A 57,671-nucleotide genomic window follows, 5' to 3' on the forward strand; every position below is an offset into this window, starting at 1 on the left:
TTCCTAGGCTTGGAAAGGAAATACGTTGTCATCGGAGATACCGAATACAAGAGTCCCAATATCACTGGACAATGGTGGAATATCAGCGCCTAACGCATACCTGTGGACTGGGAGAATTATGAGGGGATCCGCCAGCGCCCCGCTAGACTTGAGAAAAGCTGTTTAGGCGCAATAAAGTAACCAAGGTTCTCAACACACTCTACACGAAGGTCATTGATTAGCTCTTTATCATCAGCAGCACCAACGCCAACAGTAAGAAAGGTAATGCCATCTTCGGCAAGCAGCTCATCACAGTAACGGTTTAGCTTATCTGAGAGATACTTGTAAAAGATCAGCCCCAGAATGTAGTCACGAAAGTCGTCTGCCGACATATTGCCACGCAGCGTGTTGGCGATGTTCCAGAGCTGTTTTTGAAGTTCTTGTTGGTGTTGTTGAACCATGGTTTACCTGTTGATGTACGTTCAATCAATAATTACGCCGAATTGTACCAGAAACCAAAGCGTTGCGATTGTTTTATGTCACGACCAAGATTGAAATGTCACCCCACCTACTCCACCAATACAGTAAAGGTATGGGGACGACTATTTATAAAGGAAACAGGTATTTATTGACGCCACCAGAGAACTTTCGATCTGTGTTTCCTTCTTCCGTCAACATCAACAATGCCTTTCCTACAACATTAGATTTGCTAGCGTGGATGTCGAGCGCATGTACAAAAAAGCACTAACAAGGATGCTGAGTATAACAAGTGTACTTCCTGCAATTTCCATAGCTTCCAAATGAATTGTTCCTTATCTTTTGAGCATATAACATCCTTAATAACAGGCAGTCTCGTTTTTCTGTCTGACTTGCCATTAACCTATTATAAGTAACTGAAAATCAATATAAATGCGTCAAGATATACATCGCATCAATATATAAAAGCGAGCGTGGGGGGTATATTAGCAAGAATAGAAAAAATTCTATTACTAACAATAATTTAGAGCGAGTAACCTACTCCAAAACCTCAGTAATGCCACACCTGCTCGTTGATGGCTAATCAACGCGAGGTGAGAGTTTGCTCTGCCTTAAGCGTTTTAACGATGCCATCTCGCTGACTATCGCTCAATGGAAACCAGCGGTTCTTCTGGATCTGCGGTTCAGACAGTACCTCAAGCAGTGCATCTGGGCTCAGTTTCGCCTTTCCGTAAGCCACCAGTTCAATCGGCTGCGCGCACAAAGACTGCAAATGACAAATACATTGGTCAACATCTTGGGTAAAACACAAGTTATAGGCATTTTGGTTTTGCAGCTTGATTAAACAAAGATCGGGAGTATCGCGAGATGGGGAGCAGTGCTCGGTGAAGCGATTGAGTTGCGCTTGTCTGATAAAGGCTTCGAGCCAGCTATATTGGGATGTTTGTTTGGGGTCGGGCCCGTTGAGCAGCGTCGATAAATCACGCATATGGGAGCGCATCAATTCAGGCTCGGTGTGAATACGATAGCAAATAGAATTGAGGGTCTTTAGGACATGACTATCATTAGGTTTCGGCATGACAACCTCCAGCAAGATGAAATCTTCATCACCACACAGAGACCCCATAACAACGGGTGGTGAACTGAACAAGGTTGAACCTACCGCTCACTAGTAAACGGCCAGCCGAAGCTGCCTCGCCCAGCTCACCGTAATACCAACCGGATTGTTCAAACAAAAACCAATCCGTTTTCTACAGGTGCGCCAAGGCAGCACATAGGGAGCAGCGTTTTGCTGACGCTCTATGCGACTAGTGAATTAAGGCAGGGGTTCAATCCTGGCACTGGATTTTGCCAGTGCTTTTGCAGGATATCGCTGGGGTTCTGAAGAGTCAACGGTTTCAGCGCGCAGGCCGATTAAGTGGTCAAAAATCAGTACCTTGTAAAGAGGTGTGTTAACAATGTGTCGAGTAAAGGATGAGGTTTAGACAAGGCCGTCACAGAGAACGGCTGCTATTGTTTAAGGCTGAGAAGAAAAGTGATTTAGGGACAGGCACCATAATCTATTTTCGCTTGGTTTATTAAATGCGCTTAGTACCATTAATTTGCAGTTATATTGGCTTGATTTGAGGCCAGGGAAATCACGCAAAACGAAGTGACCTTAGCTTCTCTTCTTCTGCTCTCTGGCTGAGCTCTTTTTGCTTCTGCTCTTCGATGTACTGATCAAATTCAGCACCTTGCACTAAGCCTTGCATGCTCTTAGCGTGGGTAAGACATTGCTTTGGTGAAATTTAGATAGCAAAACGCCGCTAATAAAAGCGGCGTTTTTAATGGGTGGAAGCCCCAGCCACATCCCGGCACACAAGTCACTCGCTGCGGCTGCTTCCTTCCGGACCTGACCGAGTTCACGAGCTATTGTTGCGGGAGGACCAGGGCCTCCATAGATTCTGTTTCCTTAGCATGGCTAAGGAGTGAGGGGATTATCAGCCATCACCGCAGGTAATTCAAGGGAAATTCCTAATATTTCCTTCGATTTAGTGCCAAGTGATTAGTCGTTAACCACCCTGACTTAAATGGACAACATTTTGCTCATGAGACTGACTACTTCGCATACCTTGATGACTTTCTCGTTTATGATCGTACATGGCTTGGTCAGCTTGATTAAGGACTTCTTGCAGGGGCATCAGCCCTTCTCTCGGAAAAGACACGCCTATCGCCACGGAGAGTTCCAAAGACACCTGATGCGCTTCAGACACAAAATGTATAGTGGAAAGCTTCTCCAAAAGTGAGTTTAAGGATTGCGAATCTGGCTGACCAATAAGAATAAACTCATCGCCGCCAATTCTATATCGGTACCCTTTCCAGAAACGTTCGATTTGTTCTGCCACCGCGCGCAGAACCTGGTCACCGATTTCATGACCGTAGGTGTCATTGATGAACTTAAAGCGATTCACATCTAGATAGAGCAAGGTGTAATGAGCACTTATACCCGAGCGGAAACGCCTGTGCATTGAACGTCGATTCTTGAGTCGGGTCAGATTGTCTGTGGTTGACTGGTTGTGAAGATACATAGCGACAATCGCTAGGAAGGCTAACACCAGCATAAACAACGCCCTGATATGACGCGAAAAGCGCTGTTCCGCCTGAAGGGTGGCTTTCCAGTCTGGCCGATAGTCATAGCGTTGGACAATTCGCTCGGTATCTATCATTTTCAGCGCCCGACTGAATAGAGGAGCTAGCGATGCCCCTATCTGATTTTTAGCAAAACCAATCGCGATATCTGAAGTGTAATACCCCCCTATCAACGGATCTTCCTTCAAAGGAAGGAGATCTTTTGACTCTCGCAAAAGCGAATTGAAGTTGGCTCGGCTTATCGCAATGTAGTCGACTTCATGATTCATTAACGCCTTCAGTTGCGACTCACTGCTGTCGTAGGTGAGTAATGTTTTCTTGGGCAGTAATCCTCTGAGTAGCTCCTCATAAAAGTCATCTTTTACCACACCGACACGCTCAGCAATCAGCTCTGATACATTGCTATATACATTATCTTTGTAACCTTCGCGCTTAACCAATATCGCTTCGGGCTGATAATACGGTTCACTGTAGTAAACAAGATCTTTGCGAACTTCAGAGATAGCAATCGGAGAAAGCACATCTATTCGCTTGGCGAGCAAATCACCATACATACTTTCCCAAGATTCATCCGCTGTGCTTTCAATCTGACAATTCAACATCAGAATATCGCAAGCTTGAACAACAATATCCGCGGTAATACCGGCGATAGAACCATCCTTGCGGTAAGTGGCGTATTGACCGATATTTTCTATTTTAACTCTGAGTGGGCGATTAAAGTTGATACCACTACTGAGTACCGCTTGTCGTAGTGCCTGCTGACGGATCTCAAACTGATATTGATTGATAGATTCGCGCAAAAGTTTCTGCACTTCAGCACTGTGTACATAGTGCTCAATCCTTTTTAACAAAGCCGGATGGGCACCTTTACGTGCGACGATGGAGACAGGTTTAACTGAAAGCTGATTGTTAAGTAGCTGAGCGTCATAACCCGCAATCAACATAGGCTTGAGCTGATTGATAGCATCAACCACACCACCCACACTCCCTTGCTTGAGTAATGTTAACGCTTCCGACTGACCAGAGTACTCTACCAAGGTTATCGAGGGAAATGCGTTGCGTATTAGCTCACCATAGATGGTACCTTTTGGCACACCGACAGTGCGAATCCCGTCCAATGTAGCATTCGTAGCACTAAATACGTACGTATATTCAATATTGGTTGGACTAGAGAAATCGAAATTTAACGCTCTCTCTGGTGTAAAAGTCACGTTCGCCGCGAAGTCACTCTCTCCAGCTCTCACTGAGTCAAGGATTGCGCCAAAGCTGGGATAATAGACGTATTCAATATTAAGAGAAAACTTAGACGCAACGGCATCGAACAGGACGCGCGTCACCACGTCGTCTGCTTCCATGGCAACTTTGTAATTGGGAGTCTGGGCTTTGACGGGCGGAAACCAGATAGTAAAAAACATGACAGCTATCCAGCCGAAGCGTCGTTTTATTAGCATAGAGAAGGTTCAAAAAGGCAGTGTGACGAGTAGGTGGTTACGTGCAACCACACAATAAGTGATGTTTAAAATATGCGCAATTCTGGCATAGATAGTGAAATTGTCCAAGCGCATATTTTAAAATCAATTTATTATTTTTGATTACAAATCGGCTTCCTCTTCTGAGCTACGCAGAATATAGTCTGTCATCCACGCGGTACCCAGTAGGCAAATCCACACAACAAACACTGGGTTTGGCACCTCAACCGTTGGCGTAACGACCAATGCAGCAAATCCGACCGTAGGGAGTGTCCAACACAACAGTTTTCCCCAATGAAAGCTTTCTAATTTAGCCAAGCTCTCCATAGACGCGAATATGCCCGTGACACAGAGTGCAACCAATGCCGCGTAGGATAAGTCAGCCATCCACAGAGGTAAAATAAGCCCCAACGCCCACCAACTATGTTGGTTATTGGGTTGCCAATAACGTACAGCCCACCATGTCACTATCACCGCCAACGTCTGCACCACGGTGACTACTGGTTCTCCACCGAGTTTGCCCGCCGACTGAGTCGTCATAATGCCCACCTGCAAGGTCACCACAATCAGTGCCGCGGTCAATACGACACCTAAAGTGCTTCGTCTGGAAAACACCACCATCATTAGTGGAAATAGGATCCACTGGCTCATCGACAGTGCAATCGGCTGATACGGCAACGTCAAACCATAGGTTGTGAGTGCCGCCATCAAAATAAGTCCGGCACTGCCCTTGTTCGGAATGATCCATAACGCAGGAATGATCAACGCCAAAATTGGAATGTCGCCGTCACTCAGACTGATAGCCCGAGCACAAACCACGGCCAACAAGGTTGTCACTATGAACTGAAATGTAGAAAATACCATGCCCTCTCCTCATCCCTTCCATGGAAAAATCGAACTAGGACAACATCATTATGGACCAGTTTTTAGTGCAAATCTTTGCGGTGATTCACCAAATTCCATGTGGAAAAGTCACGACTTACGGCGATATTGCCAAGCTTGCCGGTTATCCAGGCTATGCGCGCCATGTTGGAAAAGCCTTGGGGAACCTGCCAAAAGATTCCAAACTTCCTTGGTTTAGGGTCATTAATAGCCAAGGAAGGATTTCGCTAAAAGGGCAGCATTTAGTTAGACAAAGGGAGTTGCTGATAGCAGAAGATATTGAAGTCACCAACGATGGAAAGGTGAGCTTGAGAAAGTTTCGCTGGCAGCCCTAGGCTGCCATTTTACAGCCCAGATTATTGACTGACGTTCACTAAAACTAAGTCAAGTTGGCTGGTCTGTTGACGATCGGTGATAACCGGATATACGGTATCACTGATGAAACGCAATTGGCCTTCCACCTCGATTCGAGCACTGACGCTATAAGTGTGATGGGGCTTTATTTTTCTGGGATCAAACGCTAAATCAAATTTAAAAGGAACCTGAGTACCTCCCGTTTCAAATCGGTGTTTTGCTATCACTGTCGCGGGCGCATCAGCGAGTGAGATATCTTGTAGAGTCACTGTCACCAGCGCGTTTGCGGGTAACGCAATACGTTCTCGGTATGTAATCGTACCTGTAATGGCATCTATTTTATCGTCTTTAGTCGGTTTTGCTGGGGACTGGCAACCCAACAATGTCAGCCCAAGTAAAGCGACCACTAGTAGAGTTAATCCTTTCTTCATAACCCCTCACTAACTCATTAAAATTCCAACTATTATAGATTTCACTCTCTGGTTTGTCATGATGTGAACCAGCAGAATTCTCCACCCTGAGTCTAAAGATATTTTTATAACTTAATGTTCAAGTATCTGTTTAACTGATCAATTTGTGCTTAGAATAAGGCTATATTGATGAAATTGTTAAAGGTGTGAGAATGAGTAAGCCTCTCGACGAACTTCTAGAACTATTACAACTGGAAAAGCTAGAAGAAGGGCTTTTCAGAGGCCAAAGTGAGAACCTTGGCTTGCCTCAGGTATACGGTGGTCAAGTGATTGGCCAAGCACTCTCTGCCGCTCGATACACAGTGGCTGATGATCGAACTGTTCATTCATTTCATAGCTATTTTCTCTACCCTGGGGATCCGGAAAAGCCGATTGTGTATGACGTAGAAAACTTGCGGGATGGAAGAAGTTTTAGTACTCGCCGTGTCAAAGCCATCCAAAATGGTCGACCGATTTTTTATCTCACCGCTTCTTACCATGGTGAGGCCCCAGGTTTTGAGCATCAAAACGCCATGCCAGACATTCCAGGCCCTGAGAATTACGCTTCTGAATCAGAGCTTGCTGAACAAATAGCAGACTTTTTGCCAGAGAAAATCAAAGTGGCCTTTTGTGGTGAGAAACCGATTGAAACTCGCCCTGTAACAGTGGTAAACCCACTAAAACCCCACAAAGAAGAAGCAAAGCAATATCTGTGGATTAAGGCCAACGGAGCCATGCCGGACAACCAACTCATTCATCAATATCTTCTCGGCTACGCTTCAGACTGGGGCTTTCTGGTCACCGCATTGCATCCACATGGCGTATCACTGATGACGCCTAATTTCCAAGTCGCCACCATCGACCATTCAATATGGTTCCATCGACCTTTTAAGATGGATGAGTGGTTGCTCTACGTGATTGAAAGCCCGACGGCCAGTAACACGCGTGGCTTAGTACGTGGTGAGATCTATAACCGTCAAGGTCATCTGGTGGCTTCTGCCGTTCAGGAAGGTGTGATGCGGTTTACCAAATAGCCTTTCCCAAACAAGAGACCGAATGTCAGAATTATGTATACTCTAAACCCATCGGGTTTACTCAGGACATGACCTCAGATTAGGATGCAAAGCCACGTATAATATTTGGCTTATCTTAATGAAAAATATACTTATAACTCTGACCTGTCTCTTTTTGTCGTCACACACGGTTGCAGACACACTCACACAACAAGTCGCTCAGTTAGAGACTCAATCTGGTGGTCGTCTCGGTGTCGCCGTTTTGGATACCCAAAATAATCATCAGTGGCAATATCGTGGCGATGAGCGCTTCCCTATGATGAGTACCTTTAAAGCACTGATGTGTGCCAGCGCACTCGACCTTGCCGACCAAAACAAGCTTAGCTTAAACGACACGACCACGATTAAAGAAAGCGATCTGGTGACTTGGTCTCCGGTCACTGAAAAATTGATTGGTCAAGACATGACAATTCAACAAGCTTGCGAAGCGACGATGCTGATGAGCGATAACACGGCGGCCAATATCGTATTGCATCAAATTGGCGGCCCGCAGCAAGTGACACAATTTGTCCGCACTCTCGATGATAAAGTCACCCGCCTTGACCGCTTTGAACCGGAACTGAATCAAGCCACTCCAGGTGATAAACGCGATACCACCTCTCCTCATGCGATGGTCACGTCTCTCAACACCATTTTGCTTCAAGACGGGTTGAGCGAAAAAAACCAACAGACTCTGCTGACTTGGATGAAAAACAATAAAATCTCAGATTCTCTGATCCGCTCTATTTTACCCCAAGGTTGGTCCATTGCTGATCGCACCGGCGCTGGTGAGCAAGGTTCAAGAGCGATCAACGCACTGGTATGGAACGAGCAGCATAAACCGATCATTATCAGTCTTTATTTGACCCACACAGAGCTTGATATCGCGCAGCGCAATCAAACGCTCAACCAAGTAGCAAAACTGGTACTTGAACATTTTTCAGTGGAGTAGAAACGACAAAGAAGCCATCGCTGGCTTCTTTGCGTCTCCGATGCATGCTCAATGTGAATGCCCATGTGAACGCTCGGCACTGTAGCCGCTGAAACTCGAATCTACGGTGCCTTTAAAACAGTTGAGAACCCAAGGAAAAGAGTCAGTGATATAGTAAGCATACTGGCCATTCACTGTCATACCATTGCATTCATCGAGATCCCCTAAACCAACTGTGTATTCCCAATCCCCACGGAACTGTCCATCGTAGTTGCTACTGACGACATTACCTCCCACAACGGGAGCGGTATAGCTGCCTTCGTCGACACGGGCACCTGATTTCAACTGATAGCTAGCCACCGCCTTTCTCACTTGACCTGTTGACGTGTCCGTGAAGCAACTGCCATACACTGGGAAGCCATCAGCTGCAAAGCCAATGACCGGAGAAGCCTGTCCACCAGCACAATCCTGAATGAACATGGCGACCGGATTGCCATGATAGTGATACGCCCCTGTCGGCTGAACGTGAGCATTATGGATATCCGTACCGAAGCCATTCAAGGAAGACATAGGGTCGTAACGCCAAGGATTATTGATCTGGTCTTGCCCGCACCCTGTTTTTTCATCGCCGACGCCGTAGCAAGCCGCCGCGAGCAAGTCCACTTTGACGCCGTTGAGCAAGATCGCCTCAGAGGTTCCCAAGCTAAGCGCTGTGGCACTGGACGCAACACTCGGAGAAGCAGTGAACTCATAACGGATGCTCTGCTCTGTCACATTCGTCGCAAATGAAGCCGTCGCATCATTAAAATCATGATTCGGAATCGCATTCGACGCCACAATACACTTTGAACCACTAGAGGAAATATCAACTTGCCCGGTGAACAATAGCGACCGCTGAATATCACTGACTGAGGAAAAGAAAGTTCCTAAATATTGCTGACAGTCACCAGAAAGATTAGTGAAAAAGGTATTGGTGATATCAGATCGCGACGTGGAAGTTGTGGTCGAGCTTTCCTCTTCACCACTATTGCACCCAAACAGCAACAACGTCAGTACACCCGTCGCGGAATATGAGACTAAATTTGAGACTGGCATTTCATTCACCCAACTAATCATTGTTTTTAGTGAGATTAGCCAGCTCTGCAAATTTATAAATCTGATTTACCAGACTTTACGTGTCTATACACTTCTTTACGTTTCTCCAATCGGTAGCGCTGTCGTGTATTTCAGCGGCTCCATGGCAAAGGTTGACGTGACATTGGAGATGCCAGCGATGGAGTTAACTAATTTTTTATAGAAGTTATCAAAGCATTGCATATCTTTGACCTGAACTTTCATCATGTAGTCGTACTCACCAGCCATTCGATAAAATTCCATCACTTCAGGAAAGTCTGCAGCGGTAGAAACAAATTGACTGTACCACTCATGGGAATGGTCGCAGGTTTTCACCAAAACAAAAGCGGTGAAAGATAAGTCGAGCTTTTCCGGGTTAAGCAAAGCCACCCTTTTTTCAATGACACCTGATTCTTCAAGCTTTTTCAGCCGCTTCCAGCACGGTGTAGTCGTTAAATTCACCGCCTCTGCCAAGTCATTTAAGGACAAGGTTCCATCTTGTTGTAACAACGCTAAAATTTTTCGGTCTACCTTATCCAACTCCACACCCATAAAGAACTCCTATAGAAAAATTTTCTACAAATAAAGCAAATTAAAGGCAATTAGGCAAAGCATTTCTCCTAATATATAGATAGATTATTAGCATAACGATGCTAAGGAGGTACTCATGTGTACAGACCACAACTGGATTAATAACGCGATTCGAAAAATTGAGGCTGATTTCCAACGTTCCGCGGATACGCACTTGATCAAATTGGATTTGCCCAGTGTGGCAGGGATCGATATTTATCTCAAAGATGAAAGTACACATCCGACAGGATCTTTAAAGCATCGTCTGGCACGCTCACTGTTTCTTTACGCAATCTGTAATGGATGGGTCGGCCCAGAAACCCCAATTATTGAATCATCATCTGGCAGTACTGCTGTATCAGAAGCCTATTTTGCTCGGCTACTTGGTTTGCCATTTATTGCCGTTATGCCTAAATGCACAGCGAAGAAGAAAATTGAGCAGATTGAGTTTTATGGTGGTCAAGCACATTTGGTTGATCGCTCAGATCAAATCTACGCAGAATCACATCGATTAGCGAAAGAACTCAATGGCCATTACATGGACCAGTTCACCTATGCCGAGCGTGCGACAGACTGGCGTGGTAACAACAATATCGCCAATTCTATTTTCAGCCAGATGAAGCTTGAAGATAACCCTATTCCTAAATGGGTAGTCATGAGCCCAGGCACGGGCGGGACTTCCGCTACTATTGGCCGTTTTATTCGCTATCAACAACACTCGACTAAACTTTGCGTCGTTGACCCTGAAAATTCTGTCTTCCACGAATTCTTCAAAACAGGGAACCCTGAACTCAAGGGCAACTGCGGAAGTAAAATCGAAGGCATCGGTCGACCTCGCGTAGAGCCAAGTTTCATTCCAGGCGTGATTGATGAGATGCGCACCATTCCAGATGCCGCTTCTGTTGCAACGGCACATTGGCTTGAAAAGATCCTTGGCCGTAAAGTAGGTGCGTCAACGGGAACTAACCTATACGGTGTACTGCAGATAGCAAGTGAAATGAAAGCACGCGGCGAAACAGGCTCTATCGTGACACTTTTGTGTGATAGTGGTGAACGTTATCTAGACACCTACTACAATAGTGAGTGGGTCAAACAAAACATCGGCGACTTGCAACCTTATCTCGCAAAATTAGAAGCGTTTAAAGCAACGGGCCAAATCTAAATAACAATAACAACATCAGTTGGAAACTCAAACGCCACTCATCTGAGTGGCGTGTTTCATATCAGGGGAGAGCGTTAACGCTTTTTCTGACGTGCTTCGAAAGCCGCGAGTTGTTCAGGTGTCGCTTTCGGCTGGTGGTTCTGTTTCCACTCATCGTAAGTCATACCATAAACACGCTCACGTGCATCATCGATATCCAGCTCTAAACCCTGAGTTTCCGCTTCAGCTTTATACCATTTACTGAAACAGTTACGGCAGAACCCCGCAAGGATCATTAGATCGATGTTCTGTACGTCTTTATTCTCATCAAGATGAGAAAGTAGGCGGCGAAATACCGCTGCATCCAATTTATCCTGCTCTTCCTGAGAAAGGTTTTTATACTTAAATTCAGCCACTTTACTTGCCTATTGTTGTTCTGTATCGAATTATCTTATCAAGTCTTTGTCCAATACAAAAACGCCCAAGCACTTGGCTCGGGCGTTTATTATCAGGTTGTGCGGTTAACCTTGAATACCGACAATCAACCATGGAGCATTAGGTACCGTTAGGTCACGCTCAAGGTGCCAGATGTCTTCAATGTTTTCTTCAACATTCTCTACTGTATCACGGTAGCGACCGCTAAACTGTAAGCTAAGCTGTGCTTTGCTTGCATCGTAGTCGGCACGAACGATTTCTGCGTCAACGTACATCACATCTGTATGCTGCTCACCTTCCAGTTTCGCACGCTCTGATTTTAAATCTTCAAACAGACTTGGAGAAACATATTCCTCAATCGTTTCAAGCTGGTTGTGGTTCCATGCACCTTGAAGCGTTCTGTAATGCTCACGAGAGCCATTCACAAAAGCCACTTTGTCAAAACCCGGTGGATAGTTGTGCGGAATATCGGACTGAGCACCAAAACCAAAACCGCCTTGGCTGCCAGACTGAGGCTGCTGTTCGAAATTATGAACATTAGGCTGCTCAAATTTAGCTGCAGAGCCGCCGAAAGCAGGCTGCTGTTTATGCTGATTCATACTGCCTTGCTTCGACCCAAGCAGACCTCGCATCAATTTGAAGATGACAAACGCCACCAAACCCATGATAAGGATATCCATGAACTGGATTCCTTCAAACGCGCCACCGAAGAATGCCGCTAACAAACCGCCCGCTAACAGACCGCCAAGCAATCCGCCCATCAGGCCTTTTTTAGTCGACCCTTGCGTTTTTGCGCCTTGGTCTTTACCAATCGTGTTTGTGTTTTGCTGTTGTTGCTTTGGTGCAGGAGCTGTTTTAAAGCTCTTACCAAATGACTTGCCGCCACCGAACTTCTTCGCTTCAGCGATAGGAGTAATAGCAACAGAGACCATTAGTAACGCAACGAGGGAAAAAAGTCGTTTCATATTTTTCCTTAGGGTTTCCTGTATAAGGTAAGAATTATACTTATGGGGCAATAGTAGCCTTTGTCTCTAGAGAATGAAATATGCCAAAGTCGAATACATGTATCAAAGTATTGCAAATTCGAAGATAGTCAGTTGCGCTTCACACACAGCCTCATTAGAATATTGAACGTTGTTCATTTTTGAAATTTTGTCATGGCCCGTAGAAACGATCATACACGCGATGAGCTTATCGCTCTCACGTTAGACACAGTAAAAGAATTCTTGAGCGAAAACTCCTATCACGAGTTAAGTTTGCGCAAGGTTGCGAATATGATCGGCTATGTGCCAAGCACACTGGTCAACGTGTTTGGTAATTACAATCTACTGCTGCTTCATGCTGTCGCTCAGACTCTAGATGAGCTAGCAAGTGAAGCAAAAGTGGTTGTTGAACAGAGTCAGGCGCCAAAAACGGCCTTGTACGAGCTCGCTTACTGTTATCACGACTTTGCCCAGCGCCACCCTTACCGTTGGCAGTTAATTTTCGAACACAATATGCATGGTGAGACGCTACCCGAATGGCAAGCTGAACGTATTGATAGCATGACGGGCATGCTTGAACAGCTACTCCAAGTTATCGCTCCTCACCGTTCAGAAAAGGAAGTGTTACAAGCCAGTCGAGTACTTTGGTCTGGTGTCCATGGTATTACCTTGTTGAGTGTTGATGATAAGTTCTTCGCAGCAGAACCTATCGACGGCAAAGAACTGATAAATAACCTACTCTCTAACTACATCGCGAACTGGTAATCGCATCCTAAAGGAACAAGGATCACCATGCCAAACAGCCAAACTTCTCTTTTAGGACAGAGACGATTTCTGCCCTATTTCGTGACCCAATTTTTTGGTGCTTTTAACGATAATATTTTTAAAAACGTCTTACTGCTTTTCGTCGCTTTCGCTGGTGCTGGTGCCTTACCTATCTCCAGCAATTTATTCATCAACCTTGCGGCTGGCTTGTTTATTTTGCCTTTCTTCCTTTTTTCTGCCTCTGCTGGCGTATTGGCCGATAAGTATGAGAAGTCTTGGTTCATTCGCAAGGTCAAACTGGCTGAAATTGGCATTATGACTCTGGGGGCAATTGGCTTTATCACCGAAAGCTACGTCATCCTGTTAATTCTACTGTTCTTGATGGGGACGCAATCGGCATTTTTCGGTCCGGTAAAATACGCACTATTACCACAGCAGCTTAAACCGCAAGAGCTGGTGCCGGGTAATGCTTTGGTAGAAACAGGCACGTTTCTCGCCATTCTTCTCGGCACGCTAGGTGCAGGCATTATTGCTTCAGCGGAAAGCGCCAAATACGTGGCAGCAGGATGCGTCGTATTGTTTGCCGTGTTTGGGTACCTCGCCAGTCGTTCAATTCCTGAAGCCCCCGCAAGCGCACCAGACATAAAATTCCGCTGGCAGCCGATCAAACAAACCCGTAATACCATCGCCATCGCTAAATCTGACAAAACGATTTTCCAAGCCTTGATGGCGATCAGCTGGTTCTGGTTCTTGGGGGCTGCCTACCTGACTCAGTTCCCTAATTTCACGAAACTTTATCTCAATGGCAGTGAAAGTGCTGTTTCGTTCCTACTGGCACTTTTTTCTGTCGGTATTGCCATTGGATCGCTGGCTTGTGATAAATTATCCAACCACAGAATTGAAGTCGGTATCGTGCCACTGGGTAGTTTAGGGATTTCAATATTTGGTTTCTTAATGGCAACCTCTGTCCCAGCCAGTCTGCCGGAGTTTGAAAGCTTTACAGATTTTGTGTCTTATCAGCCATTATGGCCGGTGTTCATCTCGCTGTTGATGCTGGGTGCATCTGGTGGGGTGTTTATTGTGCCACTCTATGCATTGATGCAGCAGCGTGCCAAAGTCACAGAGCGCGCTCAGGTGATTGCAGCACTCAACATCTATAACTCACTGTTTATGGTTGGCAGTGCTGTACTCGGTATCGTCTGCCTAGCGGTGATAGAAATGAGTATTCCGCAGCTGTTCTTGTTACTCGCATTCATGAACCTAGTGGTTGCCATGTCCTTGTTCTTGCGTGTACCTGTTTTTGCCGTACGATTCATCGTCTGGATACTGACGCATACCATGTATCGCGTGAACCATAAAAACTTACACCACCTGCCTGAAAAAGGGGGGGCACTCATTGTCTGTAACCACGTCAGTTATATGGACGCCTTGTTGTTGAGTGCGGTTTGCCCAAGGCTGATTCGCTTTGTAATGGAAGAAGATTACGCCAACCTTCCACCTTTGCGTCGTTTTCTTAAGCGCGCGGGAGTAATCCCTATCTCAGCTTCCAACCGACGCTCCATTCGCAATGCGTTTGGTGAGATAGAACAAGCGTTAGAAGAAGGTCATTTGGTATGTATTTTTCCTGAAGGGCGCCTCACTAGCGATGGTGAAATGAATGACTTTATGCGTGGTATGGACATCATTCTAAAACGGAGTCCTGTCCCAGTTATCCCTATTGCGATTAAAGGTTTATGGGGTAGCTTCTTCAGTCGATATAAAGGTAAGGCTTGTAGCGGGCTGCCTAGCAGATTCAGGTCCAAGTTAGAGATAGAAGCAGGTCAGCCTGTCGACTCATCAGCGGCAACCACTAAGTTAATGCAGCATAAGGTCTCTCAGCTCAGAGGTGACTGGAAATAACTTTACGAACATACGTTCATTAAATGTGAACGTATGTTCAATTCATTCAAATCTACTTATCGGCTGGATTTGGTTACACTCACCAGCTGTTTTGATTGCTACTTTCTGTAATGACGACGATTAAAAAGCAACTGCCATTTTGGTTGGCAATGATCATCTGCCTAACACCATGGGTGACTTCACCAACCGCATTGGTGATTGGTTTCTTACTGGCTTCATTGGGCATGGTGCCACAAGATTTTAATCTGGCAAAAGTGACCAAAAAACTATTGGCTTATTCAATAGTCGGCTTGGGCTTTGGCATTCAATTCAAAAATGCCCTTGCGGTTACTTCAGATGGCATTGGTCTTATCATTACTACCATTATCGGCACCTTATTTATAGGCTGGTGGGTGGCAAAAGCCATTGGCCTCAATAAAGAAACGGGCTATCTGATTTCTTCTGGAACCGCCATCTGTGGTGGCAGTGCGATCGCCGCGGTTTCTCCTGCTATCAAAGCAAACGATGAGCAAATCGGCCTTTCTTTAGCCACCGTATTTGTCCTAAATTCTATAGCTCTGTTTGTCTTCCCTGTGATTGGCCATGCGCTGAATCTCGATCAACATACTTTCGGCACTTGGGCAGCGATTGCCATACATGATACTTCATCCGTCGTTGGTGCTGCCTCCGCCTACGGTGAGGAAGCACTCACCACCGCGACAACCTTAAAACTGGCAAGGGCTCTTTGGATTATTCCGGTTGCGTTGTTTAGCGCCTTTTTATTCCGTAGCGATTCGAAGAAAATCACTATCCCCTACTTCATCTTGTTTTATTGCGTCGCGATTGCAGTCAGCGATCTGTTGCCACAGTTTGAGGTGATTTATCAGGGAATCTTCGATATTGCTAAACGGGCTTTAGTGGTGTGTTTGTTTTTGATTGGCTGCGGAATTTCGGTGGAAAAGCTCAAATCGGCAGGACCTAAACCCCTGCTGTTTGGTGTTACGCTGTGGATTGCTATATCGACCAGCTCATTAGCATGGTTGACACTTAGCTAAAGCTCCTCCGGCTCAATTTTAAGCTTTTTGCGCTTTTGTCGTTGGTATATTAAGACCAAAGCGGCGATAAATAGAAACGCAGATAACTCAGCCAGTGATCGCACCAAGCCTTCACTTTGCACTGCAACCACAATCTGAATCAATATTGCCAACACAATGACGGCTTTCATGATCGCCTCTTATATCCATATACTCATATTTCAGGCAGTATTATGAGATAGAGTTATAAGTTTGATAAATTCAGATTTGGACTATGAAAGATCAATTTCAACTAAGTTGACTTTCACATTGGCCGATTGAGTAACGAACAGGCCATTGCTTGCTGAGTGCGCTGGGCATGAGAGCTCAGCCAAAGAAAAAGCGTTCGCCAGTTAATTAGAGAGAAATGTGGTGATTTCACGACTAGTCACCGATTCTGTGCTGCACATTATTTATCGAGTTGAGTCAAAAGCCAATCTTTGACTGCTTTTCGCGACACTTTGATCCCCGACTGGCAAAGACACTCTGGCAACTCGTAGTAGGCGATCGGCCATTTAAATCGAGTTAAAAACTCACCGAGATGCTGCTCGATACAGTTTATATCTAACCCTTGATGACTTTGAATAACGGCGATCGGCCGATGCCCAAACTCTTGGTCTTCAATTGGCACTATAATGGATTGAATCACATCTGGGAGCTGGTTGAGTACGGCTTCTATCTCTTCACAATGAATGTTTTCGCCACCTGAGATGAACAGATTGTCTACTCTGCCGATAATTTGCAGCTCATCGTTTTTCCATTCACCGAGATCTTTGCTATCGAACCACGTGTCGTGCACCATAGGTTCAAGCGTACCCTGCTGGTAATAACCAGAGGCTAGCGTTTCTCCCCCGATGTAAATCCTCTGCCCTTCAAGTTTCACCCTGCGCTTGGGCAATACCTTGCCTGCCGTAGTGTCACTATCTACCCGCTTCGCCGTCACGGTAGAAGCCGCTTCCGTCATGCCATAACCTAGCCAAGTTTCAATCCCCTGTTGCTCCGCTTTGAGGCTCAGAGAAACGGCGATGTGACTGCCCCCGAGTAAGACATGGGTCAGTTCAAGTGGCATATTACTGTCCAATAACCGCTGAAGTTGCGTTGCCACCAGCGACGCATGCGTCACGTGACGAATATCTTCTTGAAACAGTCCGGCCCCCACTTTTAACATCGCACCTGCATGCAACCAGCGATAGATAATCGCCAATCCCGAAACATGGTACATAGGTAAGCTTAACAACCAGCTATCGCCCTGCTTAAAAGTGAATTTTTCCAGCAATCCTGATGCAGAAGCTATATGTTGGGCAGAGGTGTGCGCCACCGCTTTCGGTGTTCCTGTTGAACCTGACGTAAATACAATCGACGCTAAATTATCGGCTTGATAACCCGCGGGATAGTCCGCCAAATCTGCACGCTCTACCGTCATCGTCGACAAGGAAGAAAGCATCAAGTTAGGTGGTGCCACCCAAACTTTTCGCTCTGTTTCCGGCAAGTAGAGTGATGCCAACTTGGTATCCAGCTCTACTTGAGTCTGTGGCATCGTCAAAGCACAAATTGCACCAATCTCCATGCACGCAAGATAGGCTAACAATAGATCCAAGCTGTTTTTACCAACACACGTCAACACCTCGCCGCGCGCTAGCCCCTGTGCAGATAAGCTCGCCGCAACTTCATCCACCATTTGTACTAGCTCAGCCCAGGTGTATTGCCTCTCTTGATGATGCAGGGCTAACAAAGATGGGCTCAACTGAGCCCATCGTTTCAAAGGAGAGAGTTGGTTTTGCATTAAGATTGCCAGATGAGTGACTGGCCTGACAGAGCAGTCACCGGAAGATCACAGCCAGGCCAAGTCACTTCTAGTTGCTGGGCAAACAAACCTATGGTGTCTAAGCCCGGAATCTCTTCAGGTAGCTGCCATTGGGCAAATCGAGCCAATTGCGTCAGGCCCACACTGGATTCAATACTTGAACTGACCACAGGCTTTATACCTAACGCTTTAGCGCGGTCGATCAGCTCTATACAACGCTCCACAGAACCAATTAACGTTGGCTTTATAATAATGGCTTTGGCTCCATTATAGTCTTCCAGTTTAAAGTCATCTTTACGGATAGCATGTTGAAGAGTTTCGTCCCAAGCAATGGCAATCCCAGTATCGATAGCAAAAGAAAAGCTATCACCTGGAGCCTGGCAGGGTTCTTCGACAAACGCGATCCGTTGACGCAGAGAAGGTGCAATCTTTTTGGCAAATTGCTGCGCTTTTTCTGCGGTCCAAGCTCTATTGGCGTCTAGCCTTAACGTGAGGTCTGGAATAGATTCCAAGAACAGACTGACAAGCAACCCATCACGAACAGGTTCATACAGCCCCACTTTGATTTTCGCCACTTTTTGGCCTGACATGCGATCAAGTTTAGGCAGCAGCTCGTCTGGGTCACCAGAGCACAGCGGCGCGGCTTGGTAACAGCCTGTGTCAGGAAGGCCGTTAGCCAACTCCAGTTGCGCCATGGATAAACCAAAAGCCACCGATGGGTATAAATCTTTGTAGTCGAGGACTTGACCACTTTGCCAAAGAGTAAGTTGTTCGATGAGCTGAGGGTAAACCTCATCCAAACTCTCAATGCTAAACCCCGGTAAAGGCGCAATTTCACCTCGACCTATTTCTCCGTCACTTTCTAGTACAACCACAAAGCCTTCTCGTTCCGTGAGCCTCTGCTCTCTCAGTATCACTCCGCTGTCCATAGGCAGCTCGTAGCGATACAGTTTGGCTGTTCTCATACCAATATCCCTTATCATCGTTGTGTAATCGTTGATATATACTGTTGTTTATTTGATAGCTTTTGATTTAGACGGATAACCAAAGATACTCTGTTAAGCAGCTTTGCTTTCACGTTATAAACCGAACAACACATCAAGGATTACGAGGGAATTTATTAAAGTCTGGTCGACGTTTTTCATTAAACGCATTGCGACCTTCCTGACCTTCTTCTGTCATGTAAAACATCATGGTTGCGTTACCGGCTAATTCTTGGAGACCAGCCTGGCCATCACAATCAGCATTTAGGGCCGCTTTCAAGCAGCGTAATGCCATAGGGCTATGTTGCAGGGTTTCGCGACACCAACGGACGGTCTCCTTTTCCAATTCGTCAAGTGGCACCACCGTATTAACCAGCCCCATATCCAATGCTTCTTTAGCATCATAGAAACGGCATAGGAACCAGATCTCACGAGCTTTCTTTTGACCGACAATTCGAGCCATATATGAGGCACCCCAGCCGCCATCAAACGAACCAACTTTTGGTCCAGTCTGACCAAACTGAGCGTTTTCTGCGGCAATCGTCAAGTCACACATCATATGCAATACGTGACCACCACCTACAGCCCAACCCGCAACAGCCGCGATAACTGGTTTAGGGCAAGTGCGGATCTGGCGCTGGAAATCAAGCACGTTGAGGTGATGAGTACCTGAATCGTCTTGATAGCCGCCGTAATCGCCACGGATCTTTTGATCACCACCCGAGCAGAAAGCCTTTTCGCCAAGTCCTGTCAAAATGATCACACCAACGCCTTCGTCATAGCGAGCATCCGCTAGCGCATTGATCATTTCTTTTACGGTTTGAGGGCGGAATGCATTGCGTACTTGAGGGCGGGCGATGGTAATTTTTGCGATACCATCTTCGGATTTGTGGTACTGAATATCTTCATATTCACCTGTGCAATCGTTCCAGTGTACTGGTGCGTATAGTTCTTGTTCTGAAATACCGACTGTTTTTGCCATGGTGATTCCTGTTTGTTGACGTTGCGCTGTTAGAGAAATGCGCGAATTTGAGATTTAACAATAGCGGTAAACGCTTCAGGCTGTTCGATGTGAACATTATGCCCCGCTTGCTCTACCTGGCTATAAGACAAACCGCTCTGTTCGGCCAAGCGGCTGAACTTACTGTCTTTTTCACCAAAAATGTAATGTACTGGAATGCTCAAGCCTGTGAGTGACTCAAGCAAATAATCTTGTTTTGCTAATGAGGTTGCCATCAACATTTTGCCAACAGATGGCCCTAGGTTAGCACTGCGTTTGTGTATGAGTGTTTGTCTTTGCTCATGGTTTAGTGAACTAAATACCGGCTGCTGATACCAATCGCCTAACACTTGTTCAATTGGCTCATGATGAAATCGCTCAGCCCAGCGAGAGTCATTGTTTAAGCGAGCTGTTTTTTCTGCTCCACTACACAATCCAAAATGTCCACCTTCAGAAATAAGCATTTGGATATTGTGTGCAGAAAAATACTGTTGAGTGAGCCCTACCATCGCAATTCGAGCTCCCATTGAATAACCCACTAACACTATAGGTGGTCGGTGAGGAAATTGAGTAAGTAGGACGTCAGATATTTGATCGCAGCACGTTTTAAAATCGCGACAATGCATCAATTTGCTCATCCCATGACCAGGAAGGTCAATACATAAAGTAGGGTATTCGGGAAGTAATTGCGCACAGCGGTCCCAATCATCACTGCTACCAAATAGACCATGTAGGTAAACAATCAAGGGCGTCGAGCTGTCATTGCTCGTATTGTTATAAAGATGGCTATAAAGCATGAACGCGCTGAGTTATCTCTTTCAGGTGTGAGGAAGCTTGTTCAGGCGGTGTTTGTATCTCTAGAAGAAGTGCTCCTTCACCCTGTTGTAAATGCTGACCAACTAACTCAGTGTATGCGGCAAGAGTGGCTGGTTTTTGGTATCGAATACCAAATTGCATCGCAGCATGTTCGAAGGTATAACCATGAGGCATCTGATATAGGGATTGTTTCTGCGCTTGTGGGACAGGGAGCAAATCAAAGATAGCCCCTCCATTATTATTAATGACCACGATAACAACCGGTGTTTTTTCCTGAGTCAATAGAGACAAAGAGTTAAGGTCGTACAGTGCCGACGTATCACCAATGAACAATACACTGGGCTTACGAGTGGCCCGCACAACACCCGTTAGAGTCGCAATCAAACCATCGATCCCTGATGCACCTCGGTTGCTATAGGTGTCAAGGTTTGGCATCGAACCAAACATATCCACCAGCCGCACAAACAGACTGTTTGCCAAAAAGACCTGAGCTTGCTGAGGTAATACTTTGATAGATTTAGCCAGCGCAACCTCATTCACTGACTGCTGATTTTGCTCATATTGTGAAGATAACATTGCTATACGCTCAGAATAGCGCTCTAACTCAGCCGCCCAACCATAATGGGCACTTTTGTCTTCCGTAAGCTCTTTCATCCAACTCTCAATCCAAATCCCTATTTCCACAACATGGTGAGTTTGTGGCAAGTGGCTTTGGTTGTTGCGCTCGACACACGAAGAAACAAAATGATAACCCGCTTGTCTGGATTCAACTTGCTGAGATATCCACTGAATGAGCCGTTTTGACACAATTCGCGAGCCAAACTGTACAATGACATGAGCCTGATTCATCACTTCTTTCGCAGAAGGGTTCTGCAACCAAAGATCATAGTGTGCGAAAGGCGATGAAATCCCCGATTGAGGATCGCACAAACATGGCCAGCCCAGTTTTTCCGCCAGCCGTTGCGCCTGCTGCGTTTCCTCTAGAGTGACACTGCCAACGACCATCACTCCCGGCTTATCAGATAAATCGGCATAGTGAAGAGAGGGCAATGACTGAGTTCGAGCCTTGCAACTATAAGGCTTGTCAGAGTGAGACCAAGATTTTACTTCATCGAGATACGCCTGAAATATTCCTTTCGATTCAGAGCCATACAAAGGCTCAGGAAACGGGCAATTGATGTGAACAGCTCCACCTTTCTCAGCTTGTTCAAACATGTGTTGGTCAATGGAAGTTAGGAGCCACTTCAGCGATATGGAGTCCGAAGGGCTTGGTAACTCAAGGCTAGAGGTGACATGAGTTGAGAAAATCCCAGATTGATGGATCGCCTGATTGGCCCCACAGTCAATCAATTCTATGGGTCTGTCTGCTGTCAGAACCACCAGCTTTTCACCCGTCAGTTTAGCTTCGGCAATCGAAGGCAGCAGATTTGCTACCGCTGTCCCCGATGTCACAATCAGTGCAACGGGCTTGTGGCTCGCTTTTGCTAGACCAAGTGCGAGAAAACCTAAACCACGTTCATCAAAATGCGTATGAAGATTCAGGTTTGTATTTTCTTGCGCTTCTAGCGTTAATGGCGTTGAGCGTGAACCTGGGGCAATACACACCTCAGTGACACCGAGACGATATAACTCTTCAAGCAAGGTCTGACACCAAATACGATTGATAACGGCTTGGTTTTGATTACCCATTTACGACGCGACTCCCAGTGGAGGAATATCGGCGATCAGTGATAGCAAGGTCGACATTTTCTTATCCAACTCCTGCCACTCATTATCCGCCACAGAACCCGGAACAATACCCGCGCCTGCGAATAATTGCACCTCTTCACCAAGAATAAGAGCACTGCGTATCGCCACACAAAACTCCGCACGCTGATGGCTAATAAACCCCATCGAGCCGGCATACCAGCCACGCGCAAAGGGTTCATTGTTTTGGATAAAGTCCATCGATGCCTTACGTGGTAATCCGGCAACCGCTGCCGTCGGTTGTAATGCCGCCAGCAATTGAACGCCATTAATGCCCGATTTAAGGTGTGCATGGATACTGCGTTTAAGATGCTGAACTTTTCTCAGCCTAACCAAACGGGCTTCTTGCTCAACCTCAACATGCTCCGAGTGAGGCGTTAGTCGATCAATAATGTCATCGACGACATATTGGTTCTCATTCAGGTTTTTGCTGTCTTGTGATAACCAGTTTGCCAACTCCATATCGTGGCTGGCGTTGTCGCCTCGACCTATCGTACCCGCCAAAGCTTCAGTGTAGAGCTCCTGCCCTTGTCTGGCATACAAACGTTCCGGTGTAGAACCTATAAAGCTATGCTTTTTATCCAGAGAGAGCATAAAGTGGAAGCTATGGTGGTTTTGCAGATAACTTGATTTGAGTAGCTGCGCAGCACTCACCGTGCTGTCCATATGGATGGACGTTCGGCGAGCCAGTACCACTTTCTTAAAGTCATTATTTTCAATACCAGTCAGGACTTTCTCAACCAGCTCAGACCATTGCGGTTTCTCCGGTATGTGACTGATGCTTTTGATCTGCGCGGAGACTGGCCGTAAAGCACCAACTTCAATTTTAAGTTTACTGAGTCCGGCTAATGTACGATGTTTATCGGCTGTCAGGTTGACGGCTAATGACCAGCGGTTATCAAAACGAATTAGCTCGATTTGTGGTAGGAAGAAAAAAGAAGACATGCAACGACGATTTTTTTCGGTCTGTCCGTCAAAAGAACGTCCACCCCAGATACGTTGTTCATCTGCCAGAATCGTGTAGGCTGGAGCAGGGTCGACAAAAGTATGTAACTGCCCCAATGCCACCACTTCTTCACGGGTATCGCGAGACTGCCAATAAAACTTTGGAAACAGCGGCTGGGACTCCAGCCAATCTATGAATGCAAAATCTGGTTTTTCCTCAAGAACTTGAACCAGACGGTTTACGCCGTCTTCTGCATCCTTTACGCGTTCGATCAGTTCAGTAACGGCTTGATGAAAATGTGACAAATCAGCCTCGTATGCCTGGGGATTTTTATTCATTTTAGATCGCTACTCTATTAATAGACCTTACCCAGATCAAGGTTGTAGCCCATCTTTTGCATAATCCTGTGATTGCAAACGAACAAAGCGCATACAAAAAAGCGTAATAATTCAGTTTTTTATTCTAACAAAGCCCTTTTTGATGTACTTTAATAAAGAAATACAATCTCTTTTAGGTTTTACACAATGCAAAATATCGGGATGTCATCAAAACTCGATAATGTCTGCTATGACATTAGGGGGCCTGTACTCAAACATGCTAAGCGTATGGAGGAAGAGGGGCATAAAATACTGAAGTTGAATATCGGTAATCCCGCTCCATTTGGATTTGACGCCCCAGATGAAATCTTGGTTGATGTCATCCGTAACCTGCCCACTTCACAAGGTTACTGTGACTCGAAAGGCATCTACTCTGCTCGTAAAGCCGTCGTTCAACACTATCAGCGTAAAGGCATCCGTTCTTTAGATGTCGAAGACGTGTATATCGGTAATGGTGCATCGGAACTTATCGTTATGGCGATGCAGGCTTTGCTCAACAATGGCGACGAGATGCTGGTTCCCGCACCAGATTACCCGCTTTGGACAGCATCTGTAGCCCTATCTGGCGGAAAAGCTGTGCATTATCTTTGTGATGAGCAAGCAGACTGGTATCCAGATCTGGATGATATTCGCAACAAGATAACACCGAATACTCGTGGCATTGTCCTCATCAACCCTAATAACCCAACAGGTGCAGTTTACAGCCGCGACTTTTTATTAGAAGTGATTGAGATTGCACGTCAGCACAAGTTGATCATCTTCGCCGATGAAATCTACGATAAAGTACTCTATGACGGTGCCACACACACCTCTGTTGCGACACTTTCAGATGATGTTTTGACCGTTACCTTCAACGGCTTATCAAAAGCCTATCGTGTCTGTGGTTTCCGTGGTGGTTGGATGTTCCTCACCGGTCCGAAGCATCTCGCTCAAGGGTACGTCAATGGCTTGGATATGCTGGCTTCTATGCGCTTGTGTGCCAATGTACCGATGCAACATGCCATTCAGACCGCACTGGGTGGTTATCAGAGTATTAACGAACTGATCCTGCCCGGTGGTCGTTTATTGGAACAGCGTGACCGGGCTTTTGAACTGATCAACCAGATTCCAGGGGTTTCCTGCGTCAAACCTAAAGGCGCGATGTATCTGTTCCCGAAAATCGACACTAAAATGTACAACATCAAAGATGATCAGAAGATGGTACTCGACTTCCTTATTCAGGAAAAAGTGCTGTTGGTTCAAGGCTCAGGCTTCAACTGGCCAAAGCCTGATCACTTCCGCATTGTGACCCTGCCACATGTTGAAGATCTCGAAATGGCGATTGGACGCTTCGAACGCTTCCTGTCGACGTATAGCCAGTAGTAATTAGATTCGATCTTTCATATGCTTAAAGAGCACTCAGAGAGTGCTCTTTTTTATTAGGAGGAAGATCCATGACAGAGAGTAAGTCTAAAGAAAGTCATTTCTTCGCTCATCTTGCTCGTATGAAACTGATTCAGCGCTGGCCCTTGATGCGTTCTGTGTCAACAGAGAATATCTCAGAGCACAGTCTTCAAGTCGCTTTTGTCGCCCATGCTCTGGCATTAATTAAAAACAAAAAATATGGCGGTAACCTCAACCCTGAACGCATCGCCTTACTGGGAATGTACCACGATACCAGTGAAGTACTCACTGGGGATCTCCCCACTCCCGTCAAGTATTACAACCCAGAGATAGCAAAAGAGTATAAGAAGATAGAATCCGCAGCGGAAAAAAAACTGCTTTCAATGCTGCCTGAAGAATTTCAGGAAGATTTTGCGCCTTATCTGGTCTCTCAAGCTGTGTATCCAGAAGATGAAGCGATCGTCAAACAAGCCGATACTATTTGCGCCTACCTCAAATGCTTGGAAGAGCTCAGTGCAGGTAACCATGAATATGCACTAGCCAAAAAGCGCCTTGATGTCACTTTGCAAGAGAGGCGAACCCCTGAAATGAACTACTTTCTTACCACATTTGCCCCAAGCTTCGAATTATCTCTCGACGAGATTAGTTAGCTTTATTTCTTAAGTAATCGTAGTTTTACCAATAATTTAGAGGGAAATATCAATACTATAATCGCAGAAAAGACAAATATGCTTGAAAGCTGGGACAAAAAAACTAGCGCAAGAGTGGTTGAAAACACGACCTTATTTGGCTTTGCTCTCAGCATCGTACTCAAGCACAATAAAGCTATGCATCTCTAGCAAGGTGTTAGGCACCGTCGCTAAAGCGCTCTATTATTCATGCAGTTAAAGGCCAAAATTCATATGAGTTCAAACAGTAAGCGGCTATGGGAACAACGTCACGATGATGAACATAAGATTCGTCGCGACGATCACCGCAGTCCTTATCAACGTGACAGAGCGAGAATTCTTCACTCCGCAGCGTTTCGACGTTTGCAGGCAAAAACTCAGGTTCACGGCAACAGTTTTGACGATTTTCACCGCACTCGACTGACCCACTCTCTCGAAGCGGCTCAGCTAGGAACGGGGATCGTTGCGCAGATAAAGAAGAAACAGGCAGAATTTCGCGACCTTTTGCCTAGCGATAGCTTAATCGATTCGCTTTGCTTGGCTCATGATATTGGCCATCCACCCTATGGGCATGGTGGTGAAGTCGCCCTTAATTACATGATGCGTGAGCATGGCGGATTTGAGGGAAACGCACAGACATTTCGCATCGTGACCAAGCTTGAGCCATATACCGAACATTTTGGTATGAACCTGGCGCGACGAACTTTGCTTGGCCTGATCAAATACCCAGCGCTAATCAGTAAAACATGCGCTGATGTCACTCCAGACAGTGTCTCTCACCAGCGGAAGCTTAAAGCAAAAGAATGGGCACCGGCCAAAGGTTTATATGACTGTGACCAATCCTTATTTGACTGGGTACTAGAGCCGCTTAGTGAGACAGATAAGCAGTTGTTCAGCCAAATGCGTGATGAACAATTGACGGAGCGTCAGCATAAAAAGACCCGCTTTAAATCCATCGACTGTTCTATCATGGAACTCGCTGATGATATTGCTTATGGAGTGCATGATCTCGAAGATGCGGTAGTGCTTGGCATGGTGACAAGGCATCAGTGGATAGAAGGTGCGGCGAGTTTGCTTTCAGAATGTGGTGAACCTTGGTTTGAAGCCCATATCGACTCCATTACAGATATGCTTTTTTCAGGAACTCATCATCAGCGCAAAGACGCCATCGGTGGTATGGTGAACGCTTTGCTAACCAGTATTTCTGTTAAGCCCGTTGATGCACCTTTCGAAAGTCAACTGCTGGCGTTTAATGCTTATTTGGAACCGGAAATGGCCCAGGCGCTGGAGGTCCTTAAGCGCTTTGTCAGTGAGTATGTGATTCAGGTACCTCATGTTCAAGTTGTCGAGTATAAGGGACAACAGATCATTATGGATATCTTCGAAGCGTTTAGCGCTGATCCTGAAAGATTACTGCCCACTCCAATTCGTCATGAATGGCAGCAAGCGACATGTGAGAGTGAAGGCTATCGTGTGATTGCAGATTATATTTCTTCAATGACTGACGGCCATGCTCAACGGCTGCACCAGCAGTTGTTCTCATCTCATTAACAGAAAGCGGAGCTTATGCTCCGCTTGTTTTTAACACCTGTCGACAAATTCATCGAGCTGGCTCATTAGACGTTGCTTCTCACTGTCACTGATAAAACTCGCTTCAATCGCATTGCGACTAAATTGCGCCAACTCTTCTTGCGTCAACCCATGACTGTCTGCCACAGCAAGGAAATTGTCGTTCATGTAGCCACCAAAATAGGCCGGATCATCTGAGTTGATCGTCACACACAGCCCTTGCCGCAATAAATCGACAACATTGTGTTGCTTCATCTCCTCAAATACTTTGAGTTTAGTATTGGACAGTGGGCAAACCGTCAGCGGCATACGCGACTGAGCCAGCGACACCACCAGATTCGGATCATCGGCACAGCGCACGCCATGGTCAATACGCGACACCTTCAATAATTCAAGGCTGTTATAAATGTTGGCCACAGGCCCCTCTTCTCCTGCGTGTGCGACCGTGAGAAAACCAGCCTCGAGTGCTTTGGCAAAAACACGAGCAAACTTCTCTGGCGGGTGACCCACTTCCGATGAATCCAGACCTACACCAATGATTTTATCTTTATGTGCCAATGCTTGTTCCAAGGTGACAAAGGCACTGTCTTCATCCAGATGACGTAAAAAACATAGGATGACTCGACTACTAATACCCAACTGCGTCTGCGCATCTTGCAAAGCGCGGTGAATACCGTTGATCACAGTGTCAAACGCGATACCGCGCTCAGTATGAGTCTGTGGGTCGAAAAAGATCTCGGTGTGAATAACATTGTCAGCCTTACAGCGCAGTAAATAAGCCCAAGTTAAATCGTAAAAGTCCTGCTCATGAATCAATACGTTGGCGCCTTGATAGTAGATATCAAGGAATGACTGAAGGTTAGTGAACTCATACGCGGCTTTGACCTCTTCAGGCGTGGTAAATGGCAGCGCGATTTGATTGCGTAATGCGAGTTCAAACATCATCTCAGGTTCAAGTGAACCTTCAATATGCAGATGCAACTCAACTTTCGGTAACTGACGAATAAATTCTGTTTGGTTCACGCTTGTCTCCCCATTCAATTCGATTGGTATTCAACAAACGCTTTTCTCTTGTGAAGATAAACAGGCATACAAAGAGAAAAGCGCAATGCACTTCACTCTTCGTAATCTGAAATTTGCGGTTTCAGGTAGAGACTCCCACACCTTATCAGTGGGATTATACGAAGCATCGTTTATGACTTAAGCGCCATAACTAAACGATTGCGCGTCATTATATTCTGACAAAGATTCACTGTACAACGCTGCGCTTGAAAATAATTTTAGACCTCAAATGACGAGTTTGCGTTTATTACCGGTAATTTTTTTCAAACACACCGGGCGGCATCTGCTTGATTTGAAAGTCAATCATGTTATTGAACGTATCAAGTAATGGGGTGAAGTCTTGCTCTGGTTGCAGCAAAGTCAGGATATGGTAGCCAGCTTCCACAGTAGACAAGCTGTTATCACTGGGCGCTTTGCGAATACGGTAATTGCCCTGTAGGTTCTCTGGCAAACGTACTAGAGGTAATGCCTGCAAATTCTCAGACAGTTGCCACATTTTGTACGCTTTTTTCCACGTGCCATCGAGCAAAATAATCCGCACTTTGCTTTCTCTGAAGAAGGCTTTCGCCACCTCTTCATGGCTGACAGACACTTCTCCCGGATAAAGCACAAAATGTTGACAACCTTGTTCGTCCAACAACTTATTCAGCTCACTATGCTGAGTAAAATTTTCGCCTTCAAACAGGTAACTATTCTCCAGTGAGAGTCTGAGAATACGCGCAGTGCCCATAGGCCTGTTTGTTTCTGTCGGATGCTGTAAGATGACCAGCTCAACATTCGATGCTAGGCTTTGTATCCACTCACAAATACAAGCTTTGAGTGACTTACCACATTGAGAACAATATCGGGACATAGCGTGCGTTTACTTCTTCTGTTAATTGCTATCAGCTTAGTCTGCCTAGGCGTGCAGTTCGAGCCTTTAGCCAGCCTGACATACTGGCATCATCTACTTATTTCTGAAGGCCAGTGGTGGCGAATCCTAACAGGAAATTTCACCCATACCAACTTTGCTCATTTAGGCATGAATCTGGCCGGCTTGTGGGTTATCACTTATCTGTTTAAGCCGAAGGTAACTTCTCTACTCTGTGTATTGTTCGTGACTAGCTTATCCGTGGGCATGCTCAACCTGACAACAAGTATGACTAGCTATGTCGGTCTTTCGGGTGTGCTGCATGGCATCTTCGCCTATTATGCGCTTCAAGAGTCCCTACAGGGTCGTAAAGGTAGCTGGTTACTTGTCATTGGTGTACTGGCCAAAGTAGGTTGGGAAATGACCATGGGCGCATCACAATCGACCAGCGAGTTAATCAATGCCCGTGTGGCGGTGGAATCTCATCTGTTTGGTGCCTTGACGGGTCTAGTACTTGCATTTTTCATCACGACGCTAAACTTTCAGATAAGGCTCAACCGCTCTCAGCGATAATTTCTATTGATGTTCCTGACCAAAGGCCTCAGAATGGCGCCCTTTTGCTGGCGGTCTATTATCGCCTGAGCATTTATCTCACCTTAAACAGAGAACAATTTATGGGTTTTACCGCTTTAGGCCTTTCTGCCCCACTCCTCAAAGCCATAGACGAACAGGGTTATGACAAACCATCTCCAATTCAGGAGCAAGCCATTCCTGCAGTGTTAGCCGGTAAAGATGTCATGGCAGCGGCTCAGACTGGCACGGGTAAAACCGCAGGCTTCACCTTGCCGATTCTAGAGAGACTAGATAACGGCACACGAGTCAAAGGCAACCATGTAAGGGCACTGGTGCTGACACCAACTCGTGAATTGGCGGCACAGGTTCAGGAAAACGTGTTTAAGTACAGCCGTTATCAACGTCTGACGTCGAATGTGGTATTCGGTGGAGTGAAGATTAACCCGCAAATGATGAAGCTGCGTAAAGGCACAGACGTGCTTGTCGCAACTCCAGGTCGATTGCTCGACTTATACCAGCAGAATGCGATTAACTTCTCCCAGTTGGAAGTTTTAGTGCTGGATGAAGCGGATCGCATGTTGGATATGGGCTTTATTCGCGATATCCGTAAAATTCTCGCACTACTTCCTGAGAAGCGCCAAAACCTGCTGTTCTCTGCCACTTTTTCTGCTGAGATTCGCGAACTAGCCAAAGGTCTAGTTAACGATCCGGTCGAAGTCTCTGTTAACCCTGAGAACTCCACTGCAGTCACCATTGAGCAATCTATCTACCCAGCAGATAAGCGTAAAAAAGCCCCGATGCTGGTTAAGCTCATCAAAGACGGCGATTGGAGACAAGTTCTGGTCTTCAGCCGTACTAAACACGGGGCGAACCGACTTTCTCATTACCTTAATGATCAAGGTATTACGGCGGCGCCTATTCATGGTAACAAAAGCCAAGGCGCGCGCACCAAGGCACTGGCTGATTTTAAATCTGGAGAAGTGCGTGTATTAGTTGCCACAGATATTGCCGCACGTGGTATCGACATTCCTCAACTGCCTCAGGTCGTCAACTTCGAACTGCCACACGTAGCAGAAGATTATGTCCACAGAATTGGCCGCACTGGCCGCGCAGGTGAAGTTGGCAAAGCGATCTCTTTAGTTGAAGCCGCAGAAGCCAGTGAACTATTTGGTATTGAGCGACTCATCCAGCAAGTATTACCTCGTTTGGAGCTGGAGGGCTATAAACCGGTCAATGTGCTACCAGAGTCTAAGTTGGACACTCGCCCAATCAAACCTAAGAAACCGAAAAAGCCTAAGAAGCCAAAAGTCGACCATGCCGATGGTCAGCGCTCAGGTGACAATGCTCGTGGCCATAAGCCAGCGGGGAAAAACAAGCGTCATTTTGGCCATAACAAACCCAACAGTGATGGCTCCAAGAGTAATAATGGTAGCAAACGTAAGGACGGCAGTTCTAATAGCAAAGCTTCTAACAATGCTGGCAATAATGGACAGAAACGTCGTAGACCAGCGAACCGCAAGCCAAACCATTCGCAACCTAAAGCACAGTAACCCAATACACAAAGCCCCTCAGTTGAGGGGCTTTTCATTTAACTAAACAAAAGAAGTCAGCTTACACGATAGGGCGCTGACCACGATCAATCAGCTTCATCAGTACGTTATCAGCCGCTTCACCTGCCAGGCCTGCCAGCTTAGATGTCAGCTTTTTCTTCTCTACGTAGTGAATCGCTAAGACTGTTTTATCTTTGCACGCTTCCACAACCAGATCATCAGAGGTTTTGATTTCATCAACCAGACCCAATGAATGCGCCTGAGTGCCAAACCAGTGTTCACCAGTGGCCACTTTATCTAATTCAAGTTCAGGGCGACGCTCGCGAATAAAGTCTTTAAACAAGCCATGTGTTTCTTCAAGTTCTTGTTTGAACTTATCACGTGCTTTATCAGTGTTCTCGCCAAACATGGTCAAGGTACGTTTGTATTCGCCCGCTGTTAGCTGTTCATACTCAATATTGTACTTTTTGAGCACTTTATTGAAGTTAGGCAGCTGGGCAATCACGCCGATGGACCCTACGATTGCAAATGGTGCTGAAACAATCTTGTCAGCAATACATGCCATCATATAACCGCCACTGGCAGCCACTTTATCTACTGCAATGGTCAGTGGTAACTTAGCCGCCTTAATACGATCAAGTTGAGACGATGCCAAGCCGTAGCCATGTACCATACCACCACCAGACTCTAGGCGTAGTAGTACTTCGTCCCCTTCACGAGCTACCGCGAGAATTGCGGTCACTTCTTCGCGTAGTGACGCGACTTCTTTGGCGTCAATGCTGCCTTTGAAATCCAGAACAAACAGGTGAGGCTCACGCTTGCTGTCCAAATCACCGTCTTTTGAAGCCTGCTTGACTTCTTTTTCACGGGCTTTTGTTTTCTCTTTCTCTTGTTTCTTGTCTGCCTTATCACGCGCTTTGAGAAACGCTGAATCATGCAGGTGATGCTCAAGCTGCTCAACGGTGTTTTTATGCTGATCCGTCAAGTTGGTGATCTCCAATTCACCCTTTGCAGCACCATTCTTCCCCCCTACGGCTTTGGCTATTACAAGAATCGCAATCACTGCGACTACAACAGTCACAATCTTGGCTAAAAACAGCCCGTAGTCCAACAAAAATTCCAATGTGATATCCCCTAATGTGCGAATTAGTGTATTGTAACCACCATCTTACGGATTCATAAAGCAGAACATTACAATAAGGATGCATGTCGTGGATTATTCCATTTCCTCAGACGCTTTAAAAGACAAAGTCATTCTCGTGACAGGTGCCGGTGACGGCATCGGTAAACAAGCCGCAATCTCGTTTGCTCAGCATGGTGCCACCGTCATTCTGTTAGGTCGTACCGTGAAAAAGCTTGAGCAAACTTATGATGAAATCGAAGCCGCTGGCTACCCTCAACCAGCAATCATTCCTCTGGATATGAAAGGCGCAAGCAAGCAAAACTATATTGATATGGCCGATACCATTGGTAGTCAGTTTGGTCGGCTTGATGGAGTGCTTCACAATGCCAGTCAACTGGGTGTACTGAGCCCATTTGATCAGATTGGTGAAGACACTTACGACGATATCATGCAGGTTAATGTTAAAGCCCAGTTCTTGATGACTCAGGCAATCCTTCCGCTATTGCATAAATCAGATGATGCCAGCGTTATCTTTACATCATCAACGGTTGGCCACGCTGGCCGTGCTTTCTGGGGAACTTACGCGATATCTAAATTCGCAACGGAAGGCATGATGCAGATTCTGGCGGATGAATTGAGTGATACACACATCCGTGTCAATGCGATCAACCCAGGTGGCACACGTACGTCCATGCGCGCGAAGGCTTACCCAGCGGAAGACGCTGAGTTGCTAAAAACGCCATTGGATATCATGCCGCTTTATCTTCACCTAATGTCGAACGAGAGCAAACACGTTCGTGGTCAGTGTATTGACGCACAGCCGAAGAAATAGAAAAAAATCTCTCATATATTCAACGCCTTGTGGAAACACAAGGCGTTTTTTTATCCACTTATGCAGCCCTTCACTTGCTGATAAATAATAATAATTTATACTGTATATATATACAGGTAAATTGTTATGTATGAACTGATCGAACATCTTAAGAAAAAACAATGGCTTTGGCAGGGCAATCACACTCCGGAGTCCAGAGATCACCATTCGACAGGCTTTGATCTTCTGGATCAAAAACTGGAAGGCGGTTTTCCCATTTATGGCGTGGTGGAATTGCAAACGACTCCCGGCATCGGAGAGCTTCGCCTGCTACTCCCTCACCTTAAAAACAGCAGCCAAGGTAGGTTATCTGTATTCATACAACCACCTGGACACCTGTCTGCGCAGTCTATGACAGCAGAAGGGCTCGATCTGAACCATGTTCTGCTGATTTATCCGAAAACAGAGAACGAAGCCTTATGGGCGGCAGAGCAGTGCCTGAAAAGCGGCGCTTGCAGTAACGTGCTGCTTTGGAATTCGGGGCTGGAAGTCCATCATGCTCGTCGACTTCAGGTCGCCAGTGAAACTGGAAATTGCCTGTCGTTTTTGTTTAAAACCGCACAGCGCACTCTCTTTTCTCTGCCCGTCAGTTTGAGCATGACGCTACTCCCCCACTCACTTGGCGTTGAAATCACCATCACTAAGCGCAAAGGTGGGTGGCCACATGCCAGTTTTGTTCTGGATATGAGTACACTCTGGCCTTCATTAACAGAGTCCAGACCTGAACCTGTTATTCTTCCTTTCCCACTGCGTAAGCAAGGCTAACGATGCAGGTGTGGTTGTACTTGCATTTCCCGACTCTACAACTGGATGCGCTGTACTCTGAACAGGCTCAGCAGCCTTTGGTAGTAGTTGATTCCAAACGTTTCCAAATCGTGCAATGCAATTTCGCCGCGCACGAACAAGGTATTCGACCGGGAATGGGACTGGGCAGCGCTAGCGCTTTGTGTCACTCGCTTCAGGTCCACCCCTATGATGAGAAGGTAGAGCAACAGACCTTACTGGATATCGCTCAGTGGTTGTATATGGTGACCTCTGATCTGGTGCTCTTTCCGCCACAAGGGTTATTGCTAAAAGTCACAGACATGCTGTCACTCTATGGTGGGCTGGATGCTTATTGGCACCGAGTATCACAACATTTACAGCAGCTGAGTATCCAGTATCAGTACGCTACTGGTTTTTCTCCCTTCTCTGCCATTCTGCTGGCAAAGTCTGGAAGTGCATTGATCAGCCAAGATAGAACTCAGCTCTGTGAAGCACTTAAACCCTACCCAGTTTCAGCCACTGAGCTTGACAGTAAACAGGTTGAAAAACTCTCTCGTGTGGGAGTGTTAACCCTCAACGATCTGCTGGAACTGCCGATGCAAGAGGTCGCCAGACGTTTTGATATCGATTTGGTTAACTATGTCGGACGACTGATGGGTCAGTTTAAACACCCAGTAAATTTCTACCACCCACCTGAACACTTTCAAAGTTACCTTGAGTTGTTGTTTGATATCGAAAATATCCAATGGTTGGAAAAACCGTTATTAAAGCTGCTAAAAAAACTGGAAGGCTTCCTGACATTACGTAATCAGGTTGCATACGAACTTGAGTTGACTCTTCATCAACGCGATCGTGGCGCTGGTGTGATTGCATTTACTTCAGCCTGTGGAGATTACTTCGCTCAGCGCTGGGCTAAGCTTTGTCAACTGACAATGGAGTCCATTCAACTTGATGCTCCAATACAAGGCTTAACTCTGAAAGTGGTACGGAGTGGCGAACTTGAGTCCACCAGCCAAGACATTTTCGCAGGACGCAAAGGCCAACAAACGGAGCTGGAGTTGATAGCTACACTACAAGCTAAGTTGGGTAACAACCAAGTCCTTAAAGTCGCACCAACAGATGATCCTAGACCAGAGAAATCGATGTCATTGTGCGCCCCCGATCTCCCCATTCCTACTAAAGTTTCGCTCTCTGGTTTACGCCCATCTTTAATGCTACCAACCCCAGAGCCTTTAACAGAAAAGGTAAATGTTATACATGGCCCTGAACGCTTTGTGACTGGCTGGTGGGATGGTGATGAAATGACGCGTGATTATTTTATTGCGCGCAGCGACAGTGGACGTTGGCTCTGGATATTTCGTAATCAAGAAATGCAGTGGTTCCTGCACGGACTATTTAGCTAAGCGGAGATGCGATAATGAAATACGCTGAACTCTTCTGCCAGACCAATTTCTCTTTCCTCACTGGTGCTTCTCACGCGGAAGAGCTTATTCTACAAGCCGACTTTTTACGCTACCACGCACTGGCGATTACCGATGAGTGCTCCGTCGCAGGCGTGGTCAGAGCTTATAGAGCGATCGAAACTCATAGCCTCAATATCAAACTGATCATAGGAAGTATGTTCTGGTTAAGTGATGAATGTCAGGTCGTATTACTCTGCCCAAACCGTGAAGCCTATGCTGAACTCTGTCGCATCATCACAAACGCAAGAAGACGTACCGAGAAAGGACAATATCAGCTGGCAGAATGGGATTTAATGTCGCTTCGCCACTGTCTGATGGTCTGGCTCCCCAGCCATCAACATAGCGATCAGAAATGGGGACACTGGCTTGCTCAACATCATCAACCAAGAATGTGGTTAGGTGTTCAACGCCATTTAGAAGCAGACGATAAAAGCTATCTCACTCATTGTGAGAAGCTCGCTCAGGAACTGATGGTGCCAATCACCGCTTGTGGTGGTGTACTCATGCATACCGCTAACCGTCTTCCTCTACAACATGTTCTGACCGCAATCCAGCATGGTAGTCGCGTTGATAAAATTGGTAAGCACCTGCTCACTAATACAGAACGCACACTGCGAAGCAAAGAAAAGCTCGCCCGACTGTTTAAACAGGAATGGCTGGAAGAGAGTATTCGCCTCGCCGAGCAATGCCAATTCAGTTTAGAAGAACTCAAGTACGAATACCCCCATGAACTAGTACCCAGTAGTGAAACGCCGATGAGCTATCTGCGCAAATTAGTCGACAGTGGCAAGCGTCGCCGCTTTCCCGAAGGTGTTCCTCAGGATATTTCAGAAACTATCGACAAAGAGCTTGAGCTGATTAGTGAGCTCAACTACCCCTACTATTTCCTGACCATTCACGACATAGTGATGTTTGCCAAGCGTCAGAATATTCTCTATCAAGGGCGTGGCTCAGCAGCCAATTCTGTCGTTTGCTACTGTCTGGAAATTACCGCGGTCGATCCTAGGCAAATTTCCGTTCTCTTCGAGCGTTTTATTAGTAAAGAACGTGATGAGCCACCTGACATCGACGTAGACTTCGAACACGAACGCCGTGAAGAAGTCATTCAATACATTTATCAGAAGTATGGCCGTGAACGAGCAGCGCTTGCGGCAACCGTGATCACTTATCGCTTTAAAAGTGCCGTTCGCGATGTGGGTAAAGCACTTGGGATTGAAGAAAGCCAGCTCGACTACTTCATTAAAAACGTTAACCGCCGAGACCGCGAACTCGGCTGGCAGGCGCAGATCGTCGAGCTTGGCCTTCAGCCGGATTCTCTCAAAGGTGAACAGTTCATCACTCTGGTTAACGAGATTCTCGGCTTTCCTCGGCATTTGTCGCAGCACGTCGGCGGCTTTGTGATTGCCGCAGGCCCTTTGTATGAGCTGGTACCCGTTGAGAATGCTTCTATGGCAGACAGGACAGTTATTCAGTGGGATAAAGATGATCTGGAAAGCCTCAAGCTAATGAAAGTGGATGTCCTCGCCCTAGGGATGCTCAGCGCTATCCATAAATGTTTCCAGTTGGTCAAACGTTTTCATCAGCAAGATCTGACTATTGCGGAGATCACCCGAAGGCAAGATGATCCTGAAGTGTATGGCATGATCCAGAAAGCCGACACAGTCGGTGTATTTCAGATCGAATCACGAGCCCAAATGAGCATGCTGCCTAGACTCAGGCCCAAGACTTATTACGATCTAGTGATCCAGATTGCTATTGTACGCCCAGGCCCCATTCAAGGGGATATGGTTCACCCTTTTCTCAAACGTCGTGATGGTATCGAACCCGTGACCTACCCTTCGGATGAAGTCAAAGAGGTGTTATCACGAACTATGGGAGTACCTATCTTTCAGGAGCAGGTAATCAAGCTGGCGATGGTCGCAGCAGGCTTTAGTGGTGGTGAAGCCGATCAATTACGTCGTGCTATGGCCGCTTGGAAAAAAAATGGCAATCTGGTGAAGTTTCGTACCAAGCTGATTGAGGGAATGTTGGCTCGCGGCTACGAACAAGAGTTTGCTGAACGCATTTTTGATCAGATACTCGGATTTGGTGAGTACGGTTTTCCTGAAAGTCACTCTGCCTCTTTTGCTGTATTAGCGTATTGTTCGGCTTGGCTCAAGTATTATCACCCGGAAGCTTTTTACGCTTCACTCCTCAATAGCCTACCTATGGGCTTTTACAGTGCGTCACAACTAGTGCAGGATGCAAGGCGTCATAACGTATTGATTCTACCTGTCTGCGTCAACCAATCACACTATGATCATCAGGTCGTTCATTGCGGCAACAAGCTAGCTATTCGACTTGGCCTTCGTCAGATAAAAGGATTCGGGTTAGATAGTAGCCTTCAACTCATCAAAGCACGTGGTCTCGAGGGCTTTCAACACCCTAGTCAACTCAAGCATATCGGTTTGAATCAGAGAGAGCTTGAGCGACTTGCTTCATCTAATGCCATGCAGTCAATCGCTAATAACCGCTTTCAAACCCGCTGGGCAATGATGGATTCGTTATCCGATTTACCACTCTTTAAAGATTTGGAAGAACCACAAAGTGGTTCAATCAGTAAACCTTCAGAGGTTCAAACACTACTGGAAGACTACTCTTCCATGGGGCTATCACTCAGCCAGCACCCTATCACACTTTTAGAGCAAGCGGGTGCCCTAGGGCGCTTTACAAGAATGAAGGAGCTTATTCATAAGCCACATCAGTCTCTGGTGACCATCGTCGGTGTTGTGACAGGTAAGCAAGCTCCCGGTACCGCTGCTGGCGTCACCTTTTTCACTTTAGAAGACGACAGTGGCAACATGAATGTCGTGGTTTGGCAGGCAACGGCGCGGGCACAAAAGCAGGCCTATCTCACAGCCAAGGTAATGATGGTAAAAGGTATTCTAGAAAGAGAAGGAGAAGTCACGCACATCATTGCCGGGAGACTGATTGATATGACAGACAAACTAGATGGGCTCCAAAGCAAGTCACGAGATTTCCACTAACCACCATAAACGGAAAAGGAGCCACTCGGCTCCCTTTAGATTAACAGTTAGACGAGTTACCCATCGTCTTCAGCGTCCATACGTCTCTTTTTGTATTCCCTGTATAGTAACATGCATAAGGTCATCACAACCTTGTGACGTAAACCATATCATGAATAGCAACTACCCTTCGCTTGTGATGAAAAGTGAAGATTAATTAATTCGCAAAGTAAATGATCGACCAAGTACAACCGGTAGTTCAACTGATTTACATGCTTCATATCGATCGAGGTACTATCTCGACAAAATGTCACGCAGTCGATCTTGTGCCACTTCAACCAATAAATCAGGCTGGAATTTAGAAATAAATCGGTCACAGCCAACTTTCTTCACCATCGCGTCATTAAAGCTGCCGCTTAGCGATGTATTGAGCGTGATATAGAGATCCTTTAACTTAGGATCGCTACGGATTTCGTGAGTCAGCTTGTAGCCGTCCATCTCCGGCATTTCTGCATCGGTGATCATCAATAGCAATTCACGGGGCACGTCTTTACCCTCTTCACTCCAACCTTTGATCAACCTAAGTGCCTCTAAGCCATCACGACATTCGAGAATATTCAAGCCGAGCTGAGACAGTGTTCCTTTAACCTGAGCTCGAGCAGTAGAAGAGTCATCCACAATAAGAACATTACGCCCAACCATTTGTGTAGATAGGTCTTCATCAAGTACACCTTCAGAGATAGAGACGTCGTAGTCGATGATCTCTGCCAGTACTTTTTCGACATCAATAATTTCAACGATTTTCTGCCCGTCCTCATCTTTGATGTGCGTAATAGCCGTCAGATAATTTGCTCGACCAGCCGTTTTCGGTGGTGGCTGAATTTCCGTCCAAGCCGTGTTGACGATATTACGCACTTGACCAACCAAAAAGCCCTGTATGGTACGGTTGTATTCTGTGATGATCAGATTTTGCTCTTGATCTTCTTGTCGAGGGGGCGGAAACCCAATGGCACTTCGCAAATCAATCACAGGTACTGAGACTCCGCGCAGAGAAGCCACACCAGTAATGTGGTGGTGTGAGCCTGGCATTTTGGTCAACGGCGGGACTTTGATCACCTCGCGAACCTTAAAAACGTTGATCGCAAAGACCTGACGGCTGTTAAGACTAAACAGCAGCAACTCCAATCGGTTTTCACCAACAAGATTCGTTCGCTGATCAACGCTATTTAAAACTCCGGACATACGATCTCTCAACTACTTTGTAATATATCAAAAATAGCCTAAAGCCAGGCTAAACAAAAATAAACCCATACAACTTGAAGGTTATATGGGTTTACATAAAAGATAAAGCTTATTGACGACGAGCTTAGCCTTCTATCACTTTCATCAATAACAAGCCGTCGTAAAGTGCTTGTTTTATCAATGCCGCACCGGGCATTGTGGCCTGTTTATAGAAACGAGATTCGACCACTTCGAGATCTTGATGGTACACAGGTAAACTTTGTTCTTGGATGCAATTTTGAATCGCTGGATACAAGACATCTTTCGCCTGATTGATGGCACCACCAATCAGAATTTTTTCTGGATTGAAGAGGTTAATGACAATAGCAATCGCCGAACCCAAATAACGACCTAGCTTTTCAACTGAATCTACAGCGAGAGGATCACCGTTTGCAGCGGCTTCACAAATGTCTTCCACCGTCAGTTCATTAATATCAGACAGGGTTGATTCTTCACCGCTTGCTAGACGTTCTGACACCTCACTGCGGATTGCGTGAGAACTCGCTACAGTTTCAAGACAACCTCGATTACCACAATGACAAAGCTTACCATTAGGATCTATCTGAATGTGTCCCAACTCGCCAATGTTGCCATGACGCCCTTGAAGTACGCGTCCATCGAGTACAATACCGGCTCCAAGACCATGGTGGATAGAAATGAGCACCGAGTTTTCGTTTTCCTGAGAATGACCAAACAACTTCTCTGCCAGCGCCCAAGCTCGGGTGTCATTAGCAATAAAAACAGGTAACCCAGTCGCTTTATAAATTTCAGGGCCCAGAGAAAGGTTTTCGACATTGTAGTGCGGCATCTGTAACACTATGCCTTTCTCTGAATTCACCAAGCCTGGCAATGTTAAGGCAATACTGGTAACACGATCTAATTGCTCAGAATATGTCTGAAAGAACTCATCAATCTCATGGAGCAGACGAGCCAAAACATCGTCTTGGTCAATTTCATGGATATCGATCTTAGTGTCGATCAGGACATCGCCGCCCAACTCATGCAAAGCAATGGTCAAATAACCACGGCCGAGACGCATTGAGAGAAACTGCCAGCCTTCATTGTTCACCTGTAGCCCTACTGCTGGGCGGCCGCGACTGGTCGCTTCCTGCACGGTCGTTTCGTGGATCAGGTGAGCATCGATGAGCTCACGGGTAATTTTGGTAATACTTGCGGGGGCAAGCTCGCTCTCTTTTGACAGGTCAATCCGCGAGATAGGGCCTTTTTGATCAATGAGTTTATATACACGGCCAGCATTGACCTGCTTGATGTGATCAATATGGCCTGGTTGAGCCATGTACATAGGATGCTCCGAATATCAACAACTGGGCAATTTTTTTACTTTGCGAAGTAATTGTGAAGAGCTTTGATAGATCGCCGTGACAAGCATCACGGATAAACATGATTCTTTGGGCGTTCAATCAAATTGCAAAACCGATATCACATTTAAGCGTTCATTTTTTTGCATTAATAAATATGTGTGTATGACGAGATAAATTGCCCCTAAATCTCTCATAACTCAGCATTTTGCATATACTCAATTGGGGCCTCTATAATTTTATGACTCATAGAGGCTCATGGTTTGATCAAGGAACTCATCATGACTGCAATACAAAGAAGAACAAAAATCGTCACTACGTTAGGTCCGTCTACGGACAAAGAGGGGATTCTCGAAGCTATCATTCAGGCTGGCGCAAATGTGGTCAGAATGAATTTTTCACACGGCACCGAAGAAGATCATATTCAGCGAGCCACTCGCGTACGTAATATTGCGGCTCAATATGGTACCAATGTCGCCATCTTAGGAGACCTCCAAGGTCCCAAAATTCGGGTATCAACATTCAAAGACAACAAGATTCATCTCGCCGTCGGGGACAGCTTCATTCTCGACAGTGACCTCGCTCAGGGAGAAGGTGATCAACATGCTGTAGGCCTTGACTACAAAGAGCTACCGCAAGACGTTTCAACAGGCGATGTTTTACTGCTCGACGATGGTCGTGTTCAACTGCAAGTCACCAAGGTCTCTGGCAATCAAGTGATTACCAAAGTCATTATTGGCGGTCCACTCTCTAACAATAAAGGTATTAATAAAAAAGGAGGAGGCTTATCAGCAGATGCACTGACTGAAAAAGATAAGAATGACATCAAGGTCGCAGCACAAATTAAAGTGGATTACCTCGCGGTTTCGTTTCCACGTAATGGCGAAGACATGAAGTACGCTCGTCGCCTAGCAAGGGACGCTGGATTAGAAGCAAAATTAGTCGCAAAGGTAGAGCGTGCTGAAACGGTAGAAAGTGAAGAGAATATCGACGATATCATTCTCGCTTCAGATGCCGTCATGGTTGCTCGTGGCGATTTAGGGGTAGAAATTGGAGACCCAGAATTAATTGGTGTACAAAAACAACTTATTCGCCGAGCGCGAAGCCTCAACCGCACCGTCATCACAGCGACTCAGATGATGGAATCCATGATCGAAAATCCTATGCCTACCCGTGCGGAAGTCATGGACGTGGCAAATGCCGTCTTAGATGGCACCGACGCGGTAATGCTTTCAGGAGAAACTGCAGCAGGTAAATACCCTCTGGAAACCGTGCGCTCAATGGCAGAGGTATGTTTAGGCGCGGAAAAAATGTCGGCTATTAACCGGTCTAATTACCGAATGGACTCCGTGTTCAAAAGCAGCGAAGAAACCATCGCTATGTCGACTATGTTCGCTGCAAATCATATGAAAGGTGTCAAAGGCATAGTGACTCTTACCGAATCGGGTCGCACAGCATTGATGATGTCACGACTCAGTTCAGGTCTACCTATCTTTGCCCTATCACGGAATGAAAGCACCCTGAACCACACTGCTCTGTATCGCGGTGTCACACCTGTTTACTTCGACTCCAAAGGCGATTCAGGTTTACCGACGGCCAAAGCGGCCGTTAATTGTTTAAAAGAAAAAGGATTACTCCATGAAGGCGACCTAGTGATCATCACTCAGGGTGATGTCATGGACGTCGTGGGGTCAACCAACTGCATGCGTGTCCTGTCTGCTTAAAAGTGGCTGAGAGGGAGCGATAAGAGCTCCCTCGATCATTTCTGTATGTTAGGAACCAAACGTTTTGAGACGGAAGCAAACATCTCTACAAATCGGAAACCCGAATCAAGCCCCATTTGATAGTCGTGCAGAAGCGCTTGTCGATCACTCATCAGCGAGTTGGACATCAAAGGCTGCTCTGGCTTGATCTGGATAATAAAGCAATCGTCTGGTGGATTGTGAAGAAAATCTTGAGTCAGGGAATAGGTCTGATAGTGAACCATTAACATGTCTGCCAGCCCCGAATCAAATTTCTCTCCAAGTAGATGACTTAATCGATAGATATCATCCGCTCCAAACAACCAACGTCCGCCGTTGAGAGACTCCAAGTGCTGCAATTTATCTTCCTGAGAACGTTGCAATTGCTCTGTAAAGAAACTTGCCCAATCTCCTTTCCATTGAGCAAGCTTTTGCTGCCAATGTTCTTGAACAAGATTAAACGAATCACGGTACCATTTAACGTCATTTTCGTGAGGCACATTTTCTGTCGCCGTTTTCAGATCTTCCCCTTCTGTGCGTATCACAACAATACAACGCGCCTCCTTACGCCATGCCTCTTGAACAGGAATGGACGCCGAAACTCCTCCGTCCACATACTCCCCATGCTCAAACGCCACCGCTTCATGGTACAACCTCGGGATCGCGCAAGTGGCAATGAGTACTTTGCGCCAATCATCCTGAAGCATAGGTAAATAATGATCGAAAAGACGACTAGTATCTGTGACCGCAGCAAACGCCTGACGATCTGCCAAAACCCGTCGCCCCATATCGATATCCAGCTTGTAGGGGAAATCACTGATCTTATCTAGCGCCCAGTCGATACCCAAATACTGCTTGCGCCTAATGTAACGAAACAGGTTAAAAAACTCTGCATCAGTTGTGAGTTCAAGAATGAATGAGCGCCCTATTCCTCGTTGGCGACAAAGATAGCCACAAAGATTTAGCGCACCTGCTGAAGTACCGTAAAAGGTATCAAAAGGGTCGAAATTAGATAGAAGAAAGGCATCAAGAACACCCGAAGTAAAAATGCCACGCTGGCCCCCCCCTTGAGCGACCAACGCATTCTTACCGCCAGTATACTTAGCAAGGCGTTGAGTATCCAACTGGATAGCAGCGCTGGTAACGACACCGCTGTTGTCCATAAGCTCAACCTAGGCAGAAGTGATCGCGACTAAACCAAAACCAATCAGAACCGCAAAAACGGCCACAGTGATGACTAACGCGTATTTTAGTTCGTGTTCCATAGACACCTCCTTGATTGTGTAACAAAGTAATAACATCGTTGTGAGGCATCTTCAATAATTCCCTTTTTTCTGTGCGTAATTATGACGTTACTATCACAATTAATAGGTGTAGCGCTCTGATTGGACAATCTTTATGGACATCAACAGGATTCACCTTTTCGTTTGTACTTTGCTCTGTTTTGCTCCACCAACTCTTGCAGATGTTTATCTGACACCATGGGTTGGTTATACGGTAGGTGGAAGCGTGGAAAATCAAGATCAACAGAACTATGACCTTAAGGGTTCTGAAAGCTTTGCTATCAGTACTGAAATGGATTTCGACAAAGGTAGAATAGGTTTGTTTTACGCCAATCAACACACTAGTGTCGAGACGCTTGGTCTTGGTTCGACCATGCATTACCTTCACTTTCAGAGTAGCATCTATTACCCCGTCAAGGAGTCGCTACACAGCTATCTCGGTGTGGGGCTTGGAGGCTCGTACATAGATGCTGATTGGGTCACAGACGAATTTGGTTTTTCGGCTAGTATCTTTGGAGGGTTTGCGTACCGTCTCACTGATAATTTTGCGCTAAATACTCAGTTACGTTGGCTTGGTACCGTTGTTGATAATGATACAAGTGGAATATGTTCTTTACCCGCATCACAGTCAGGAAGCTGCATCATCAAGTTTAAAACAGATTGGATGAATCAGTTTTCGGCTAACTTAGGGTTAACTTGGCATTTCTAGGAAACAATAAGATCACACTATTAACAATTTAGTAAAATAAATCAAACAGGCGGATGTTTTTCAGTCATACACTCTTTAAATGCAAAAAGGATTAAATTTCAATTAAACAACATTGTTACAAACTTTTATTCTACATAGTGATATTTTAATAACTATACTTACCGTCAAACTGTCATAAAAACAATTTTATCACCAACCAAGAACACTACCTTTACAACTACAATCTATTGCTTTAACTCATATTAGTAGTTAGTCTTTTCTTTATGCGCAGCTGATTATTTTAGCTAAAGCAAACACGCACTCAACTTTTTAGAATTAAAATCTGAGAAATATTAGCAAAAGCAGTGTAAATAACCAAAAAATCATTCTATTGACGATATTTTATCAAGCATATCGATATATCTTCAAATACCTGCTTTCCAACTTGTGAAGCTTTTTAGGCTGCCGTTCAGTCTAAAATTCGCTTTATGGTAGCTTCAATCTCAGATACTGGATTTACAGGAGTCCTTTTATGAAGCGAGAACAATGGGGATCCCGCGCTGGATTTATTCTAGCCGCTGTCGGATCGGCTATCGGTCTGGGAAACATTTGGCGTTTCCCTTATATGGCCTATGAAAACGGTGGTGGTGCCTTCTTTATACCTTACCTTTTTGCCATGATCACCGCAGGCATTCCCTTTATGATCCTTGAATTCAGCATGGGTCAGAAATATCGTGGTAGCGCACCTCGTACGCTAGCAAAAATTCACTCTAAATTTGAATGGCTAGGCTGGTTTCAAGTAGGTGTCGCAGCGGTTATTGCTGTTTACTACGTTGCTGTTATCGGTTGGGCAATTTCCTACTTTGGTATGTCTTTCAACCAAAGCTGGGGCACCGATACCAATGCCTTCTTCTTCAGTGAATACCTTGGTTTAGGCGATAACTCGCCAACTAACCTAGGAAGCATTCAATGGAAAATTGCCGTTGCGATGCTAATTGCATGGGGTATCACTTACGCGGCTATTGTCGGTGGTGTCAAAGCAGGCATTGAGCGCGCATCTAAGATCATGATGCCGATTCTATTTATCATGGTTGTGCTACTGATTGGTCGTATGGTTTTCCTTCCTGGTGCCTTGGACGGCGTAAACTATATGTTTGAACCTGACTTTAGCAAAATCTGGGATGTGAAAGTTTGGGCAGCCGCGTATGGCCAGATCTTCTTCACTCTGAGTATTGGTTTCGCTATCATGCTGGCTTATTCAAGCTACTTGCCTGAAAAATCAGACATTACTAACAACGCCTTCATGACGGTTTTGATTAACTGTGGCTTCTCAATCCTAGCTGGTATCATGATCTTCTCAGTCCTTGGCTATATGGCGCAAGAGCAAGGCAAACCTCTGACTGAAGTCGTATCAGCAGGCGTTGGTTTAGCATTTGTTACACTGCCAGCTGCAATCAACTTGCTGCCAGCGCCGTACATCCTAGGCCCACTTTTCTTCTTCGCACTAGTAGTTGCAGGTCTAAGCTCACACATTTCCATCATGGAAGCTGTGACGTCTGCCGTTATCGACAAACTAAAGTGGAGCCGTAAGAAAGCAGCAAGCGTTGTTATTGGTGTTGGAGTTGTCGTTTCTATGGCATTTGCAACCAATGGCGGTCTACTATTACTAGATTTGGTCGATCACTTCGCGAACAATGTCGGCATCATGGTGGGTGGTTTTGTCGAGATTATTCTTATGGCTTGGTTACTGAATAAAGTCGGTGATGTACGCGAATACGTTAATGAGATCTCTGACTTTTCTATCGGTGCTTGGTTCGTGGTTTGTCTGCGCTTCATCACTCCGATTATGCTAGCCGTTATTCTAGCAACCAAACTACAAACACTATTCACTGAAGGCTACGGTGGCTATGACCTAACCCTTGGTTGGGCAATGATTGCTGCTCTATTTGTTATTGGTGTATTGATTAACGCAACAAGTCGTAAGGAGGCCTGATCATGACAACAGGTGCGATTATTATGATGATACTGGGCCTTGGAATTACTTGGGGCGGCGCTGCTATATGTATCAAACGAGCAATGAATAAACAGCAGCAGTGATTACTGTTGTTGCTTGAGTAAAAATGCCGACACTGAGTGTCGGCATTTTTTATTGGTCAGAGCTAGAATGTGTATTTAACGCCGAGCGCTCCGCCAATCTTAAGTTCTGGGCCACTATACACATCCAACTCTGGTTGAATCTGACCATACATATTCCAGTCTTGACTGAAGTTCCAGTTCAGACCAATGGGGACACGCGCCCCAAACTCTTTATGATCCCATTCGCTCCATGCCCCCGCACCGACATACCAAGTAAAAGGTACGTCCTGACCAAATTCTCCACGAGCGAGTATGTAGTCAAATGCAGCTCCGTCATTACCTACTGTAAACCGGTACTGATGATTCAATTCAAAGACTGCACTTAGATCTTGGTCTACCGCCATCCCAACGGAGAGTTCCATAAGCTCTAAACTTTCAGCAATGACGCTTGCGCTCGACGCGACGGCCGCAACACCTAATAGGCTTTTAACTAGTGTACTTTTCTTCATCACTCTGATCTAGATTTAAATAAAACAGCGTGCAATTTTCCAGTTGTGCGATGAAAAGATGTCATAGAAAGGTAAGGAGGTCGTTAGAAACCAGAGTATTTTATCGCTTCCACTATGCAATAACATTTAACCAAACGTATTCGCCAACCGCTCTTGATTTCAGCTCTAACAAAACAAAAGGAGGCCTAATGGCCTCCTCTTTATCAATTAAATGAGTAAGTGGGTATTAGCCGTGGTTACGGATCCACTCATCCATTTCAGTTTTTAGGTTGTCAGACTTAGTACCGAAGATAGCCTGAACACCACCTGCTACAACCACTACGCCAGCCGCGCCTAGTTGTTTCAGTTTGTCTTGATCAACCGCCTCTGTATCCGCTACTGCAACGCGCAGGCGAGTGATACATGCATCTAGGCCAGTGATGTTTGCTTTACCACCGAATGCGGCAACAAGCTCACCTGCCATGTCTGAACCAGATGTCGCGACTGCTTCTTTAGATTCATCTTCACGACCAGGTGTTTTAAGGTCCATCGCTTTGATAACTGTGCGGAATACTACGTAGTAGATAACCGCATAAACCAAACCAACACCCACCATCAAACCGATTTTCTGTGCGTTGCCAGATAGTACGATGAAATCGATTAGACCGTGTGAGAACGAAGTACCGTGTACGAAACCTAGAGTGTTTGCAACAACGTATGCAGAACCAGCTAGTAGAGCGTGGATGCCGTACAGCAAAGGAGCAACAAATAGGAATGAGAATTCGATTGGCTCTGTGATACCAGTTAGGAATGAAGTCAATGCAGCAGACGCCATGATACCCATTACCTTCGCACGGTTCTCTGGCTTGGCAGAGTGTGCGATAGCAATAGCAGCAGCTGGTAAGCCGAACATCTTGAACATGTAACCGCCTGCTAGCTGACCGAATCCATTACCAACCGCACGAGAAGCTTCGTCAGCCACTAGGTAACAAGTTAGAACGCCGTTTTGTGTCTCGCCATCTGCATTAACACAAGTGCCCGCTTCGAAGAAAAATGGTACGTTCCAAACGTGATGTAGACCGAATGGGATCAGAGAACGCTCGACGATACCGTAGATACCGAATGCAACTTGTGGGTTCTGGTGTGCTGCCCAATCTGAGAAAGAAGCGATAGCACCACCAATTGGAGGCCATACTACTGACAGAACAATACCCAATGCGATAGCAGTAAAACCAGTGATGATAGGCACCGCGCGCTTACCTGCGAAGAAGCCTAGGTATTCAGGAAGCTGGATCTTGAAGAAGCGGTTGAATGCCCATGCAGCAACACCACCAACAAGAATACCGCCTAGAACGCCAGTGTCGATTTTTTCAACACCCATAACACCAGCCATCACGCCAAGCGTTGCTGTCATGATGCCGTAACCGACGATTGCAGCTAAACCTGCCACACCATCGTTATTAGTAAAGCCAAGTGCAACACCTACTGCGAAAAGTAGTGCCATTTGACCAAATACTGAACCACCCGCTTGCTCCATTAAGTTGGAAACAATTTCCGGAATGAAGCTCAAGTCGGCAGCACCAACCCCAAGTAGAATACCTGCAACAGGTAAAACCGATACTGGTAGCATCAGAGCTTTACCCACTTTTTGCAGGCTAGCAAAAAGGTTCTTAAACATGTTTATGCTCCTGAAAAGTTATAAGAATTATCGGGTTCTAACGGCACACCCCCGTAGCCTTAAATGTTAGCACCCCGAGAAAATGTAACCACATCTTGCAGTATATTTTCCGGCTCTAAATATATATTGATGGTGAACAAACTTTCTAGCAGGTTACGGAAATAAGTTTCAAACTAATAGATAGATCACAATCCAAAATAGGCAAATAGAACCCATTATTTCAGTGTATCTGATTGATATTTATTAAATTAATATTAATGTCTATTAATTTTGACGAGTAAATAAAATAAACTCAATTGTTATTTCATGTAACAAAATTACATTATGATACTTTCAGCTTCTCATCTTCAACAAAATTAGTAAACAAGACAATTTATAGTACTAAAAGTGATTTGAGACACAAAAAAAGGAGCTTGCGCTCCTTTTTCATTCAAAACTCTTTTTTTATCTCAAAAAAAGATTTCGGAAGTTTTGACTGGTTTTTAAGCCAACTTCGCTTAGTGATGTGTTTTTTAACTGGGCAATATAGGAAGCAACTTCAACCACGTATGCAGGCTGGTTCTGTTTCCCTCGGTGTGGCACAGGTGCAAGGTACGGTGAATCAGTTTCAATTAATAATCTATCAAGTGGTAGTGTTTTAACCACTTCTTTTAGTTCAGTTGCCTGCCTGAAAGTAACGATCCCTGAAATGGAGATATAAAAACCAAGATCCATCGCCGCTTCAGCGAAAGCAAGGTCTTCGGTGAAACAGTGAATCACGCCGCCACATTTATCAGCCTGGCCTCGACGTAAAATATCCAACGTATCTTGTCGGGCATTCCGTGTGTGAATGATCAAAGGTTTATTCAGCTTAACGGCTAATTCAACGTGCTGTTGGAATCTTAGCTTTTGTAACTCAGCAGTCTCAGGTTGATAGTGGTAATCCAGCCCCGTTTCACCTATTGCAACAACTCTGGGATGCGAGGCATATTCGTGTAATCGGTCTAAGGCAAACTCACTCTCTACATCTAGAGGATGAACACCACAAGAAGCGTAAACGTTGCCAAAAGGCTCAATCATTTCCAGCATCGCAGGAAACGAATCTAGTGTAACCCCAACAGAAAGTAGCTCTGAGACTTTGGCCGCCTTAGCCTTTTCAACTACGTCTTCAATACCAGAATGCAGATCCTGATAATCCAGTTTGTCTAAATGACAATGTGAGTCTACAAACATGATTCCTCATTAAATTTAAATAACCAATCTAAGATCAGCAGTTCGCTATTCAACCCGGTGTGCTCTCGTAATTGTCCAATCAACTGACTCAGGTTTGTTGTTTGAGTATAGAGCAATTGATAACTGAGTTTGGCCGCCAGAACCTTTGAGCCTGGTGTAAAATAAGGCATCTGAACACCAAAATGACTCTTTTGAGCATCTGTCAGCAAAAACCATATCCATTGTAGGTACTCAGATGGTGATGTCGCCAGCTCTTTGGCTAGCTTGACGCTATCGCCCGTCAATTGAGTGACTTCAAGGAAATGCTTTTCAATCTGATGATATTTTTCAATTTTCCCCTGTTCAACAAACGCTTGAGTCTTGAGTGGCGCATTGCCATTGACATGTGCCGCAAAAGCAGGGATTGCCAAAGTGACTTGTTCATTTAACCATTGAGCAAGCAACTCTGAGCCCGGATTCACTACGTGCCATTGCTGGCAACGGCTGGTAATCGTTGGAAGCAACCGATGTGCTTTGTAACTAACCAGAAGAAACATACAACTGTTAGATGGCTCTTCTAGTGTTTTTAATAAAGCATTTGCAGCAGATTCGTTCATCGCTTCTGCGGGCTCGATGATGAACAACCTCACTCCTGACAACTGTGAAGACTCTTGAGCTAAACGATTACACTCGCGCACCTGCTCTACCGTGATAGTTTTGCCTTCTTTCTCGGGTTTAACAATATGGAAATCCGGGTGATTGCGTGCCTGCATTAGCTGGCAACTATGGCAAAAACCGCAAGCTTCACTGGCATAGTTGCTACACATTGCAGCTCCACTAAACCGCTCCACGAGTTGCTCAGCACCCAGTCCTTTTTCCGCTATCAATAGTGCTGCATTGGAAAACCTATCTGATTCCAGACTAGCCTGCCATTCGCGCCAAGTGTCGGTTAACCAAGGATAGATAGAATTCATGGTTATTGTGCCAACCAGTTCGTTAAATGGGTTCTAATATCTTGTGCGACGCTATCAATACTTTGTTCAGCGCTAACTACAACGATACTTTCATCATTGCTTGCCAACTCAAGATAACGCTCTCTTGTACGGTCGAAAAAGCTCATATCCATCTTCTCAATTCGATCCAACTCGCCTCGGCCTCTCGCCCGCTCAAGGCCGACGCGTGGGTCAAGGTCAAGGTAAATGGTCAAATCTGGTTTAAAGTCACCCAATGTTGTCTGCTTAAGCGCCGCCATAGTTTGTTTAGATATTTGACGTCCGCCTCCTTGATAAGCCTGAGAAGACATATCATGTCGATCGCCTACTACCCAAGTACCGCTATCTAATGCTGGCTTAATGACATTTTCAACCAGCTGTACTCTCGCCGCATACATAAGGAGCAATTCGGTCATATCTTGCAACTCTTCCCCTACATGGTCTTGTTTGACCAAGGTTCTGAGTTTCTCAGCTAGCGCCGTTCCGCCCGGCTCACGAGTATTCGTTACCTTCTCAATACCTGCTTGCTTTAGCGTATCAAGCACCGCATTAATTGCTGTACTTTTACCTGCGCCTTCTAGGCCTTCAATTACAATGAATTTAGCTTGTTTCATTTATTACTTCTTAACTGTCTTAGATATGCGCGTACCGCGCGATTGTGTTCACTCAGCGTCTTGGAAAAAACATGCCCGCCATCTCCGCTGGCCACAAAGTATAAGTAACTGCTGTTTTCAGGATTGGTGGCTGCAGCAATGGAGGCCTCACCCGGCATCGCAATCGGTGTTGGCGGTAAGCCAAAAATCACATAGGTATTGTAAGCTGTGGGTGTGCGTAAATCTTTCTTGCGTATGTTACCATCATATTTTTCGCCCATACCGTAGATCACTGTTGGGTCGGTCTGAAGGCGCATCCGCTTGTTAAGACGGTTTACAAACACTCCCGCAACACGTTCACGCTCAGCACTTACTGCCGTCTCTTTTTCAATGATAGAAGCCAGGATTAATGCATCGTATGGAGTCTTTAACGGCAAATTTTCTTGCCTTTGCCGCCAGTGCTTATCAAGAATTTGCTGCAACTTTTTTGCAGCTCGCTTGATGATATCAAGATCAGAAGTACCGAGCGTGTAATGATAAGTTTCAGCAAGTAATAAGCCTTCAAGTTTTGATTCTTCAAGGCCAAGTTGTTGCGCAATCTCTGCTTCACTCAAAGCCGATGTTTTATGCTCAAGGTACGGGGCTTGTTCTAATGCTAATCGCCATTCCGCGAATGTTGAACCTTCAACAAAGGTAATGGCGAATTGGTGCTCTTTGCCGGTTTTGAACAGCTCTAGCGCTTGTTTGAGGTCAATACCGGGAGTAAGCAAATATGTCCCTGCTTTCACTTGTGTGAGTTCTGGGTGAAATCGTCGAACTAGCTTTGACACACCAGCAGCAGCAATCAATTCATCATCCGTTAAATCAGCCAGTAAACGGTTGAAACTCATACCCGTCTCAATCGTATAAATCTGTTCTTCTTTCAGCTTTAATGGCTGAGTCACATACTCATCGACTTGTTTAGTAACATAAATAAATCCTGCACCAGCAATCACTAATACAAGTGCCAGAAATAAGGTGATTCTCTTAATCACGGGTTAACCATCTCCTGAATTTTTTTTGTTATTGTTCCTATTGAAAAGGTCTGTGTGCCAATGCTTTTTACTGGGGCGACACCAAGGATTGAGTTTGATATAAAGACTTCTTCTGCTTCGTTTAGCTCTTCAAGCCTGTAATGACCAATCGATAAAGTAAGCCCACAATTTGATAAGCGTTCAGCAACAACGCGACGCATAACACCTGCAACCCCCGCGTTCGTCAAATCGGGGGTGTAGATGATTCCCCGTTTGACCCAATACAAATTGGCCATTGTTGTCTCAATTACATAGCCGTTCACATCCAGTGCAATTCCATCAAGGAAACCTTGTTGGTCCATTTCAGCTTTGAGCAATACTTGCTCAAGTCGATTATTGTGCTTATGGCCCGCCAACAAAGGGTTTACCCCTAGTCTCTTGCTACATAAACCTAAACCAATTCCATCCATCAACCATTGTTCATAGTGAACCGGATAATTAAAGGCGCCAATAGTAACATTTGGTAAGGTCACTTGAGTAGGGCTATATCCACGCCCACCTTCTCCTCGGCTGATGTGTAACTTCAACCCTGAGCGAGTAGACTCTAGACACATTTTTTCTAACCAATCTTGAACCTCTCTCCAGTTCGGAGAGGCGATACCTAGTAAGTCGAGGCAAGATTGCATCCGGTCTTGATGTTTATCCCAATGTTGAATGCGACCTTTGACAACCAACATGGTGGTGAAACAACCGTCCCCATATTGAAATGAGCGATCAGTAAGGGAGATTGAGTCTGTGGTGTGTCCATTTACCAAGTACATAATTGATATCCACATAAAAGAAAACGGCTTAATGCCAAAGCATTAAGCCGTTTTATCACAAATTGGGTTGTGACTCTTTATATCTTTTTGAAAACCAAAGAACCGTTAGTACCACCAAAACCAAACGAGTTACAAATGGCGTACTCTGAATCGATAGGTTGTGCCGTATGCGGTACTAGATCAATATCTTCAAGACCTTCGTCACGATTATCTAGATTAATCGTTGGTGGAACCATTTGATCAACCAGTGACATGATAGTCACGATCGCCTCAACAGAACCTGCGGCACCAAGTAGGTGTCCTGTCATCGACTTAGTTGAAGAAACTTTCACTTGCTTAGTGCCTTCTTCACCTAGCGCACGACGGATACCTTTCACTTCAGCCACATCGCCAGCAGGAGTAGACGTACCATGTGCGTTTACGTAGCCGACTTGTGTCCCCGTGATACCCGCGTCACGCATGGCGGCTTCCATTGCTAAAGCACCACCTGATCCGTCTTCGCTCGGAGACGTCATATGGTATGCATCTCCAGACATACCAAAGCCAACCAGCTCTGCGTAAATCTTGGCACCACGAGCTTTTGCATGCTCGTACTCTTCCAATACAATGATGCCCGCGCCATCACCTAGAACGAAGCCATCACGATCTTTGTCCCATGGTCGAGAGGCTTTTTGTGGCTCGTCGTTGCGAGTCGACAACGCTTTCGCCGCACCGAAACCTGCCATACCCAGCGGCGTCGATGCTTTTTCAGCACCACCAGCAACCATAGCTTCAGCATCACCGTAAGCGATCATGCGAGCGGCATGACCAATGTTGTGCAAACCCGTGGTACACGCCGTGGAGATAGCGATGTTAGGGCCACGAAGACCACGCATAATAGATAAGTTACCAGCAACCATGTTTACAATGGTTGAGGGCACGAAAAATGGGCTAACTTTGCGAGGACCTTTATCAACAAGTGCAGTATGGCCAGCTTCGATAAGATCAAGGCCACCAATGCCTGAACCAATCGCAACACCGACGCGTGCTGCGTTGTCTTCATTAATTTGCAAGCCAGAGTCGTCTAGAGCCTGCATACCGGCTGCGATGCCGTACTGGATGAATAAATCCATCTTACGAGCATCTTTCTTGGACATGTACTCTGTACAGTCAAAATCTTTTACTAAGCCTGCAAAGCGAGTGGAAAAGTTTTCAGCATCAAAGTGCTCAATATTAACGATACCACTTTGACCGGCTAGCAGGGCTTTCCAGGATGATTCAACGGTGTTGCCGACCGGTGACAACATACCCATGCCAGTGACAACAACACGACGCTTGGACACGATTTTATTCTCCGGGATTGAAATGTATGAGAGGTAAAGAAGGAATAAAAGAACACAGGCGACCGGAAGGCCGCCTGAGAGAGATATTACTGAGCGCTGTTCACGTAGTCGATAGCAGCTTGAACAGTAGTGATTTTCTCAGCTTCTTCGTCTGGAATCTCAGTGTCAAATTCTTCTTCTAGAGCCATTACTAGTTCAACAGTGTCTAGAGAATCAGCACCTAGATCATCAACGAAAGAAGCTTCGTTTTTAACTTCTGCTTCGTCTACACCTAGCTGTTCAACAATGATTTTCTTTACGCGTTCTTCGATGTTGCTCATTTTTTCTTTTCCTTTACAGATTTCGCTCAATGCGATGATTCCGTAGTTTATTCGAACTATTGAAAGTTGCAAGGGGGTCCTTGCTGGTCAAACCACAATTTTCGCGATTTTAACCGAAATTCAATACATTTTTGACTTATATCATGCACAAATGTTGCGCATTTTAATGCCAGTTATCACAAACTGTAGGCCATTTTTATGACAACGAATAGCCCATTTTGTTCAAACATAGGCATTAAACCATGTACATGCCACCATTAACATGCAAAGTTTCACCAGTAATGTACGCAGCTTCCGGAGAAGCTAGGAACGCTACCGCTGATGCAATTTCGCGAGGGTCACCAAGACGACCTGCCGGCACGTTTGCAAGAGTTGCTGCACGTTGCTCGTCATTTAGCGCCTTAGTCATATCAGTTTCGATAAATCCCGGTGCAACAGTATTAACGGTTACGCCACGAGAGGCTACCTCACGCGCCATGGATTTAGTGAAACCAATCACGCCAGCTTTCGCTGCTGCATAGTTAGTTTGACCTGCATTGCCCATTGTACCAACAACTGAACCAACGTTGATGATACGGCCCGCACGTTTCTTCATCATGCCACGAAGTACCGCTTTTGACATTCGGTAGATCGGTGTCAGGTTAGTATTGATGATGTCATTCCATTCGTCATCTTTCATACGCATAAGTAAGTTATCACGCGTAATACCTGCATTGTTCACCAGAATATCGATTGCGCCAAACTCATCATTAATATTTTTCAGAGTTGCTTCAATGGATTCGATATCTGTCACGTTTAGCGCCAGGCCTTTACCATTTTCACCAAGGTATTCACTGATTGCAGCAGCACCATTTTCTGAAGTCGCAGTACCGATAACCGTCGCGCCACGTTCAACAAGAATTTCAGCGATAGCACGACCAATACCTCGACTTGCGCCAGTAACCAGTGCAATCTTGCCTTCTAGGTTCATCATGATTGTTATTCCTTAAAAGTTTACTTAGCGGCTTCTAAAGATGCAGCATCGTTTACTGCAGCGCCACTGAGTGTCTTCACAATACGTTTTGTCAGACCCGTTAGAACTTTACCCGGGCCTAATTCAAGAAGTCTTTCTACACCTTGCTCGCTCATTAGCTGTACACTTTCAGTCCAGCGAACTGGGCTGTATAGCTGGCGCACAAGTGCACTTTTAATTTTCGCTGGGTCATTTTCAGCAACAACATCAACGTTATTGATAACTGGCAATAGAGGAGTATTGAATTCAATCTCTTCTAGAGCGACAGCCAGCTTATCGGCTGCTGGCTTCATCAAAGCACAGTGAGAAGGCACTGAAACTGGCAGTGGCAGAGCTCGCTTCGCCCCCGCTTCTTTACACAAAGCACCTGCGCGTTCGACTGCGTCTTTACTACCTGCAATCACAACCTGACCGGGTGAGTTGTAATTTACTGGTGATACCACTTCACCTTGAGCCGCTTCTTCACACGCTTTAGCAATAGACTCATCAGCTAGACCGATGATCGCGAACATAGCCCCAGTGCCTGCTGGCACTGCTTCTTGCATGAGTTGACCACGCAGCTCAACCAGCTTGATTGCTTCTTTAAAGTCAATCACACCAGCACATACTAATGCCGAATATTCACCTAGACTATGGCCCGCTAGGTTCGCTGGCTGCTCTAGGCCAAGCTCTTGCCAAACACGCCAGATAGCCACCGAGGATGCTAACAGTGCTGGTTGAGTACGAAAAGTTTGGTTGAGATCTTCAGCTGGGCCATTTTGAACCAACGCCCATAGGTCGTAACCTAACGCCTCAGATGCTTCCGAAAAAGTGTTTTTTACTACTTCATACTGTTCGCCAAGTTCAGCAAGCATACCGACTGCTTGTGAGCCCTGACCTGGAAATACGATAGCAAAATTGCTCATTTTCTTTTCCTTTAAAACAAAGTAACAAAGATTAAGATGCCTAATAAAGGCATCTTAATCTTTTAAATTTGGTTGGGATTAGAACTTAACCAGCGCTGAGCCCCAGGTAAAGCCGCCACCAAATGCTTCTAATAGAAGCGTCTGCCCGCGTTTAATTCGCCCGTCACGAACAGCCTCATCAAGTGCCGTTGGTACAGTAGCTGCAGACGTATTG

The 57,671-nt window shown here is 45.7% G+C and carries 54 protein-coding genes, 1 other RNA gene, 1 pseudogene and 1 riboswitch (1 of these 57 running past the window's edge); of the genes and pseudogenes, 20 read left to right on the plus strand and 36 right to left on the minus strand.

The features are described from left to right. Window positions 1-134: 134 nt before the first annotated feature. The 5 genes and pseudogenes from TW84_RS09690 to TW84_RS09705 form a co-directional block, all read right to left on the minus strand. Window positions 135-440: pseudogene (locus TW84_RS09690) on the minus strand (type I restriction-modification system subunit M N-terminal domain-containing protein); the annotation flags it as partial. Window positions 441-1,039: 599 nt separating this feature from the next. Then, the gene (locus TW84_RS23730; protein ID WP_157634024.1) at window positions 1,040-1,534 is read right to left on the minus strand and encodes a hypothetical protein; all 495 of its coding nucleotides are present in this window, start codon (window positions 1,532-1,534) and stop codon (window positions 1,040-1,042) included. A gap of 756 nt (window positions 1,535-2,290) precedes the next feature. Continuing rightward, an RNA gene (ffs, locus tag TW84_RS23850) (signal recognition particle sRNA small type) lies at window positions 2,291-2,387 on the minus strand. A gap of 120 nt (window positions 2,388-2,507) precedes the next feature. Next, window positions 2,508-4,499, minus strand: a complete 1,992-nt coding sequence (locus TW84_RS09700; RefSeq protein ID WP_045975456.1) for a GGDEF domain-containing protein — start codon at window positions 4,497-4,499, stop codon at window positions 2,508-2,510. A gap of 177 nt (window positions 4,500-4,676) precedes the next feature. Continuing rightward, complete coding sequence (locus TW84_RS09705) at window positions 4,677-5,417, minus strand: VP0952 family biofilm-associated protein (protein ID WP_045975457.1); 741 nt, start codon at window positions 5,415-5,417, stop codon at window positions 4,677-4,679. 50 nt (window positions 5,418-5,467) lie between these two features. Between TW84_RS09705 and TW84_RS09710 the strand changes: the two genes are divergently transcribed. Beyond that, window positions 5,468-5,770 (plus strand): MGMT family protein, encoded by a 303-nt coding sequence (locus TW84_RS09710; protein WP_045975458.1) that lies wholly within the window; start codon window positions 5,468-5,470, stop codon window positions 5,768-5,770. Between the two features lie 21 nt (window positions 5,771-5,791). On the opposite strand, the gene TW84_RS09715 is transcribed toward TW84_RS09710, so the two are convergent. Then, entirely contained in the window at window positions 5,792-6,220 is a 429-nt protein-coding gene (locus TW84_RS09715) for a YbaY family lipoprotein (protein WP_045975459.1), read from the minus strand. A gap of 191 nt (window positions 6,221-6,411) precedes the next feature. Between TW84_RS09715 and tesB the strand changes: the two genes are divergently transcribed. After that, window positions 6,412-7,272 carry an acyl-CoA thioesterase II gene (gene tesB, locus TW84_RS09720; RefSeq protein ID WP_045975460.1) on the plus strand — a complete coding sequence of 287 codons (861 nt, stop codon included), beginning with the start codon at window positions 6,412-6,414 and terminating at the stop codon, window positions 7,270-7,272. 118 nt (window positions 7,273-7,390) lie between these two features. After that, window positions 7,391-8,242 carry a class A beta-lactamase gene (gene bla, locus TW84_RS09725; protein ID WP_045975461.1) on the plus strand — a complete coding sequence of 284 codons (852 nt, stop codon included), beginning with the start codon at window positions 7,391-7,393 and terminating at the stop codon, window positions 8,240-8,242. Between the two features lie 48 nt (window positions 8,243-8,290). On the opposite strand, the gene TW84_RS09730 is transcribed toward bla, so the two are convergent. After that, a complete protein-coding gene (locus tag TW84_RS09730; protein WP_205622478.1) occupies window positions 8,291-9,316 on the minus strand; it encodes a YHYH protein in 1,026 nt (341 codons plus the stop codon). A gap of 96 nt (window positions 9,317-9,412) precedes the next feature. Beyond that, the gene (locus tag TW84_RS09735) at window positions 9,413-9,886 is read right to left on the minus strand and encodes an Lrp/AsnC family transcriptional regulator (RefSeq protein ID WP_045975463.1); all 474 of its coding nucleotides are present in this window, start codon (window positions 9,884-9,886) and stop codon (window positions 9,413-9,415) included. Window positions 9,887-10,001: 115 nt separating this feature from the next. On the opposite strand from TW84_RS09735, the gene TW84_RS09740 reads away from it, so the two are divergent. Further along, window positions 10,002-11,066, plus strand: a complete 1,065-nt coding sequence (locus tag TW84_RS09740; protein ID WP_045975464.1) for a PLP-dependent cysteine synthase family protein — start codon at window positions 10,002-10,004, stop codon at window positions 11,064-11,066. A 74-nt stretch (window positions 11,067-11,140) separates the two neighbouring features. Here TW84_RS09740 and TW84_RS09745 read toward each other — a convergent pair whose 3' ends face one another. Together TW84_RS09745 and TW84_RS09750 are read right to left on the minus strand one after the other, a co-directional pair. Further along, on the minus strand, window positions 11,141-11,461 hold the full coding sequence (locus TW84_RS09745) for a DUF1244 domain-containing protein (RefSeq protein ID WP_045975465.1): 321 nt from the start codon (window positions 11,459-11,461) through the stop codon (window positions 11,141-11,143). Between the two features lie 105 nt (window positions 11,462-11,566). Beyond that, complete coding sequence (locus TW84_RS09750; RefSeq protein WP_045975466.1) at window positions 11,567-12,445, minus strand: Tim44 domain-containing protein; 879 nt, start codon at window positions 12,443-12,445, stop codon at window positions 11,567-11,569. Window positions 12,446-12,637: 192 nt separating this feature from the next. Between TW84_RS09750 and TW84_RS09755 the strand changes: the two genes are divergently transcribed. The 3 genes from TW84_RS09755 (at window position 12,638) to TW84_RS09765 (ending at window position 16,161) form a co-directional block, all read left to right on the plus strand. Then, a complete protein-coding gene (locus TW84_RS09755; protein WP_045975467.1) occupies window positions 12,638-13,228 on the plus strand; it encodes a TetR/AcrR family transcriptional regulator in 591 nt (196 codons plus the stop codon). A gap of 27 nt (window positions 13,229-13,255) precedes the next feature. Further along, on the plus strand, window positions 13,256-15,127 hold the full coding sequence (locus tag TW84_RS09760; protein WP_045975468.1) for an MFS transporter: 1,872 nt from the start codon (window positions 13,256-13,258) through the stop codon (window positions 15,125-15,127). Between the two features lie 110 nt (window positions 15,128-15,237). Continuing rightward, window positions 15,238-16,161, plus strand: a complete 924-nt coding sequence (locus TW84_RS09765; protein ID WP_045975469.1) for a YeiH family protein — start codon at window positions 15,238-15,240, stop codon at window positions 16,159-16,161. Here TW84_RS09765 and TW84_RS24830 read toward each other — a convergent pair. The 7 genes from TW84_RS24830 to TW84_RS09795 all read right to left on the minus strand — a co-directional run bounded on the left by TW84_RS24830 (window position 16,158) and on the right by TW84_RS09795 (window position 23,779). Continuing rightward, window positions 16,158-16,331, minus strand: a complete 174-nt coding sequence (locus TW84_RS24830) for a hypothetical protein (protein ID WP_167336327.1) — start codon at window positions 16,329-16,331, stop codon at window positions 16,158-16,160. The genes TW84_RS09765 and TW84_RS24830 overlap by 4 nt on opposite strands. A 257-nt stretch (window positions 16,332-16,588) precedes the next feature. Further along, window positions 16,589-17,962 carry an o-succinylbenzoate--CoA ligase gene (menE, locus tag TW84_RS09770; RefSeq protein WP_045975470.1) on the minus strand — a complete coding sequence of 458 codons (1,374 nt, stop codon included), beginning with the start codon at window positions 17,960-17,962 and terminating at the stop codon, window positions 16,589-16,591. After that, a complete protein-coding gene (gene menC / locus TW84_RS09775) occupies window positions 17,962-18,948 on the minus strand; it encodes an o-succinylbenzoate synthase (protein ID WP_045975471.1) in 987 nt (328 codons plus the stop codon). The genes menE and menC overlap by 1 nt, the downstream gene beginning before the upstream one ends. Window positions 18,949-19,081: 133 nt before the next feature. Beyond that, on the minus strand, window positions 19,082-19,948 hold the full coding sequence (gene menB, locus TW84_RS09780; protein ID WP_045975472.1) for a 1,4-dihydroxy-2-naphthoyl-CoA synthase: 867 nt from the start codon (window positions 19,946-19,948) through the stop codon (window positions 19,082-19,084). Window positions 19,949-19,977: 29 nt separating this feature from the next. Continuing rightward, window positions 19,978-20,763: a 2-succinyl-6-hydroxy-2,4-cyclohexadiene-1-carboxylate synthase gene (gene menH / locus TW84_RS09785; RefSeq protein ID WP_045975473.1), complete on the minus strand. Its 786-nt coding sequence runs from the start codon at window positions 20,761-20,763 to the stop codon at window positions 19,978-19,980. Then, complete coding sequence (gene menD, locus TW84_RS09790) at window positions 20,753-22,471, minus strand: 2-succinyl-5-enolpyruvyl-6-hydroxy-3-cyclohexene-1-carboxylic-acid synthase (RefSeq protein WP_045975474.1); 1,719 nt, start codon at window positions 22,469-22,471, stop codon at window positions 20,753-20,755. The genes menH and menD overlap by 11 nt, the downstream gene beginning before the upstream one ends. After that, entirely contained in the window at window positions 22,472-23,779 is a 1,308-nt protein-coding gene (locus tag TW84_RS09795) for an isochorismate synthase (RefSeq protein WP_157634027.1), read from the minus strand. A gap of 219 nt (window positions 23,780-23,998) precedes the next feature. Between TW84_RS09795 and TW84_RS09800 the strand changes: the two genes are divergently transcribed. The 3 genes from TW84_RS09800 (at window position 23,999) to TW84_RS09810 (ending at window position 27,453) form a co-directional block, all read left to right on the plus strand. After that, on the plus strand, window positions 23,999-25,213 hold the full coding sequence (locus TW84_RS09800) for a pyridoxal phosphate-dependent aminotransferase (protein WP_045975476.1): 1,215 nt from the start codon (window positions 23,999-24,001) through the stop codon (window positions 25,211-25,213). A gap of 71 nt (window positions 25,214-25,284) precedes the next feature. Further along, complete coding sequence (gene yfbR / locus TW84_RS09805; RefSeq protein WP_045975477.1) at window positions 25,285-25,884, plus strand: 5'-deoxynucleotidase; 600 nt, start codon at window positions 25,285-25,287, stop codon at window positions 25,882-25,884. Between the two features lie 252 nt (window positions 25,885-26,136). Continuing rightward, window positions 26,137-27,453, plus strand: coding sequence for an anti-phage deoxyguanosine triphosphatase (locus TW84_RS09810; RefSeq protein ID WP_045975506.1), 1,317 nt, complete (start codon window positions 26,137-26,139; stop codon window positions 27,451-27,453). Window positions 27,454-27,483: 30 nt separating this feature from the next. On the opposite strand, the gene TW84_RS09815 is transcribed toward TW84_RS09810, so the two are convergent. Both TW84_RS09815 and TW84_RS09820 read right to left on the minus strand, forming a co-directional pair. Further along, the gene (locus TW84_RS09815; protein ID WP_045975478.1) at window positions 27,484-28,494 is read right to left on the minus strand and encodes an adenosine deaminase; all 1,011 of its coding nucleotides are present in this window, start codon (window positions 28,492-28,494) and stop codon (window positions 27,484-27,486) included. 82 nt (window positions 28,495-28,576) lie between these two features. After that, window positions 28,577-28,676: riboswitch (purine riboswitch) on the minus strand. A 104-nt stretch (window positions 28,677-28,780) separates the two neighbouring features. Then, window positions 28,781-29,386 (minus strand): tRNA-uridine aminocarboxypropyltransferase, encoded by a 606-nt coding sequence (locus tag TW84_RS09820; protein WP_045975479.1) that lies wholly within the window; start codon window positions 29,384-29,386, stop codon window positions 28,781-28,783. Window positions 29,387-29,389: 3 nt separating this feature from the next. On the opposite strand from TW84_RS09820, the gene rrtA reads away from it, so the two are divergent. Next, window positions 29,390-29,956 (plus strand): rhombosortase, encoded by a 567-nt coding sequence (gene rrtA / locus TW84_RS09825; protein WP_045975480.1) that lies wholly within the window; start codon window positions 29,390-29,392, stop codon window positions 29,954-29,956. A gap of 101 nt (window positions 29,957-30,057) precedes the next feature. Further along, entirely contained in the window at window positions 30,058-31,506 is a 1,449-nt protein-coding gene (locus tag TW84_RS09830) for a DEAD/DEAH box helicase (protein ID WP_045975481.1), read from the plus strand. Window positions 31,507-31,567: 61 nt separating this feature from the next. Here the strand turns inward: TW84_RS09830 and sohB are convergent, their stop codons facing one another. Further along, window positions 31,568-32,629 (minus strand): protease SohB, encoded by a 1,062-nt coding sequence (gene sohB, locus TW84_RS09835; RefSeq protein ID WP_045975482.1) that lies wholly within the window; start codon window positions 32,627-32,629, stop codon window positions 31,568-31,570. A gap of 88 nt (window positions 32,630-32,717) precedes the next feature. Here sohB and TW84_RS09840 point away from each other — a divergent pair, with 88 nt between their 5' ends. The 4 genes from TW84_RS09840 to TW84_RS09855 all read left to right on the plus strand — a co-directional run bounded on the left by TW84_RS09840 (window position 32,718) and on the right by TW84_RS09855 (window position 38,754). Then, window positions 32,718-33,461: a YciK family oxidoreductase gene (locus TW84_RS09840; RefSeq protein ID WP_045975483.1), complete on the plus strand. Its 744-nt coding sequence runs from the start codon at window positions 32,718-32,720 to the stop codon at window positions 33,459-33,461. Window positions 33,462-33,587: 126 nt separating this feature from the next. After that, the gene (gene imuA / locus TW84_RS09845; RefSeq protein ID WP_045975484.1) at window positions 33,588-34,265 is read left to right on the plus strand and encodes a translesion DNA synthesis-associated protein ImuA; all 678 of its coding nucleotides are present in this window, start codon (window positions 33,588-33,590) and stop codon (window positions 34,263-34,265) included. A gap of 2 nt (window positions 34,266-34,267) precedes the next feature. Continuing rightward, window positions 34,268-35,668 carry a Y-family DNA polymerase gene (locus tag TW84_RS09850; protein ID WP_045975485.1) on the plus strand — a complete coding sequence of 467 codons (1,401 nt, stop codon included), beginning with the start codon at window positions 34,268-34,270 and terminating at the stop codon, window positions 35,666-35,668. Window positions 35,669-35,682: 14 nt separating this feature from the next. Further along, on the plus strand, window positions 35,683-38,754 hold the full coding sequence (locus TW84_RS09855) for an error-prone DNA polymerase (protein ID WP_045975486.1): 3,072 nt from the start codon (window positions 35,683-35,685) through the stop codon (window positions 38,752-38,754). Window positions 38,755-39,027: 273 nt separating this feature from the next. On the opposite strand, the gene TW84_RS09860 is transcribed toward TW84_RS09855, so the two are convergent. Together TW84_RS09860 and mlc are read right to left on the minus strand one after the other, a co-directional pair. Further along, complete coding sequence (locus TW84_RS09860; protein ID WP_045975487.1) at window positions 39,028-39,975, minus strand: chemotaxis protein CheV; 948 nt, start codon at window positions 39,973-39,975, stop codon at window positions 39,028-39,030. 124 nt (window positions 39,976-40,099) lie between these two features. Beyond that, window positions 40,100-41,317, minus strand: coding sequence for a sugar metabolism global transcriptional regulator Mlc (mlc, locus tag TW84_RS09865; protein ID WP_045975488.1), 1,218 nt, complete (start codon window positions 41,315-41,317; stop codon window positions 40,100-40,102). A gap of 297 nt (window positions 41,318-41,614) precedes the next feature. Here mlc and pyk point away from each other — a divergent pair, with 297 nt between their 5' ends. Continuing rightward, window positions 41,615-43,057, plus strand: a complete 1,443-nt coding sequence (gene pyk, locus TW84_RS09870; RefSeq protein WP_045975489.1) for a pyruvate kinase — start codon at window positions 41,615-41,617, stop codon at window positions 43,055-43,057. Window positions 43,058-43,092: 35 nt separating this feature from the next. Here pyk and TW84_RS09875 read toward each other — a convergent pair whose 3' ends face one another. Both TW84_RS09875 and cydH read right to left on the minus strand, forming a co-directional pair. Further along, window positions 43,093-44,238, minus strand: coding sequence for a patatin-like phospholipase family protein (locus tag TW84_RS09875; protein ID WP_045975490.1), 1,146 nt, complete (start codon window positions 44,236-44,238; stop codon window positions 43,093-43,095). A gap of 9 nt (window positions 44,239-44,247) precedes the next feature. Beyond that, window positions 44,248-44,340, minus strand: coding sequence for a cytochrome bd-I oxidase subunit CydH (gene cydH / locus TW84_RS24370; RefSeq protein WP_157634025.1), 93 nt, complete (start codon window positions 44,338-44,340; stop codon window positions 44,248-44,250). Window positions 44,341-44,473: 133 nt separating this feature from the next. On the opposite strand from cydH, the gene TW84_RS09885 reads away from it, so the two are divergent. The 3 genes from TW84_RS09885 (at window position 44,474) to TW84_RS24375 (ending at window position 47,143) form a co-directional block, all read left to right on the plus strand. Further along, on the plus strand, window positions 44,474-45,067 hold the full coding sequence (locus TW84_RS09885; protein WP_045975492.1) for an outer membrane beta-barrel protein: 594 nt from the start codon (window positions 44,474-44,476) through the stop codon (window positions 45,065-45,067). 511 nt (window positions 45,068-45,578) lie between these two features. Then, window positions 45,579-47,039 carry a sodium-dependent transporter gene (locus tag TW84_RS09890; protein ID WP_045975493.1) on the plus strand — a complete coding sequence of 487 codons (1,461 nt, stop codon included), beginning with the start codon at window positions 45,579-45,581 and terminating at the stop codon, window positions 47,037-47,039. A gap of 2 nt (window positions 47,040-47,041) precedes the next feature. Further along, complete coding sequence (locus TW84_RS24375) at window positions 47,042-47,143, plus strand: MetS family NSS transporter small subunit (protein WP_157634026.1); 102 nt, start codon at window positions 47,042-47,044, stop codon at window positions 47,141-47,143. Between the two features lie 62 nt (window positions 47,144-47,205). Here TW84_RS24375 and TW84_RS09895 read toward each other — a convergent pair whose 3' ends face one another. The 12 genes from TW84_RS09895 to TW84_RS09950 all read right to left on the minus strand — a co-directional run. Further along, the gene (locus TW84_RS09895; protein WP_045975494.1) at window positions 47,206-47,631 is read right to left on the minus strand and encodes a hypothetical protein; all 426 of its coding nucleotides are present in this window, start codon (window positions 47,629-47,631) and stop codon (window positions 47,206-47,208) included. 226 nt (window positions 47,632-47,857) lie between these two features. Beyond that, on the minus strand, window positions 47,858-49,288 hold the full coding sequence (ptsG, locus tag TW84_RS09900; RefSeq protein ID WP_045975495.1) for a PTS glucose transporter subunit IIBC: 1,431 nt from the start codon (window positions 49,286-49,288) through the stop codon (window positions 47,858-47,860). A gap of 444 nt (window positions 49,289-49,732) precedes the next feature. Further along, the gene (locus TW84_RS09905) at window positions 49,733-50,500 is read right to left on the minus strand and encodes a TatD family hydrolase (RefSeq protein ID WP_045975496.1); all 768 of its coding nucleotides are present in this window, start codon (window positions 50,498-50,500) and stop codon (window positions 49,733-49,735) included. Next, the gene (locus TW84_RS09910) at window positions 50,491-51,453 is read right to left on the minus strand and encodes a DNA polymerase III subunit delta' (RefSeq protein ID WP_045975497.1); all 963 of its coding nucleotides are present in this window, start codon (window positions 51,451-51,453) and stop codon (window positions 50,491-50,493) included. The genes TW84_RS09905 and TW84_RS09910 overlap by 10 nt, the downstream gene beginning before the upstream one ends. A gap of 2 nt (window positions 51,454-51,455) precedes the next feature. Continuing rightward, the gene (gene tmk / locus TW84_RS09915) at window positions 51,456-52,085 is read right to left on the minus strand and encodes a dTMP kinase (RefSeq protein ID WP_045975498.1); all 630 of its coding nucleotides are present in this window, start codon (window positions 52,083-52,085) and stop codon (window positions 51,456-51,458) included. Further along, a complete protein-coding gene (gene mltG, locus TW84_RS09920) occupies window positions 52,082-53,098 on the minus strand; it encodes an endolytic transglycosylase MltG (protein ID WP_045975499.1) in 1,017 nt (338 codons plus the stop codon). The genes tmk and mltG overlap by 4 nt, the downstream gene beginning before the upstream one ends. Beyond that, the gene (gene pabC / locus TW84_RS09925; RefSeq protein ID WP_045975500.1) at window positions 53,095-53,898 is read right to left on the minus strand and encodes an aminodeoxychorismate lyase; all 804 of its coding nucleotides are present in this window, start codon (window positions 53,896-53,898) and stop codon (window positions 53,095-53,097) included. The genes mltG and pabC overlap by 4 nt, the downstream gene beginning before the upstream one ends. 77 nt (window positions 53,899-53,975) lie before the next feature. Continuing rightward, window positions 53,976-55,220: a beta-ketoacyl-ACP synthase II gene (gene fabF / locus TW84_RS09930; RefSeq protein ID WP_045975501.1), complete on the minus strand. Its 1,245-nt coding sequence runs from the start codon at window positions 55,218-55,220 to the stop codon at window positions 53,976-53,978. An 86-nt stretch (window positions 55,221-55,306) separates the two neighbouring features. Continuing rightward, window positions 55,307-55,540, minus strand: coding sequence for an acyl carrier protein (acpP, locus tag TW84_RS09935; protein ID WP_004406112.1), 234 nt, complete (start codon window positions 55,538-55,540; stop codon window positions 55,307-55,309). 235 nt (window positions 55,541-55,775) lie between these two features. Next, window positions 55,776-56,510: a 3-oxoacyl-ACP reductase FabG gene (gene fabG / locus TW84_RS09940; RefSeq protein WP_029236328.1), complete on the minus strand. Its 735-nt coding sequence runs from the start codon at window positions 56,508-56,510 to the stop codon at window positions 55,776-55,778. Window positions 56,511-56,533: 23 nt separating this feature from the next. Continuing rightward, on the minus strand, window positions 56,534-57,457 hold the full coding sequence (gene fabD, locus TW84_RS09945; RefSeq protein WP_045975502.1) for an ACP S-malonyltransferase: 924 nt from the start codon (window positions 57,455-57,457) through the stop codon (window positions 56,534-56,536). 78 nt (window positions 57,458-57,535) lie between these two features. Beyond that, window positions 57,536-57,671, minus strand: the 3' end of a protein-coding gene (locus TW84_RS09950) for a beta-ketoacyl-ACP synthase III (RefSeq protein WP_045975503.1). Its footprint extends 815 nt past the window's final position; only the last 136 of its 951 coding nucleotides appear in the window; its start codon lies off the right edge, out of view; its stop codon occupies window positions 57,536-57,538.

It is taken from the genome of Vibrio neptunius, assembly GCF_000967495.1.
Classification (GTDB): Bacteria; Pseudomonadota; Gammaproteobacteria; order Enterobacterales; family Vibrionaceae; genus Vibrio; species Vibrio neptunius.

Excerpts from the sequence above, each read along its gene's own strand:
- TW84_RS23730 (WP_157634024.1), bottom strand. The coding sequence starts at position 1,534 with ATGCCGAAACCTAATGATAGTCATGTCCTAAAGACCCTCAATTCTATT.
- TW84_RS09700 (WP_045975456.1), bottom strand. The coding sequence starts at position 4,499 with ATGTTTTTTACTATCTGGTTTCCGCCCGTCAAAGCCCAGACTCCCAAT.
- TW84_RS09705 (WP_045975457.1), bottom strand. The coding sequence starts at position 5,417 with ATGGTATTTTCTACATTTCAGTTCATAGTGACAACCTTGTTGGCCGTG.
- TW84_RS09710 (WP_045975458.1), top strand. The coding sequence starts at position 5,468 with ATGGACCAGTTTTTAGTGCAAATCTTTGCGGTGATTCACCAAATTCCA.
- TW84_RS09715 (WP_045975459.1), bottom strand. The coding sequence starts at position 6,220 with ATGAAGAAAGGATTAACTCTACTAGTGGTCGCTTTACTTGGGCTGACA.
- tesB (WP_045975460.1), top strand. The coding sequence starts at position 6,412 with ATGAGTAAGCCTCTCGACGAACTTCTAGAACTATTACAACTGGAAAAG.
- bla (WP_045975461.1), top strand. The coding sequence starts at position 7,391 with ATGAAAAATATACTTATAACTCTGACCTGTCTCTTTTTGTCGTCACAC.
- TW84_RS09730 (WP_205622478.1), bottom strand. The coding sequence starts at position 9,316 with ATGCCAGTCTCAAATTTAGTCTCATATTCCGCGACGGGTGTACTGACG.
- TW84_RS09735 (WP_045975463.1), bottom strand. The coding sequence starts at position 9,886 with ATGGGTGTGGAGTTGGATAAGGTAGACCGAAAAATTTTAGCGTTGTTA.
- TW84_RS09740 (WP_045975464.1), top strand. The coding sequence starts at position 10,002 with ATGTGTACAGACCACAACTGGATTAATAACGCGATTCGAAAAATTGAG.
- TW84_RS09750 (WP_045975466.1), bottom strand. The coding sequence starts at position 12,445 with ATGAAACGACTTTTTTCCCTCGTTGCGTTACTAATGGTCTCTGTTGCT.
- TW84_RS09755 (WP_045975467.1), top strand. The coding sequence starts at position 12,638 with ATGGCCCGTAGAAACGATCATACACGCGATGAGCTTATCGCTCTCACG.
- TW84_RS09760 (WP_045975468.1), top strand. The coding sequence starts at position 13,256 with ATGCCAAACAGCCAAACTTCTCTTTTAGGACAGAGACGATTTCTGCCC.
- TW84_RS09765 (WP_045975469.1), top strand. The coding sequence starts at position 15,238 with ATGACGACGATTAAAAAGCAACTGCCATTTTGGTTGGCAATGATCATC.
- TW84_RS24830 (WP_167336327.1), bottom strand. The coding sequence starts at position 16,331 with ATGAAAGCCGTCATTGTGTTGGCAATATTGATTCAGATTGTGGTTGCA.
- menE (WP_045975470.1), bottom strand. The coding sequence starts at position 17,962 with ATGCAAAACCAACTCTCTCCTTTGAAACGATGGGCTCAGTTGAGCCCA.
- menC (WP_045975471.1), bottom strand. The coding sequence starts at position 18,948 with ATGAGAACAGCCAAACTGTATCGCTACGAGCTGCCTATGGACAGCGGA.
- menB (WP_045975472.1), bottom strand. The coding sequence starts at position 19,948 with ATGGCAAAAACAGTCGGTATTTCAGAACAAGAACTATACGCACCAGTA.
- menH (WP_045975473.1), bottom strand. The coding sequence starts at position 20,763 with ATGCTTTATAGCCATCTTTATAACAATACGAGCAATGACAGCTCGACG.
- menD (WP_045975474.1), bottom strand. The coding sequence starts at position 22,471 with ATGGGTAATCAAAACCAAGCCGTTATCAATCGTATTTGGTGTCAGACC.
- TW84_RS09800 (WP_045975476.1), top strand. The coding sequence starts at position 23,999 with ATGCAAAATATCGGGATGTCATCAAAACTCGATAATGTCTGCTATGAC.
- yfbR (WP_045975477.1), top strand. The coding sequence starts at position 25,285 with ATGACAGAGAGTAAGTCTAAAGAAAGTCATTTCTTCGCTCATCTTGCT.
- TW84_RS09810 (WP_045975506.1), top strand. The coding sequence starts at position 26,137 with ATGAGTTCAAACAGTAAGCGGCTATGGGAACAACGTCACGATGATGAA.
- TW84_RS09820 (WP_045975479.1), bottom strand. The coding sequence starts at position 29,386 with ATGTCCCGATATTGTTCTCAATGTGGTAAGTCACTCAAAGCTTGTATT.
- TW84_RS09830 (WP_045975481.1), top strand. The coding sequence starts at position 30,058 with ATGGGTTTTACCGCTTTAGGCCTTTCTGCCCCACTCCTCAAAGCCATA.
- imuA (WP_045975484.1), top strand. The coding sequence starts at position 33,588 with ATGTATGAACTGATCGAACATCTTAAGAAAAAACAATGGCTTTGGCAG.
- TW84_RS09850 (WP_045975485.1), top strand. The coding sequence starts at position 34,268 with ATGCAGGTGTGGTTGTACTTGCATTTCCCGACTCTACAACTGGATGCG.
- TW84_RS09855 (WP_045975486.1), top strand. The coding sequence starts at position 35,683 with ATGAAATACGCTGAACTCTTCTGCCAGACCAATTTCTCTTTCCTCACT.
- TW84_RS09860 (WP_045975487.1), bottom strand. The coding sequence starts at position 39,975 with ATGTCCGGAGTTTTAAATAGCGTTGATCAGCGAACGAATCTTGTTGGT.
- mlc (WP_045975488.1), bottom strand. The coding sequence starts at position 41,317 with ATGTACATGGCTCAACCAGGCCATATTGATCACATCAAGCAGGTCAAT.
- pyk (WP_045975489.1), top strand. The coding sequence starts at position 41,615 with ATGACTGCAATACAAAGAAGAACAAAAATCGTCACTACGTTAGGTCCG.
- TW84_RS09875 (WP_045975490.1), bottom strand. The coding sequence starts at position 44,238 with ATGGACAACAGCGGTGTCGTTACCAGCGCTGCTATCCAGTTGGATACT.
- cydH (WP_157634025.1), bottom strand. The coding sequence starts at position 44,340 with ATGGAACACGAACTAAAATACGCGTTAGTCATCACTGTGGCCGTTTTT.
- TW84_RS09885 (WP_045975492.1), top strand. The coding sequence starts at position 44,474 with ATGGACATCAACAGGATTCACCTTTTCGTTTGTACTTTGCTCTGTTTT.
- TW84_RS09890 (WP_045975493.1), top strand. The coding sequence starts at position 45,579 with ATGAAGCGAGAACAATGGGGATCCCGCGCTGGATTTATTCTAGCCGCT.
- TW84_RS24375 (WP_157634026.1), top strand. The coding sequence starts at position 47,042 with ATGACAACAGGTGCGATTATTATGATGATACTGGGCCTTGGAATTACT.
- TW84_RS09895 (WP_045975494.1), bottom strand. The coding sequence starts at position 47,631 with ATGAAGAAAAGTACACTAGTTAAAAGCCTATTAGGTGTTGCGGCCGTC.
- ptsG (WP_045975495.1), bottom strand. The coding sequence starts at position 49,288 with ATGTTTAAGAACCTTTTTGCTAGCCTGCAAAAAGTGGGTAAAGCTCTG.
- TW84_RS09905 (WP_045975496.1), bottom strand. The coding sequence starts at position 50,500 with ATGTTTGTAGACTCACATTGTCATTTAGACAAACTGGATTATCAGGAT.
- TW84_RS09910 (WP_045975497.1), bottom strand. The coding sequence starts at position 51,453 with ATGAATTCTATCTATCCTTGGTTAACCGACACTTGGCGCGAATGGCAG.
- tmk (WP_045975498.1), bottom strand. The coding sequence starts at position 52,085 with ATGAAACAAGCTAAATTCATTGTAATTGAAGGCCTAGAAGGCGCAGGT.
- pabC (WP_045975500.1), bottom strand. The coding sequence starts at position 53,898 with ATGTACTTGGTAAATGGACACACCACAGACTCAATCTCCCTTACTGAT.
- acpP (WP_004406112.1), bottom strand. The coding sequence starts at position 55,540 with ATGAGCAACATCGAAGAACGCGTAAAGAAAATCATTGTTGAACAGCTA.
- fabG (WP_029236328.1), bottom strand. The coding sequence starts at position 56,510 with ATGAACCTAGAAGGCAAGATTGCACTGGTTACTGGCGCAAGTCGAGGT.
- fabD (WP_045975502.1), bottom strand. The coding sequence starts at position 57,457 with ATGAGCAATTTTGCTATCGTATTTCCAGGTCAGGGCTCACAAGCAGTC.